Below are 57,671 nucleotides of genomic sequence, written 5' to 3' on the forward strand. Positions count from 1 at the left end.
TAAGAGATATGTTAAAAATCCTATTCTCTAACTTTTATCCACATACCCCGTACATTAAAAAGGATATATAAAATCAATAGATTGTGTACAGTAAAAAGAAACATGGTACGCCCAAGGGGAATCGAACCCCTGTTTCCGCCGTGAAAGGGCGATGTCCTAACCGCTAGACGATGGGCGCAAACCAATTATGAGGCTTATAGAGAGGATCTTTTTACTTCGCAAGCCCTCTGTGTCATTTTTTTTTGAAAAAAGTGTGTTTTCTTGAATAATTTTTGAGAGACTCTTGGTTGGATCATTTTATTTTTTAAGATTTTTTGTAGAAAAAATATAAGAGTATCACGATTAATAGAAAGTTTTGATGTGAGAATCGTCCCAGCGAATGATATTTTTGTTTATTTTCGGTTTGAGGCGTAGGTAAAATGACCAAGACAACATTTTAACAGCATTTTAATTTTAACAGCATTTTAAATGTGTTTATTTTTTGTATAATTTATTGCTTGTTACTTTATGCTTGCACATGAGAATATTATTTAACTTACTTGAGACAGCTTTTATACAAAAACTTGCACACTTGAGTTTATCATAAAATAAAAAATTGTATATTTTATGAAGTAGAAAGCCAATATTTATTACCAAGGTAACAAATAGTACGAATCATATAAAAGTTTCTTTTGAAGCATAAGCTATAGAATCCTATCAGTTTAATAAAATATAAAGAGTCTGTATGACTAGAATAAAAATGATTAAAGCAAGTTTTGCAGAATATATTAAAAATTGTTTTTTTCATCTTTACTTTTATATGGTTGTAAAAAATTTAAAATTAAAAGCTCTTTCATTTGCTTTCTCACGTATTGAGAGGGGTCTTTATTGAAAAATGAAACAGCGTGGGTAAAAGGCTTGATTGAGGTTCTTGCCTTTTCAATTTGTTAGGTTTTCAAAGGGGTGGCAATAAGTTGAGCTAAAATATTCGAATTTTACAAATTTATTCTCCATATTTATAATATCTTGGAATTATAGTACACACACATTAAGTCTTGTTTTTTATTTTAATGTAATGTTCTATTTTGATATATGAGACCGTGGAGACTTTTGCATTAAAGAATTATGGTTCAAAGCTATGTAATGGTAGGAAGGAATGTGGTATTATTTACTGGTCACTTTATTTTATCTATTCTCCTAACTTATCATATGAAAGAATGTTTTTTGTTTAATATTTGTTGATTTAGAAGAAATGTTGTTGTGTCTTCTACCAATTTTTCAATACTTTTTAACTTTTTGTTAATTGTTTTTTAGAACTTTTTCCATGCTTTGTTGATAGAGTTTAGTTTTTATGAAAAAGTTTTGTTTTTTTAACAAGGCAATTCTTTATGATAACTTGTATTTATCAGTTTCGCAGATTTTTATTCTGAATGAGATATTTTATTAAGGTTCTGAAAAGTTTGAAGAAAATAAATATTTGTATTTTTAGTGATTTTTATTAAAAAATTGTGAATAATTCTATTAGAAAAAATGGAGTGAATAGAGCAGAGTATTTATTTTGTTTTTATGGATGTCAGCATTCTTTGTGTTGATGACATATCATTTAACGATTTTTTCAATGAAGATAAGGATTAGTGGTTAGGGAATGGCAGAAGCTTTAAAAGTTGGCGTTGCGGGACTTGGTACGGTTGGTATTTCAGTTGTTCGAGCTTTATGTGAAAAGGCAAATAGTTTAGCTTGTCAATGTGGGCGATTAATCAAAGTCGTTGCTGTTAGTGCGCGCGATAAAGGCCGTAATCGTGGAATTGATTTGAGTGATATAAGATGGTTTGATTCACCTGTAGAGATGGCTGCCTCTGATGAGATTGACGTTTTTGTAGAGTTAATTGGTGGTGAATTAGATGTGGTGTATACCGCTGTTAAGAGAGCACTAGAGACAGGACATCATGTTGTGACGGCTAATAAAGCTCTTCTTGCTCAACATGGAGTAGAACTGGCTATAATTGCAGAAAAAAAAGGTGTTTTTCTTCATTTTGAAGCAGCCGTTGCAGGAGGAATTCCTGTTATTAAAGCGATGAGGGAATCTCTTTCCGGTAATCATATATCGCGGATTTATGGTATTCTTAATGGGACCTGTAATTATATATTAACACGCATGTTTACGGAAGGTCTTTCATTTAAAGATTGTTTAGCAGATGCTCAGAGACTTGGTTATGCTGAAGCAGATCCAACTTTTGATATTGAGGGAAATGATACGGCCCATAAATTAGCTTTGTTGACAAGCTTGGCATTTGGAACAGCTATTTCGTTAGATAATGTTTATGTTGAAGGAATTCATAATATTTCGCAAATTGATATCAGAGCAGCTGATGAATTGGGGTATCGGATTAAGCTTTTAGGGGTTGCATTAAAAACGGATTCTGGAATAGAGCAACGCGTTCATCCAACAATGGTACCAACATCTTCAATGATTGCGCAGATAAATGGTGTAACCAATGCTCTTTCTATTCAAAGTGATTTATTAGGTGAATTACTGTTTTCTGGTCCTGGTGCTGGAGGAATGGCAACAGCATCAGCTGTTATTGGTGATTTGGCGGATATAGCAAAAGCGCGTTCTGGCTTTCACTATGCACCTGTTTTAAGACGTCCAGCATTAGAACTTACTCCTCATAAAAAAGCACGTATTTCGCATCATGCAGGTGGTTATTTTATTCGTTTAAATGTTCATGATCGTGCTGGTGTTTTTGCTGCAGTTGCAAGGCATATGGCTGATAATCACATTTCATTGGAGTCGATTGTTCAAAGACCTTTTGTAGAAAATCAGATTGAAAAAACGATTATTTTAATTACCCATGAAACAACAGAAGTGAATGTGCGACAAGCACTTACAGAAATTGAAAAAGATGGACATCTTGTTGCAAAATCTCAATTTATTCGTATTGAACGTATGGCAGAGAATTGATAACTTTCTTTAATAATAACAAAAAGGCGAGCTTGAGCGCTTTTATCTCTTGTGAAAAGTTTTTATCTTTGCCAAAGCTTTATTCTTAGTGCTTAATAAGGACTAATATTTTTTCTGGTATTCATTCGGTAGGATTTTTCATATGCCCACAACTCAGAAGATTTTAAATGGACTTGATCGTATTTTGACGCTTGAATTGGTACGTGTCACTGAACGTGCTGCAGTTGCTGCTGCACGTTGGCGCGGACGTGGCGATGAAAAGGCGGCGGATCAAGCTGCTGTAGATGCAATGCGGCGGGAACTTAATCAATTGCCTATTGAGGGGACAGTGGTGATTGGCGAAGGTGAGAGGGATGAAGCCCCTATGCTTTATATTGGGGAAAAAGTAGGTCTTCAAAATGGATTGGCGATTGATATTGCACTTGATCCACTGGAGGGAACAACACTTTGCGCTAAAAATATTGCCAATTCTTTGGCTGTGGTTGCAATTGCTGAAAAGGGTAACCTCCTTTATGCTCCTGATGTTTATATGAAAAAAATTGCTATTGGTCCTGGTTATCCAAAGGGAATAGTAGATATAGATGCTTGTCCTGCCGATAATATCCATGCTCTTGCAAAGGCTAAAGGAGTAGCCGTTAATCAGATTACTGTTTGTATTATGGATAGACCTCGTCACGAAAAATTGATTGATGAAGTACGAGCAACAGGAGCAGCGATTCGCTTGATTGGTGATGGAGATGTGGCTGCTGTTATTGATACAACTGATCCAGAAGAAACAGGTATTGATATCTATATGGGGATTGGTGGAGCACCAGAGGGTGTCTTAGCTTCTGCTGCTTTGCGCTGCATTGGAGGACAGATGCAAGGTCGTTTGCTGCTTGATACAGAAGAGAAAATTGCTCGTGCAGCTAAAATGGGGATTAGTGATCCCAATAAGGTTTATACAATGGAAGAAATGGCAAAGGGTGATGTTTTGTTTTCAGCAACAGGGGTGACAGATGGTAATATGCTTTCTGGCGTTAAATTCACGCCTCGCTATATTCAAACAGAAACTCTCGTAATGCGTTCCCATACGGGAACAGTCCGCAATATTAAAGCACAGCATAAAGATTATTCAAAATTTGATTAATGTTTTTTGTCGTCACTAAAAAATAGAGAAATTTTTTAGCGAGAACGTACGCTTCCATGAAGGTAGATATGTATTCATGGAAGCGTTATAAATATGAGAATATCTTATTATTATGAAAGCTGGATAGAATGTACCCAGCCGTTTTTATCTTCTATATCCCCTTTTTGAAGGCCGACCAATTGTGTACGAAGCTGCTTTGTAATTTCTCCAACTGTTTCATTTCCAATAATAAACTCTCCCCCTTTATATCTAAAACGACCAATTGATGTGACAACGGCAGCTGTACCACAAGCAAAGACTTCTTTAAGATGTCCACTCTTTGCATCTTCTTGGAGAGATTTAAAAGAATAAGGACGCTCTTCTATCTCTAATCCCATTTGTTTCGCCAATTCTAAGAGTGAATGACGTGTTATTCCTGGAAGGATCGTTCCATTAAGTGGAGGGGTTACGAGTGTATTATTGTCCATAATAAAGCAGACATTCATACCACCAAGTTCTTCAATCCATTTATGTTCAACCATATCGAGAAAGAGCACTTGGCTACAATTGTTTTCAGTTGCATTTTTTTGTGCAAGTAAGCTTGCTGCATAGTTTCCACCACATTTGGCAGCCCCTGTTCCCCCTGGACCGGCTCGACTATAATCTGTTTCAATCCAAACGCTGACAGATTTTTCTTCTCCTTTGAAATAGGATTCGACTGGAGAGGCTATGATACAAAAAAGATATTCTTGAGAAGAGCGAACACCCAAAAAGCTTTCATTGCCAAACATAAATGGACGTATATAGAGGCTAGCATTGGGATGATCGGAAACCCATTTTTGATCAATTTTTACTAATTGATGAACGGCATCTAGAAAAATATTTTTTGGTAATTCTGGCATCGCTAACCGTTGTGCTGACTCTATAAACCGTTGTGCATTGGCATCAGGACGGAAGAGTAAGATGCGCCCATCTTTTGCACGATATGCTTTTAAGCCCTCAAAAATTTCTTGTCCGTAATGCAAAACGGTACTTGCAGGATTAATTTCTAAAGCTTTGTATTGAGAAATAATGGCATTATGCCAGCCTTTGTCTTCAGTCCATTGAATAGTACACATGTGATCTGTAAAAAACTGACCAAAACCGGGACTTTGTAGAATTTTTTCACGTTTTTCTTCTGACAAAGGTGATGGGTGTTTTTCTATTTTAAATAGAAGCGATGATATGGGAGATTTCATAAGAAAAACCTTTTAGTATATTTTATTTTTATTAATAGAAATAAATAATGGGATATTTTGATCACAACTTTATTATTAGCAAAACCTTTATGTCAATGTTTTATTATAGACTTCAGGGTTATGGTCGCTATTGTTGATTTTATTCTTGGATCTTTTTCTCAACTTTATGAAGTAGTCTGGAACCTTTATCTATATTTATCGTTTTCTCAAAATAAGCATCTGAATAATTTCATATATGCGTATTTTCTAGAAATTTAAAAGTAAGGGTATCGAGAAAAGGAATCCACTATGATTGATAAAAATTATCACACATATGAAGAACGTATGGCTGCAGAAAGAAAAGAACGTGAACAGCGTATTTCAATCGCTAAAGGTATTTTTGCTATTCTTCTTGCGCTCGCTATTATCTGGTTTATTTTTGGTTTTTTAGGATCTTTTTTTGCAAAATCTCCTGAACATATTTTGCATTATAATACTCCAGAAACAAGTCACACTGTAACAACGCCCCAAAAAGATTTAAATTCTCTTCCTCCTGTACCTTATACCTATAAGGATATGCAGTGATTTTTTCGTAAATATAATCTTTTAGATAAGGCTAAAATCGATGGAGCTTAAAGAATAAAGTCAGCGCAAAAGCATAAGCGAAAAAGAAAGATTGAGGGAATTGTAATTTCTAACGTTTTCGATAAGTAATGAGCTGGTATTGAAATAAATAATGCAACGGTTATTAAAACCGTTGCATTTATTGTTTTAGCGTGTGATGAAGCAACTTCCACCGGAATTTTTAATACTTTCACAAAGGGTTACGGCTTCATTACGGTTATGTGTTTGGATACGAACACGGTAATAGGTACCTTTTTCTGGTATAAAAGCCGGTTGAATATTTAAAGGACGGGCACCGATAAGGAACCCAAATTTAGATTTCATATTTTTTAAAGAATCTCTAGCCAGCTCATGCGTTGGTTGAGATGCAAGTTGTACGTAATAACTTTCTGAACTTTGTGGTGCAACTCTGTTTGATGAGGTGGGGCGAGATGCAGCCTCTGTTTCGACTTGTGCATTTCTCTCTGCATGAGAAGGAATTGGGATAAATTTTCCTTCAATATTCAGGTTAGAAGTATTTTCAGCTATTATTTTATCAATATTATTGTTGAGATCATGATCACTTTCTTGGTCGTTTCTATTGGAATCATGCGATGAAACGAGGGACGGATCTTGAAGCTCATCAGGAGTTTGAGTAATGGTTTCTTCAGATTGAGCGGCAGATTTGCTCTCTGTTTGATGCGCGGGAGCGAGTGTTACTGTACCATCTTGATTGACAATAACAGTTTGTACTTCTCGTGTGGGAATAGTATGATTGACAGCTTCTGTAACGGAGTCTTCAACATCAGATTCATTTGAAGAAGATGATGAAAAATTTGAAGATGCTTCTGGATTTAACTTCTCTAAATTTTCAGGTTGTTCAGAGTTATCAATGAGAAATTGTTGCGCATTTTCTTGTTTTTCATTTTGTTCAGTTGTTTGTTTATAGATATCTAAATTATGTGCGACATCATTTTTTGTTTCAGTTGTTTCCGATTTGAATTTAAAAGGCGTATTATCAGCGTGGATAATGACTGTTTCTTCATTTTTTTGTGATGACATAAAAAAGTGAGAATAACCAGCAAATCCTATTGCCATTAAAATAAGAAGGAAAATACCTTTGATGACAGTTTTACCAAAAATAAAACTTTTTAAGGGAGGGGGAGCTGATGGATGCGTGAGGATCTCATCTGAGTTTGTGTGGAGTGAATTTTCGCTAAAAGACGGAGAATTGTATCCCATATTGGCAGCAGAAAAATAGTCGGCATTTTGTTCTGTAGAGTTTATATAAACACCTTCTTTTGAATTTTGCATAGTTTGATGAAAAACTTCATTGAAAACCTCATTTTTCTGTTGTTTTTGAGAAAAACTGTCTGTTGGGACATTTCCTACATTGAGTACATCAGCAAATTCTTCTTCTAAACCACCACTTGTTGGTACATCATATTCTGGGGCTTCATACGGGATTTCTGGAACCATAATAGGGCCAGTTTTTTCTACGATTTCCTCTGAAAATTTATAAGTATCAACATTGGGAGGAGGAGTATTTCTGTGCGTATAGTTATGGGCAAAAAAACTATCCGTTTGTTTCGTATCAAGGGAAGCTGATGAGGAAAGAAACTCATCTAAATTATTCTCATTATATGAAATTTCTCTGTTTTGGTTAGAAATATTTCCAGTGTTATTGATGCATTGGGCTTGAGCATCATTATATGTTGAAACTTTTTCGCTATAAGTTTCTTGTTGTGAAGGGGGGGATTCAAAAAAATGGGGATAGTTGATTGTATGATCTTCTTGTACGTCCGCCTTTAAATAAGGCTGTTTGTCAATTTGTGTAGAATCTAAAGGTGGGGAGAAGTCACTTGTTATTTTATTTTTGGTAGTGTTTTGTCTTTCTGACACAAGGTCAGAAGATGAGAAAAATTCATTTTCCTCCATAGAAGAGGTAACATCAGTATAATTTTTTTGTATATCCCGAATTTCTGGCTGTTGTGAGGTTGTTTGTGAAAAACGATTTATTTGTTCAACAGCTTCTGTCATGTCTCTCTTATTTTCGTGTCTTTCAAATTTATCAAAAAAGAAATTTTCTGATTCTGATTGTGAAACAAGATTACTTTTTTCAAAAGAAGGATCAGCATTGGTTGCTGTTGTTTTCTTTTGAGGTAATTGATTCTTTTGGATTGGTAATGGAGAAAGTGCATCTAAAATCTGTTCTTCATCATGACTGGTACGAGGAGAATATTTTTCTTCAGATAAATTATTTTGTTTTAAATCCTTGAAAGAAGCAGTTTGTGCAATATCTAAGGCTGGTGCATTGCTGGTTGCGTGTAAGTTCCATTGCTTTTTTTGATCATCAAATGGTAAATCATGCGTTAAATTATTTTCAAACTCCTCCTCTAAAAAGGACAAATCAAAATCATCATCGTGGGATGATGTTTTGGGGTGGGGTGTTGATTGATCTGTTTGTAGAGAAGATCGTTCATTTTGATTTCCGATTTGTTTATTCGGATTAAAAATGCGCGTAAGTCTTTCTAAAGGATCATGGTGTCCATGATCGTGTTTTGTTTCGTGCAAATTTTTGCGATCGTTATCGCTCATAGCTTTTCTCACATGATGATTTGCACTTACGTGCAATCAATGGTTAATTTTGATTTGTTATATTAAAATTATAAATTTTCCCCCTCTCATGCAAGGATACATGAAAAAGTTTATCAATAAAGTACCTATTGTATGTATTTATAGAACTTTTTCAACGCATTTCTATGGGGGCCTCAACTCCTATGATGGTAAGTCCTGATGATAAAATATTGATAACAGCTTGTATCAATCCCAATCTTGCAAAGGATAACTCTTTATCATCAGGTTGAATAAAGCGTAAATTAAGATTTTCACTCCCTTTATTCCAATGGGTGTGAAAGCTGGAAGCCAGGTCATAAAGATAAAACGCTAATCGATGTGGTTCCTTATGAACGACGGCCTGTTCAATGACACGTGGATATTCAGAAAGTTTGCGTATTAACAATATTTCATTGTCATCTGTTAATCGATGAAGATGAGAGGTCAATGTATCATTTGAAAAGCTTTCAATATGAAGCGCTTCTTGTGCTTGACGAAAGACTGAGTGACAACGTGCACTTGCATATTGTACATAAAAGATGGGGTTATCTTTTGATTGTTCTGTTACTTTTGCAAAATCAAAATCAAGAGGCGCTTCACACTTACGGTATAACATCATAAAACGTACAGGATCACGACCAACTTCTTCGACAACATCCCGTAGAGTGACAAATGATCCTGCTCTTTTTGACATGCGGACAGGTTGACCGTTGCGAAAGAGTTTTACCAATTGACATAAGAAAACACTTAATTTGGCTTTATCACCAGAAATCGCTTTTGCCATTGCCTCTAGTCGTTTTACATAGCCCGCATGGTCTGCTCCTAGAATGTAAATCATTTCATCAAAATGACGATTAAATTTATCCCGAAAATAAGCAACATCAGCCGCAAAATAAGTGTAAGAACCGTCAGATTTGATCAAAACACGGTCTTGGTCATCACCGACATTTGTTGAACGAAACAAAGTTTGTTCGCTTGGTTCCCAGTCTTCTGTATTTTGTCCCTTGGGAGGAGGAAGTTTTCCTTTGTAGATATAACCATTTAAAGTAAGATCATTAATCGTGTTACGAATAGCGCGTGCATTGTCTGCATAAAGCATTCGCTCAGAAAAAAAGATATCATGATAGATATTAAGAGCAGCCAAATCTTCACGAATCATGGACATCATTGCATGAATTGCACGTTCTTTCACGAGAGATAAGACTTCATTTTTATCCATCGTGAGGAGTTGGTCACCAAATTCTTGAACAAGCGATTGACCCAATGGTATCAAGTATTCTCCAGGATAGAGCCCTTCTGGAATTTCATTAATCTTTTGCCCAAGAGCTTCACGATAGCGCAACAGCACAGAGCGAGCGAGGATTTCGATTTGTTGACCAGCATCATTGATATAATATTCTTTCGTAATGTTATAGCCAGTAAATTGTAGCAAATTGGAAAGGACATCTCCAACAACGGCTCCGCGGCAGTGTCCTACATGCATTGGCCCTGTCGGATTCGCTGAAACATATTCAACATTGACACGTTTTCCTTGTCCCATTGGGATACGACCATAAGAAGTACCTAATTCAAGCATGGATTTTATAACATCTTGCCAAAATAATTTTGTAAGCTTGATGTTGATAAAGCCAGGACCGGCAACATCTATATTTTCGATAGAGGAATCATTTTTAAGAAGTTCTATGATTTTATCTGCAAGTGCACGTGGATTGATTCCAATAGATTTTGCAAGTACCATAGCAGCATTGGTTGATAAATGACCATGGGAGGAATCACGCGGAGGATCAACAGTGATTTTTGATAAATCTAGATCTTCTCCATTTTTTCCTTTTATATCAGATAATTCAATTGATCTCTTAATTTTTTTTTCGAAATTTTTAAAGATATTCATATTTAGCTTCCATGATGATGCCAAAAGCCATTAAACGAAATTATCTGTATGGTCAAATAAACGCTGATATTCACGTAGAGCGTAGTGATCCGTCATACCTGAAAGAAAGTCAGCAATCAAACGTGCTAACTCTTGATTTTTTAAGTGCACTGTTTTGCTCTGCCAACTTTCAGGCATTGTATTTGGATTTTCATAATAACAATTGAATAATTTTTGTACAATGCATTTTGCTGCATTACGACGGCTAAGAACTTGTTCATGGTAATAAAGATTTTTAAATAAAAAGTTTTTTAGTTCTTTTTCATAAACGGTCATTGTCGGTGAAAAGGTGACAATGGTTTGTTTTGCTTGGTGAATATCGTTTATGCTTGTTGGTTTGATTCGTGCTAAATTTTCTTGTGATTGTTTGATAACATCTTCAACCATGGTTGTTATTTGTCTTCGTACAAGTGTGTAACCGCGACGCGCTTGGTCGAGGTGGGGATGCTCATCTGTTATATCTTTTAATATTGCTGCTGTTAGTGAAACATGTTCAAATTGATCAAGTGTTAAAAATTGCGACCGTAGACCATCATCAATATCATGCGCATTGTATGCGATATCATCTGCAATAGCAGCACATTGCGCTTCTAGTCCTGCAAAACAATCAAGTGCAAGGTCTTGTTTCGCATTGTATTGTAAAATATCGATAGGAACCTCCTTATTCTTCGCGTAAGGACCTAAAAGGGGACCATTATGCTTTACAAGTCCTTCGAGGGTTTCCCATGTAAGGTTAAGTCCATCAAAATTTGCATAGCGCTGTTCTAGTTTTGTGACAATGCGTAATGCTTGTGCATTATGGTCAAAGCCGCCATACGGTGTCATGGCTTCATTAAGAGCATCTTCTCCTGCATGGCCAAAGGGTGTGTGTCCAAAGTCGTGAACAAGGGCAATGGCTTCGGCAAGGTCTTCATCAAGACACAGGGCACGGGCTAATGTTCGTGCAATTTGAGAAACCTCTATGGAATGGGTTAGGCGAGTACGATAATGATCGCTTTCATCAGCAATAAACACTTGCGTTTTATGTTTAAGACGTCGAAATGCATTAGAATGGATAATACGATCTCTATCTCGTTGAAAGGGTGAGCGTGTGATACTCATCGTTTCATGGAATAATCTACCACGGCTTGTTTGCGGATGAGCACTGTAGACTGCTCGAGATTGGTAATTGAAGTTGATATTGCCTATATCCATTGCAAGCTATCCATTATCATCTTAAAATTAAGAGTGGTTTATGGCGAATAAACTTCTCTTTAAGTGTGGGATACTCTTTCTTGATGGTTTAATGCAAGGATATATAAAATGAATGTGAAAATTTCAGATGTTGCTGCCAAGAGAATTGCACAAATACTTTTGCGTGATCCCGATAAAATAGCATTACGTATTTCTGTTGAAGGGGGGGGATGTTCTGGTTTTTCTTATAAATATGACTTGGTTTCTGAAATGGGTAAAGATGATCTCGTTCTCAAAAAAGATGGGGCAATTGTATTTATTGATTCACTATCACTCCCTTTCATGGAAGGAGCTGAAATTGATTTTGTTGATGATCTTATGGGACAATCTTTTCAAATTCATAATCCTAATGCTGTTTCAGCGTGTGGTTGTGGTGTAAGTTTTTCAATTTAGAATGGTGCCTTTGTGATATTGTTTCTTGAAAAAAAGATCATGTTGGTCAACAATGTAAAAATGGGTATTCTTATAAAAATAGTGCACCGATATGTGTGGTTATGTGTAGTGCTTCTTTTATTGATTTGGAGCCACTGTGCTTTTTCTGAAGAAGGAGAAGGGCAAGATCAGCAGCAGGAACAATCAAGGAGTTTTATCGCTAAGTCTCAAGAGCAGGAAAAAGAAAATTTAACATCTCAGATACAGCTTATTTTGAAGGCTCGATTAACAAATAGTCATCTGGATATTGAGAAAGGGCTTATCTGGCGGGTTTATGCACCTATTTTAGGGGTTGATAATAAATTACCATTAGTGGCAACTTATAAGGGGGGAGGTGCGCGTTTTGATCTAGAACCAGGAAGTTATCTTGTTCATGTTTCATTTGGCCATATGAGTGCTATGCGCCATATTCGTTTAGAAAATGGACAGAGTCTTGTAAAAAACTTTAATCTTGATGCTGGTGGTGTTATTTTAAATGCAACACTGCTCAATGGTGTAATTAATGAAAAAGAACTTCGTTTCACTATCTATGAGGATGAAAAAGAAAATGATGATACGGGGGTGATTTTATCAAATGTTAAACCTCAATCAGTTGTGCGTTTAAAAGCTGGTCGCTATCATATTGCTTCCCATTATGGGGCTATTAATGCGACTGCGCGTTCGGATATTCAAGTAGAAGCTGGTAAAATGACGGAAGTTACTCTTGAGCATCAGGCCGCTCAAATTGTGTTAAAGTTGGTACGACAAGAAGGAGGGGAAGCACTTGCAGATACAAGCTGGTCTCTTGCCAATGATTCTGGTGATATTGTTTATGAAACAGTTGGTGCTTATGTTTCACTCGTGTTAGCGGAGGGGGAGTATATTGCAATTGCTAAAAATAAAGATAAAATTTATCAAAAAGTTTTTTCGGTCGTTTCTGGTCATGATGAAGATATAAACGTGGTGGCGAATGAACAAAATATGCAACGAATTGATGAAGACATGGATTGATCGTTGTTCATGGGGCTTAAGCCATGATGAGAGACGGAGTATGAGTTTTGATTGAAGTTTCAACAGTTGGTGTGTTTTTTGCTGGGGCACTTTCTTTTTTGTCGCCGTGTGTTTTGCCGTTAGTTCCTCCCTATTTGTGTTATATGGCAGGTATTGGTATTGATGATTTTCGTTCAGAAAATCGTGATGAGAAAGTCTTTATACGGTGGGCTTTATTGTCTTCTGTTATTGCTTTTGTTCTTGGGTTTACGACTGTTTTTGTAGCTTTAGGTGCCAGTGCTAGCACAATTGGGAAATTCATCGGTTATTATCGTGATTGGTTTGCACTTGCAGCTGGAATGATCATTATTATTTTTGGTTTAAATTTTTTGGGGATTTTCAAGATCGCTTTTTTATTTCGTGAAGCGCGTTTTCAGACCCAAAAAACACCTGCTGGTCCTTTAGGCGCGTATATTATCGGTTTAGCTTTTGCCTTTGGTTGGACACCGTGTATTGGCCCTATTTTAGGTCCTATTATAACGCTTGCTGGAACAAAAGAAACTGTGGGTGAGGGAGCTGTTCTCTTAGCGGTTTATGCATTAGGTCTTGCTATTCCTTTTATGTTAGCAGCTTTATTTTCGAGCAGTTTTATGCGATTTTTAGGCGCTTTTCGTATTCATTTAGGAAAAGTTGAAAAAATTATTGGTGTTTTTCTTATTCTTACAGGGATTTTGTTTTTAACAGGTTCTATGCAGGATATTTCATTTTGGCTTTTAGAACATTATCCTTCGTTGAGTTATATTGAAGATATTCGTTGGCACAATATTATGAATTTTTTTGGATTTTCTCGTTAGTCTTATGTGTTTTTATGGTTAGAAGTTGTCTTTCTATTGTTCTTGCCGCAGGTGAGGGGACGCGCATGAAATCGTCTCTGCCTAAGGTACTTCATAAAATTGCTGGGTTACCCCTTATATGCCATGTTCTAAAACAAATAGAATTGGCAGGCTCTTCGCAATTAGCCGTTGTTGTGGGATTTGGTGCTAAGGAGGTTACGCACGTTGTTCAGTCACTTGTAAAAGATGTGATGATTTTTGAACAAAAAGAACGTTTAGGAACGGCTCATGCTGTTTTATCTGCTCGTTTAGCTTTGCAAAAGGAAGTGGATGATGTTCTCATTGTTTTTGGGGATACGCCTCTCATTCAGCAAGATTCATTGCACCAAATGCGTGCACAGCTTGCTGATGGAGCAGATGTTGTTTTTGCAGGTTTTCATACCCAAAATCCAACAGGTTATGGGCGTCTTCTCGAGAAAAATGGTAAATTGATCGCAATTGTAGAAGAAAAAGACGCTAGCGATAAAGAAAAAAAGATTTCTTTTTGTAATGGTGGAATACTCGCTATGCGTGGAAAACATGCGCTTTCTCTTTTAGAGAAGGTTGATAATAACAATATAAAAAAAGAATATTACTTAACAGATATTGCTTCTCTTGCAACACGCGAAGGATTAGATGTACGTGTTGTTGAAGTGCCTTTTGAAGATATTGTAGGAATTAATAATTGTTTTGAGCTATCGAGGGCTGATTCTTTATGGCAGAAACGTAAAGCACACGATTTAATGTTATCAGGTGTTACACTCTTAAAACCAGAAACACTCTATTTTTCTTATGATACAGAAATTGAACCAGGGGTGGTGATAGAACCAAATGTTTATTTTGGGTTAAGTGTAAAAGTGCAATCTGGTGCTGTTATTCATGCATTTAGTTATCTCGAAGGTGCTGTGGTTGGTAGAGATGCACAGATTGGTCCCTATGCACGTTTGCGTCCTGGAACAGAGTTGGCTAAGTCCGTAAAGATTGGAAATTTTTGTGAAGTTAAACAAGCCAAGGTAGGAGAATCTTCTAAAATCAATCATTTAAGTTATATTGGTGATACTGAAATTGGTGCACATACCAATATTGGAGCCGGTACGATTACGTGCAATTATGATGGATTTAACAAATATAAAACCATGATTGGTGATCATGCTTTTGTTGGGTCTAATACGGCGCTTGTTTCTCCATTGGTAATAGGGGATGGTTCTTATGTTGCTTCAGGAAGTGTTATTACTGAAGATATTCCTATGAACAGTATGGCTTTTGGGCGTGCACGACAGGTTATAAAAGAGGGCTATGCGATAAAATTTCGTGCACGCTTGTTAGAAAACAAACAGAAAAAATGATTACTTTCAGGTTATTCTTTTGTTTCGTATTAATCTAACGATGGATGGAAGGTTTATTCTTAAAGATTGCCGTCCTCCATGTTTGAATTATTTTATTATTTACAGTTTTAAATAAAGGCTGTTGGATTGTTATATAAGATTTGAATCTTAAGATGTGGGTTGGAGCTTTTTAATGTGTGGAATTATTGGAGTTCTTGGAAAGAGGTGTGTTACGTCCTCTTTGGTTGAGGGATTAAAACGTCTCGAATATAGAGGGTATGATTCATCTGGGGTGGCAACGGTCCATAATGGGCATCTTTATCGTGTACGTGCTGAGGGGAAGCTTGTTCATTTAGAAGAAAAATTAAAAAAAACACCTCTGAAGGGAAGTTTAGGGATTGGTCATACGCGTTGGGCTACGCATGGAATTGCTGTTGAACGCAATGCGCATCCCCATGTGACTGAAAAGCTTGCGATTGTTCATAATGGTATTATTGAAAATTTTGTAGAACTGCAAAAGGAACTCATAGAGGATGGTTGTATCTTTGAAACAGAGACGGATACGGAAGTTATTGCACATTTAATAACGCGTGCATTAAAAGATGGTCTTTCTCCGCAAGAAGCCATACGTACCAGTTGGAAAAGGCTGCAGGGGGCTTTTGCTATTGCTCTTATTTTTGAAGGTGAAGATAACCTTATGATTGCGGCTTGTTCTGGTCCACCTCTGGCAATTGGGTATGGAAAAGATGAATTTTTTGTGGGGTCAGATGCCATTGCTTTAGCGCCATTCGTTGATCACATTAGCTATATGGAAGATGGGGATTGGGCTGTTATCACACGGGAGGGTGTCACAATTTACGATGCCAACAACCAACTGATAAAACGTCCTGTGACACCATTACTTGAAGGGGCTTTATTGATTTCTAAGGGTAATCATCGTCATTTTATGCACAAGGAAATGTTTGAACAACCTGAAGTGATTTCTCATAATTTGGCGCATTATCTTGATCTTGGGAATTATGCGGTTCGACCACTTGAGAATTTGATTGATTGGAAAAATATTCATCGGCTTCTTTTTGCGAGTTGTGGAACGGCTTATTACTCAACCTTAGTTGCGCGCTATTGGTTTGAAAAATTTGCCGCTTTAAGTGTTGATAATGATGTCGCTTCGGAATTTCGTTATCGCGAACCTCCTATAACGTCTGATGCGTTATCATTGTTTGTTTCTCAATCTGGTGAAACAGCGGATACATTGGCTTCTTTGCGTTATTGTCGTGAACGGGGTATAAAAACAGCAACAATTGTGAATGTTGAACAATCAACAATGGCAAGGGAGGCTGATTTTATTCTCCCAACACTTGCCGGACCGGAAATAGGTGTTGCTTCAACAAAAGCTTTTACCTGTCAATTGGCAACGCTTGCTTCACTTGCTCTTAGTGCTGCTAAACAACGTGGTTATCTTACAGTTCAAATGGAACAGCAATTGGTTCAGCAGTTGGCAGAAGTTCCTCGTATTTTAAATGAGGTCTTAAAATTAGAAGGCAAAATTGAATCTATTTGTCGTGATTTGGTGAATGCAAAAAGTGTTCTTTATTTGGGACGTGGAACTTCTTATCCGATTGCTTTGGAGGGAGCCCTTAAATTGAAAGAGCTTTCTTATATTCATGCTGAAGGTTATGCGGCGGGTGAGTTGAAGCATGGGCCAATTGCGTTGGTAGATGAGACAATACCCGTTATTGTGGTGGCGCCTTATGATCGATGGTTTGAAAAGACTTTTTCTAATATGCAAGAAGTAGTAGCGCGCAATGGTCGTATTATTTTAATAACCGATAAAAAAGGAGCAAAAGCAGCTTGTTTTCAGACTTTATCAACGATTACTTTGCCAGATGTTTCAGAATTTATTGCTCCTATTATTTATGCTCTCCCCATTCAGTTAATCGCTTATCATACGGCTGTTTTATTAGGAACAGATGTTGATCAACCCCGTAATTTAGCAAAATCAGTCACGGTTGAATAAAAATAGCGTTTGTATTTCTGAATCTGATTAGAGAATAATCAAGTGTAAAAAATTGATTTATAATAATAGCTTATTCTTCCATTTTTCTCTGTCAAATAAGAATCTCCACGACTGAATTTTTCATTCCAAACCCTTTACGACAGAATGAAAAATATTTTTTACCTATCAAAAAATGAATCAGCTGTGTGAATATAATGGCAAAAAGAGCGCAAGAGTGCTTTTATTGTTTTAATGCAGAGTCATCCAGATTGTAAGAGAAGATCTGCCGTTGGTTTGTTATTCTTTCATGAGGCATAAAGATGGGGGAAAAATTGATTAGGTTATTTATGGATTATTTCAAGAAAGAAAATCATATTTTAAGAGAGAGGTATTTAAGTTTTTTATCAAAAGTTCTTTTCTAGAGTTACCCTGATCGTAAGAGACGTGTAGCATCGTCGTGTCCGAAAAGATAAAGGAGTAACTGTAAAGCTTGTCCTTGCTCAGAAGAAAGATGAGGATCGCGTTGTAAAAATAAACGAGCATCTTTTCTTGCCATTGACAAAAGATCACTGTGAACAGCAAGGTTTGCTATATGAAACTCAGGGACTCCGGATTGTTTTGTACCTAGAAGCTCTCCTTCACCTCGCAAACGCCAATCTTCTTCAGCGATTTCAAAACCATCTTCTGTATTGCGTATAATATTAAGGCGTGTTGCTGCTGTTTTAGTCAGTGGATCTTTATAGAGCAAAATGCAGGAAGATTTTTTATCGCCTCGTCCTACACGTCCACGTAATTGGTGCAATTGAGAAAGACCAAAATGTTCCGCGTGTTCGATGATAATGATCGAAGCATCTGGAATATCTACTCCCACTTCAATGACGGTGGTTGCAACTAAAATACGTGTATTTCCACATTTAAAAGATGCCATAGCGGCTTCTTTTTCTGCTGTAGACATTTTTCCATGGACCATACCAACGTGTGCTCCAAAACGTTCATGGAGAAATGCGAAGCGGTTTTCAATTGAAGTGAGATCAAGAGCTGTCGATTCCTCCACTAAAGGACAAATCCAATAGAGCTTTTCTCCTTTTTCTAATGCAATTGCGATTCTCTCTATAAGTTCATGAAGACGTTTTAAAGAAAGCGTTGCTGTTGTAATGGGTTGTCGCCCAATTGGTTTTTCTGTAATTTTAGAGACATCCATATCACCAAAAGCTGTTAAGACAAGTGTGCGCGGAATGGGCGTGGCGGTCATAACCAGCATATCAGGTTGATTGCCTTTTTCTGTAAGGGCAATACGTTGATGGACACCAAAACGGTGTTGTTCATCGATAATGGTTAAAGCGAGATTATTATAAGTAACGCTGTTTTGTATGAGAGCATGAGTTCCGATAACAATAGAAACTTGACCTGACAGAATATCATTTAAGATATTTGTCCGCAATTTTCCTTTTTCTCGTCCTGTTAAAAGCGTTGTTTGTAATCCGATCTTTTCGGCAAGAGGGGCAATGGTGGCAAAATGTTGCCTAGCCAGCACTTCGGTTGGTGCCATTAAAGCTGATTGTCCTGAATTTTCAGCAATTTGTGCCATTGCCATTAATGCAACGACAGTTTTTCCTGCGCCTACATCACCTTGGAGCAGTCTTAGCATCGGTTCTGGTGAAGCAAGATCATTTGCGATATCTTCTACCGCTTTTATTTGTCCGGTTGTAAGTTGAAAGGGGAGGATATTGAGCAATTTGTTAGTATAAATTCCAGTTGCTGGTCGAGAAGTGCCAATAAGAGATTTAGTTTTCAAACGCACGAGTCCTAGCGCCAATTGACAAGCGAGCAATTCATCATAGGCAAGACGTTTGCGTGCTGTACTTTCTAAGGATAGATCATCGGGGTTAATGGGCGAATGGATACGGCGTAAAGCAATAGAAAAAGAAGGAAAATTTTGCTGCTTTTTTATATTTTCGTCTATCCATTCTGGTAGAAGAGGAATAAAATCAAGAGCGTTTTGTATGGCGCGTCTTAGCGTCTTTGCAGTGAGTTCTGCAGTAGATGGATAAATCGGTTCGATGAGAGGTATCTGATTTGATTGTTCGCTTGGGGCAATATAGTCTGGATGCGCCATTGAAAGCTGCCCATTAAACCATTCAACTTTTCCTGATACAACGACTTTTTTGCCTTCGGGAAGTTGTTTTTTTAGCCAAAGAGGTTGAGCATGAAAAAAGACTAAATTTATTTTTCCTGTTTGATCATGCGCAATAACACGATAGGGAATTCGGTTATGACCACGGGGTGGTGGTTGATGTTGATCAATGATAATTTCAAGCGTCACAGTATCTCCTTCTTTTGCACAAGCAATACTGGGACGCATTCTGCGGTCTATAACGGAATGGGGCATTAATTGAAGGAGATCAATAAGGGTTACTTCCCGTTGTGTAGGATTAACATTTAAGAGTTTGGTCAGTAAGCCATAGATTTTAGGTGTAATACCAGAAAGGGTTCGAATAGAGTTGAAAAGAGGGGCAAGAAGACTTGGAGGCATGAGAAAATTTAACCTGCTCTTTTTGTTTTTTCTAGACCTTTAGAAGAGCTTTTTGGGGATAAAGTCATTAAAGAAGATGTTATTTTATTTACACATTGCATTGTAAGAAAAGAAATTATCTTTAAAAGAGAAATAAAATAAAAAAATGAAAGTCCTTATGGCATATTTTGCTTCTTTTTATTTTAGGCGTTTATTTGCTGTGAATAGAGGCACTTTCTTGATAGAACTCTCTTATAAATATCAATAAAACTAGGATATTTTTTCTATGTGAGACGATAAATTTATAGCTTTAAAGTTATGCTAGCCTGAATTTTTTTCTTTAAGGGGTGCTGTTTGGCATTTAGTTTATAGTAGGAAATTGTGAGAGTGGTCAAAGATAAAAATAAAATGCAAGAATACAAAAATTCTCTTCCTCGCTTTATTCATTTGAGAGTGCATTCAGCTTATTCCTTGCTCGAAGGGGCTTTAAAAATCCCACAAATTATTCAACAGACGATTTTAGATCATGCTCCAGCGGTTGCTATTACCGATACCAATAATTTATTTGGTGCTTTGGAGTTTTCGCAGTATTGTCTTTCTCATGGGGTTCAACCCATTATTGGTTGTCAGCTTACCGTTGATTTTTGTGATGAAAATAATCATTCACGTTTGGTTAAAGGACGTAATGCTTCTGATTTCTGCTCTATTGTTCTGTTGGCTGCTAGCGAAACCGGTTATGCTCATTTGGTTCGTCTTGTAAGCCGTGCTTATCTTGATAAATGTGATACTGATCCTCCTCATATTAAAGCTGATTGGTTGTCAGAACACAGTGAAGGAATAATCGCTTTAACGGGTGGAAAGGGAGGACCTATTAATTGTTCTTTGTTAGAAGAAAAAAAAGAACGCGCTGTTGAACGCTTAATTTATTTAAAAAAAATTTTTTCTGATCGTCTTTATGTGGAATTACAGCGACATGGCTCTTATGATCGAAGAGTAGAAGCAGACCTTATTGAATTAGCTTATGCACATGAAATTCCTCTTGTTGCAACGAATGAAGCCTTTTTTCTGAAGAGAGAGGGGTATGAAGCGCATGATGCGTTGATGGCTGTTTCAGAAGGACAAATCGTCTCTAATCCAGATCGCAAACGGGTGACGCCAGATCATTACTTGAAGTCACAAGATGAAATGGTTGCGCTATTTTCTGATCTTCCAGAAGCTTTAGAAAATAGTGTTGAAATTGCATTGCGTTGTCATATTGCCACGCCTCTTCGAAAACCGATATTGCCTCGTTTTATAGAACAATCTTCTAATTCAGAAAATACTTTAGAAGCAGAAGATAGTGAATTGTTAAATCAAGCTAAAGCTGGTTTGAAGATGCGCCTTGAAACAATTGGATTGGCTGAAGGGTATACGATTGCAGATTATGAGCAGCGGCTTGATTATGAGATTTCAGTTATTACGCGTATGCAATTTTCTGGATATTTTCTTATCGTTTCAGATTTCATAAAATGGGCGAAGATTCATGATATTCCTGTTGGTCCAGGGCGGGGATCTGGTGCTGGTTCACTTGTTGCTTATGCATTAACGATTACCGATGTTGATCCATTGCGTTTTTCCCTTCTTTTTGAACGTTTTCTCAATCCAGATCGTGTTTCGATGCCAGATTTTGATATCGATTTTTGTCAAGAGCGGCGTGAAGAAGTTATTCAATATGTTCAAAAAAAATATGGACGTGATCAAGTTGCTCAAATTATTACCTTTGGTAAGTTACAAGCACGTGCAGTTTTGCGTGATGTGGGGCGTGTTTTAGAAGTTCCTTATCGTCAGGTGGATTATCTTACAAAATTAATTCCTGCTACGCCAGGAAGTCAGGTAGAATTAGCGGATGCTATTAAGGATGAATCCAAATTTGAAGAGGAAAAGAAAAAAGATCCCGTCATTGGACGCGCATTAGATATAGCACTTCAGTTGGAAGGACTTTATCGTCACGCTTCAACGCATGCTGCTGGGATTGTTATAGGAGATCGTCCGCTTTGGGAGCTTGTCCCGATGTATCGTGATCCTCGTTCTGATATGCCTGTTACACAATTTAATATGAAATATGTAGAACAGGCAGGGTTGGTAAAATTTGATTTTCTTGGACTAAAAACACTGACTGTTTTGAAAATGGCTGTTGATTTTGTTGCCAGAAAGAAGATCAAAATAGATTTGTCAAATATCCCTCTAAATGATGAAGCAACCTACGCTATGATGGCATGTGGTGAAACGGTTGGTGTGTTTCAGGTGGAAAGTTCTGGTATGCGCAAGGCGCTGATTGGAATGAAGCCAGACCGTATTGAAGATATTATTGCGCTGGTTGCGCTTTATCGTCCTGGTCCAATGGAGAATATACCAACCTATAATGCACGCAAACATGGGGAAGAGGAGATAGCTTCTATTCATCCTAAAATAGATCATCTGATTAAAGAAACACAAGGTGTTATAGTCTATCAAGAACAGGTGATGCAGATTGCTCAGGTGCTGGCTGGTTACTCGCTTGGAGAAGCTGATTTATTACGGCGCGCTATGGGGAAAAAAATTCATGCAGAAATGCAAAAACAGCGTACGCGTTTTGTCAATGGCGCTGTTGCTGGTGGTGTTGATAAAGAGCAAGCTGATATTATATTTGATCTTTTAGCAAAATTTGCCGATTACGGTTTTAATAAATCACACGCTGCTGCTTATGCGATTGTTTCTTATCAAACAGCGTATATGAAAGCCAATTATCCCGTTGAGTTTTTAGCTGCTTCAATGACGTATGATATGACGAATACCGATAAGCTCAATGATTTTCGGCGTGAAGCGTTAAGGCTGGGTATTGAAGTTATTGCGCCTTCTATACAAACATCTCATCGTGTTTTTGAGGTTGGTGATAACTGTATTTATTATTCTCTTGCTGCCATTAAAGGTGTGGGAGAAACGGTTGTAGATCATATTGTCGCTTGTCGTGGAAATGAAATTTTTAAGGATCTAGAAGATTTCTGTGCGCGTGTTGATCCTCATATTGTTAATAAGCGTGCGATGGAAAGTTTAGTTTGTGCTGGCGCTTTTGATTGTTTTAGCATTGCACGTGAGGTTTTATTAGCCAATCTTGGAACCCTTCATGCGCGGGCACTTCGTATTCTAGATGACAATTCTAGCGGGCAGGTTGATATATTTGGAATGGCAGGCGGATTAAAAGAGCCCTTGATTTTATCGCAAACGACTCCTTGGTTGCTGGCTGAAAAACTTTATCGAGAATTTCAAGCTATAGGTTTTTACTTTTCAGCTCATCCATTGGATGAGTATCAAACCATTCTCGCTAAAAAACGCGTTCAGACTTGGGGTAATTTTGCCAATGCCGTTAAAGCGGGGGCAACGGCTGCACGACTTGCTGGAACTGTTGTGGCAAAAAACGTGCGCAAAACAAAATCTGGTAAAAAAATGGGAATTATTCATTTTTCTGATACAAGTGGACAATATGAAGCAGTTCTCTTTTCTGAGGCACTCTCGGATTATGAAGAGATGCTAGAACCCGGAAAATCTTTTATTATTACGGTGAGCGCAGAAAATCGCTCTGAAGGAATTAGTTTGCGAATTGAGACAATTCAGTCTTTGGAAAAAGAAGCGTTACAGCAGCATAAAATGATGCGTCTTTTTATAAAAACAGTTGATATGCTTCCACAAATTGAACAAAATTTAAATCTTGGGGGGAATGGAGAGGTTGGACTTATTTTAATTCAAGAGGATGGATTGCGAGAAGTCGAAATTGCGCTTCCTAAGCGATATAAGGTAAATTCACATGTCGCAAATGCTATGAAGTTAATTCAGGGGGTGGTCGATGTAGAGTTGAGTTAAAAAAAGATTAAAGATGGGAGCTGATTTTGAGTGGTGTTTTTGCTTTTAGGAGAGCTAAAAATTGAGCTTTTAAAATCGGATTGTAGGTTTCGAAAGATATTGTTTTTATTTGAGTAAATTATGATGGGTCTTTAGTGTCATAGAGTCAAAAAATCTCTTTCTTTCGTAATATTCAAAGTACCGGAAGAATTTTATAAGTTTTTATTATTATTTTTTATGGAATTCATCGCATCATACATGTAAAGCCAATTGAGATCTGACATAATGCTCTCTGGTGTACGAATTTTCATCATGAGATTACGGGCGATTGCTATGGGACCAGTTGCATGATAGGCTAATTTGTTGAAATCTCCGCGTTTTTTTACTTCTGCAATACGGGGGGTACGTGTTTTTTCGTAAAGCGAAAGTGCTTTCGTTAATGAAAGATCTTTCAATGAGAGTACTTCTGCTAATGTGGCAGCATCTTCGATTGCCATAGCGGCACCTTGTGCTGCAAAAGGCAAGGCAGCATGTGCGCAATCGCCAACAAACACTTGTCTCTCTAAGCCTAGAAAACGATTTTGTTTCATCTGAAAGAGTGGCCAATATCTCCATTCATCAATATGATCAAAGATTTGTAAGATTTTTGAATTCCAAGCTTTAAAAAGAAATTTAAGTTTTTCTTTATCTCCTTTATGGGCCCATCCTTCTTTTGAATTTTCTCCATGCGTAATGGCGACAAAATTAAAAATTTTTTCTGACGATTGAATGGGGTAGACAACAAGATGATTTTGAGGCCCCATCCAAGCCGTAATTGTCTTCACATTTTGCAATGAAGAACGAAAGTTTTGAGGAAGATTATCAAGTACTGTTGTTGCTCGCCAAGCAATAAAACCACTAAAATTTGCTTTTTCATGAAAAGGAGATTGTTGCCGTAATGTTGACCAAACGCCATCACATCCGATCAGGAGAGGGGTTAAATAAAGCTGTTGTTGTGTTGCTGTATCTGTTTTTATTGTGGTTATTTTAATGTTTGTTGCAGATTGTGTAGACGATATAATGGATTCACCTGCTTTGTATTTGATCAAAGGATTTTCAATCACTGCATTATATAAAATTTTTTGTAAAGCCGCGCGGTGAATCGTCATATAAGGGGCTTTCCAATATTTTTCTGTTAGAGTGATAAGATGAGCACGTAGACGTATTTTTAAAGATATTCCATCTTTTAACTCAAGAAAATGTGGGATTGTCGCAACTTCAGTGAGTTTGTTAAGAAGGTCCCAGCGAGCAAGAATAGATGTTGCATTTGGTGTCAGTTGAATACCAGCGCCTATTGTTTCAAGTTTTTTACACTTTTCAATAATGATGCTTGCAATTCCTTTATGAGCGAGTGCTAAAGCGGTGCTTAAACCAGCGATTCCTCCTCCAACGATGATAGGTGATTGCTCTACAAACGATTTCATATTAAACAAGCAGAATTAAAAGAGTGGTTATTTAAGAAAGCCCTAGAACACATTATAATAGCTTGTCTGGATGATATAAACATCCTGTTGGGTTTGTTTGATCGTATGATAACGAGGGAACATAACGATAAAGGGTTGAGCAATAAGGACAAATTTTCTCATCAGCAGCGCCCATATCAATAAAGATATGAGGGTGATCAAATGGTTGTGTAGCGCCTACACACATAAACTCTTTCACACCAATTTCGATTGTTTTATATCCAAGGTCATTTTGAAAATGGGGAATATTGTGATCAGCCATGGCGTACAAACTCCAGAATAAATTGTCTCGTTAGTTATGATAGGGCTCTTCTATTTTATGAGTGTGAGTTTGTAATAAAGCGTATCATAATGCAAGATGCTTTTTAAGACAAATTATTCCTCTTTTATGCTATAATCAGAATAGTTGTCGTGTTTTTAGCGCTTTGCGCATAGAGCCTCGTTCCAAGTATTTTAAAATATTAAATGGAAACATAACAAGAAAAATGGGGCATTGATGTATTATTGTGATGATAACATATTATAAAATATTATGTGAGATATTTTATCAAAGATTTTATAAAGTATAAAAGAAGCTTAGTTAGAATATATGGAACAGAGGGTGGTAGATAAAATTTCTATATCGGATATAACAATGAAAAATCCAGCACGGTTTATTAATCGAGAGTTTTCATGGCTACAATTTAATAATCGTGTTTTGATGGAAGCTGCTAATTCGAAACATCCTTTATTAGAACGTCTACAATTTCTTTCTATTTCAGCAACAAATCTTGATGAGTTTTTTATGGTTCGTGTTGCAGGACTAGCAGCTCAAATTCGTGCTCGCGTTACAGTGTGCAGTGCAGATGGGCACACTCCACAGGAACAACTTGATATTGTGCTCGCTGAGATTTCAAAGCTGCAGGCTCACCAACTACGAGAATTGAATGTTTTACGTGATGAATTAAAAAAGAATGATATTGAAATTATTTGTCCGGATGATCTTTCAGAAATTGAAAAATCATGGCTTGAAAAATATTTTCTTGAGACAATTTTTCCTGTTTTAAAACCTTTGCCTGTTGATTCTACTCGTCCTTTTCCATTTATTCCTAATTTAGGGCTTTCTATTGGGCTTCAATTGTCTGGAGAAACTGATCAGAACTCACACACAGTGTTGTTGTCTATTTCAATGCTTTTAAGGCGTTTCATTCTTCTTCCTCAGGAAGGTAATCATTTTCGTTTTATCGCATCTGAAGATGTTATTTGCCTTTTTATTAAACATGTATTTCCTAACTATGAGGTTAAAGGAATTGGTACATTTAGAGTGATCCGAGATAGTGATATTGAAGTAGAAGAGGAAGCTGAAGATCTTGTTCATTTTTTTGAAACTGCTCTTAAAAGGCGGCGCCGTGGACAGGTTATTCGAATTGAATTTGACGCAAAAATGCCAGAGGATTTACGTCAATTTATAGCAAATAGTCTTTCTGTTCCTGATCATTGTATTAATGTTCTTGATGGATTTTTGGCGCTTAATATGGTGTCAGATATTATTTCTATTCCCCGTGATGATCTCAAATTTATTCCTTATATTCCCCGTGTTCCGAAATGTATTCGTGAACATCATGGGGATTGTTTTGCGGCTATTCGTGAAAATGATATCGTAATTCATCACCCCTATGAGACATTTGATGTTGTTGTCCAATTTTTACGTCAAGCTGCTTGCGATCCTGATGTTGTGGAAATTAAACAAACTCTTTATCGTACATCAAATGATAGCCCAATTGTTAGCGCTTTGATTGAAGCTGCTGAACAGGGAAAATCTGTGACTGCTTTGGTAGAACTTAAAGCACGTTTTGATGAGGAAGCAAATATTCGTTGGGCACGGGATCTTGAAGGTGCTGGGGTTCAAGTTATTTTTGGTTTTATTGCATTAAAAACACATGCTAAAATGTCACTGGTTGTGAGACGTGAGGGAAAACGTCTTTGCTCTTATGTTCATCTTGGAACAGGAAATTACCATCCCGTTAACGCTAAAACTTATACTGATCTTTCTTTTTTTTCCACGGATGATGTTATCGCTCATGATGTTGCGTTATTGTTCAATTATATTGCGCAATATGAGCGTCCAAATGAAACAATGAAGATTGCTTTTTCACCCTTAACATTGCGTGGTCGTATTCTTCAGCATATTGAAAGAGAAATTGCTCATACATACCAGGGAAGATCTGCTGCTATTTGGATGAAAGTTAACGCATTGGTTGATCCTGAGATTATTGATGCTTTATATCGTGCTAGTCAAGCTGGAGTGCAAATTGATTTGGTTGTACGGGGAATATGTTGTTTACGTCCTCGTATTCCAGGAATTTCAGATAATATTCGTGTAAAGTCAATCGTAGGGCGTTTTCTTGAACATAGTCGCATTTTTTGTTTTGGGAATGGTCAAGATTTGCCCAATGAAAATGCGCTTATTTACTTAGGCTCTGCCGATATGATGCCTCGTAATCTAGACTATCGTATTGAAATATTGGTTCCAGTTTTTAATAAAATGGCGCGTCAAAAAATTCTTTTACAGATTATGTTGGCTAATATCATTGATAATCAACAAAGCTTTGATATACTTAAGGACGGAACATCAAAGCGTATCATACCGCAGATAGGTGAAAGTCTGTTTAATGCGCAGGAGTATTTTATGGCCAATACGAGTATTGCGGGAGAAGATGAGTCTTTTGAATCTTCTGTTTTGCGTTTGGTGGCGTTGCATCGGCAACAAGCCGAAATACATAAAGATTGAATTCCAATGACATATAGAGATGCTCAAGGTCGGCTAAAAGGGCGTAAACCTGTTGCTGTTATTGACATTGGTTCAAATTCTGTTCGGCTGGTTATTTATGAGGGGCTTGTTCGCTCGCCAACGGTTTTGTTTAATGAAAAGGTTCTTTGTGGTCTCGGTCATGGTGTGGCAAAAACGGGATTTTTAGAAGAAAAATCGATGAAAATGGCGTTGCAAACACTGAAACGGTTTCGTACGCTTTGTCGACAGATTGGAGCAGATGAGGTTTATACTTTAGCAACGGCAGCAGCACGAGATGCAAAAAATGGTGTAGCGTTTATTCAGCATGCTGAGGATATTTTGCAAAATAAAATATATCTTCTTTCAGGAAGTGAAGAAGCTATGTATTCAGCCTATGGAGTTGTTTCTACTTTTTATCAACCAAAGGGTATTTCTGGGGATCTTGGTGGTGGAAGTCTCGAGCTGATTGATATTGATCATTCTGATGTCGGTGAAGGAATAACGCTTCCATTAGGGGGATTACGGCTACAGTATATGTCAAATAATGATAGCGCTGTAGCCACAAAAATTGTACATGAGCAATTTTATAAATCTTCTATTATTCATACGCGTAAAGGTATAGCACGTTATTTTTATGCCGTAGGAGGAACATGGCGTAATTTGGCAAAACTTCATATGGCAATGAAACATTATCGCCTCCCTGTTATGCATGGCTATGAAGTTGATGCCGTTGAAATGGAAAGTTTTTTACGTCTTGTAGCAAGTGGCAATATTGATAATATGAGAGGGATTGCAGCGGTTTCACAGAATCGTCGGAAACTTTTATCTTATGGAGCAATAATTCTTATTGAACTCATTCAGTATATGGAGTTTGAAAAGATAATCTTTTCTGGTGCTGGCGTTCGTGAAGGTTTTCTTTATTCACGATTGCCGCAGGCGATTCGCATTTCAGATCCTCTCATTGAGGCGTGCACAGAAATGGCTATTTTACGGGCACGTTCACCCAAACAAGCAGAAGAGCTCATTAATTTTACGACGAATGCCTTTGAAGTTTTTGGAATTTCAGAAACTGAGAATGAATACCGTTATCGTCAAGCTGCTTGTCTTCTTGCTGATATTGGTTGGCGTATACATCCAGATTATCGAGGCAATGAAGCAGCCAATCAGATAGCATTAGGATCTTATCCAGGAATTTCTCATGAAGGGCGCCTTTATGCGGCGCTTGCTGTTTTTTTTCGCAATACAAGTTTATTGGTTGATAAAGAATCTCTTCCCATTTTTCAGCTAGCAACGCAAAATATAATTGAGAAAGCACGTATTCTCGGTGAAACTATGCGTCTTGCTCATCTTTTTAGCGCTTCTGTTGCAGGAATTTTACCTCATTTATTATGGCATAAAAAAACAAATCATATCACTTTGCATATCCCAAAGAATTACGCTGGATTATTAGGAGAACGTCCTCTTGGACGATTAAAGAAGTTATCAAAAATAATAAAACAACCTCTCGCTTTTGAGATTTTTTGATTTTTCCTCCTAATGTAATGTATTCGCGTTTCATATCTTATAATGGTGTTATTGTTCGATATTTTAGTCGCTATGTTGGTTCGATAAGTTTTTTATGTATGGTGATGTGAGGTATTATATCTTCATACTTTCCTTTTTCGCTAGGGCGCTATTTTGTAATGGAGCGCGCTTTATTATAAGAATTTTGATTGAACTGCCATTTTTAATAAGAAGTTACTATTTAAATTTGTCCATAGCAGGCCTATTTGTCGTATTTGCGGTGTGGTTTATAGGTGTATAGAGATTGATATAGATAAAATGAGTGGCATAATGGATTTTTAAAAATGAGAACGTTTTAAATTTACTCAGAGTCTCTTCTAGATTTTTTAAATAAAATTGTTTTAATAAAGTGTGATTGCGCAATTTTTCTCTTTTTATGTTCCACTCATTTTGACATAAAATAAATTTCCCTTTAGAAGATTTATGAAAATCTCAGATTATGCGGGGAAATGTAAATTAAAGCTGTTTTGTGCTTATTTTTCCATCGTTAAAGTAAAAACCTATCTGGCCCTTTAGTAGTTGTTCGGCTTTTTTACCAAATATTTCATAGCGCCAGCCATTCATAGCGGGAATATTTTTCTTTATTCCTCCATTGGCAATTTTTTCTAAATCATTAGATGTTGCAATAATTTTAGGGGCAATGCTGTTTTCATTTGCAACAATTTTTAATAACACTTTGAGCAGATCGATAACAGCGGCTGTCGAATCATTGAGTGGGTTATGTTTAGGAATGGGGGGTAAAATAGAAAGATCCACCTCTAAGCCTTCGTGGACAGCTTTGATTAATGATTGAGCAATTGAGAGTTTATCCCAATTCTTATTAAGACTGCGCAACCGTTTTAATGCAGATTCATCTTTTGGTTGTTGGATTGCTATTTCTATAAGACATTCATCTTTTATAATATGACGACGTGGCATATTGTATTTTCGTGCTTCACGTTCACGCCAAGCTGCTATCTTTTGTAATACAGCAAGTTCACGTGGCTTTTTAATTTGTCCTTTCACTTTTTTCCACGCTTCATCTTCTGGCATATCATAGGTTTTAGGATTTAAAAGAATTGTTATTTCATCATCCATCCAGTGAGCACGTTGATTTTTTTCTAACCGTTTTTTCAATAACAGGTAAACATCTCTTAAGTAAGTTACATCAGCAAGTGCGTAGAGCAGTTGTTTTTCAGATAAAGGTCGGCAACTCCAGTCTGTAAAGCGGGAGGATTTATCAAGATGATGCCCCGTGCAGCGTTGTACAATTTGATCATAGGAGATAGAATCACCAAATCCACAAATTGATCCTGCTATTTGCGTATCAAAGAGAGGGGAAGGAATAACACCTCCAAGATGATAAATTGTTTCAATATCTTGGCGCGCAGCATGAAAAACTTTTACAACTTTTTTGTCGATCATAAGGTCAAAAAACGGCTGTAAATCAATATCTGGTGCTATGGGATCAATCAGAACTGTAACATCTAGTGATGCGAGTTGGATTAAACACAGTTGAGGCCAAAAAGTTGTTTCGCGGATAAACTCAGTATCGACTGTTACAAAATCAGAGGTACGTAGAGCATTAAGTGCAATTTCAAGATCTGTTGTTTGTGTAATAAGATTCATCATTCTACTATAATTAAATTCGTCTTTTATTGACTTTATTTTTGAGTTTTTATTCTCATATCTTGACAAATGGTTATTAAAAAGCGTTTGTAGCGCATGTGAGTATTATAATCAAAGGCAAAAAACATGCACCGTTATCGCAGTCATCATTGCGCGGCTCTTCGTAGATGTGATGTAGGAAAACAAGTTCGTCTTTCGGGGTGGGTTCATCGTGTTCGTGATCATGGAGGAATTCTTTTTGTGGATTTACGTGATCATTTTGGAATCACACAAATTGTTGCTGACCCTGCTTCACCAGCTTTTAAAGTTATTGAAAAAGTACGTTCTGAATGGGTTATTCGTGTGGATGGGGAGGTATGTGCACGTTCTGATGAGGTTATTAATGCAACGCTTCCAACAGGTGAGATTGAAATTTTTGCACAAGAGGTAGAAATTCTTTCAAAATCTGATGAACTTCCTTTACCGGTTTTTGGTGAGCCTGATTATCCAGAAGATATTCGATTGAAGTATCGTTTTCTTGATTTACGTCGGGAGACTATGCACAAAAATATTATGCGTCGGACTGAAATTATTGCTGCTATGAGACGGGCTATGCAAAATAATGGTTTTACAGAATTTACGACGCCACTTTTGACAGCTTCATCGCCGGAAGGGGCGCGTGATTTTTTAGTGCCAAGTCGTGTTCATCAGGGAAAATTTTATGCGCTACCGCAAGCACCACAGCAATATAAACAATTGTTGATGATGTCAGGTTTTGATCGTTATTTTCAGATTGCGCCATGTTTTAGAGATGAAGATCCAAGGGCTGACCGTCTTCCTGGTGAATTTTATCAATTAGATGTTGAAATGAGTTTTGTTGAGCAAGAAGATGTTTTAGCAACTATGGAACCTATTATGCGTTCTATTTTTGAAGAATTTGCAGATGGAAAGACTGTGACACAAAGCTTTCCTCGCATTTCCTATGATGAAGCAATACAGAAATATGGTTCTGATAAGCCTGATCTGCGTAATCCGATCATTATGGAAGATGTTTCTCAGCATTTTTATAATTCTGGTTTCAAAGTCTTTGCTCAAATTTTAGCGAATGATGAGAATGCACAAGTGTGGGCTATTCCAGCTAAAACGGGTGGAAGTCGTGCTTTTTGTGATCGTATGAATGTATGGGCACAAGGCGAGGGGCAACCAGGACTCGGCTATATTTTCTGGCGTGAAGAAGAAGGAAAATTTGAAGGAGCAGGGCCTATCGCCAAAAATATTGGTGAACAGAGGACTGAAGCAATCCGTATACAGCTTGGTCTTGAAAGTGGGGATGCCTGTTTTTTTGTAGCTGGCGATCCAAAAAAGTTTTCATCTTTTGCCGGAGCAGCACGCACAAGGGTAGGGGAAGAATTAGATCTTCTTGATAGAGATAGTTTCTCTTTGGCGTGGATTGTTGATTTTCCATTTTTTGAATGGAATGAAGATGAAAAAAAGATTGATTTTGGACATAATCCTTTTTCCATGCCTCAAGGGGGAGAAAATGCCCTTGCCTGTCAAGATCCTCTTACTATTAAAGCTTTTCAATATGATCTTGTTTGCAATGGTTATGAAATTGCATCAGGTGGAATTCGTAATCACTTACCAGAAATGATGCTTAAAGTTTTTGAATTTGTAGGGCTTTCTAAGGAAGTTGTGAAAGATCGTTTCGGTGGTCTTTATCGTGCATTCCATTATGGGGCTCCACCACATGGTGGTATGGCTGCGGGAATTGACCGAATCATTATGCTGTTGCAAGGTGTTAAAAATTTGCGTGAAGTTGCTTTATTTCCTATGAATCAACAAGCACTTGATCTTTTGATGAGTGCTCCGTCTGATGTTTCTCCTGCACAATTACATGATTTAGGAATCCGCATGGTTCCTACTCATAAAAATAGTTCATAAAGTTGGTTGTGGATTGTTGTCATCTTTTCTACATAAAGTAAAGCGTTGATGTTTCTCTAGGTGTCAGTGTGTGTACTATTTGTAAAAATTGAGATAGGCAGAAAATACTGTTGTTTTGATTTTTTATGAGGGCATTATTTCTAAAGAAATACCTCTCAATGCAATTGTGTTTTACGATGCTTTCTCGTATGAAAGGTATAACTATAAAAGCCTCATGAGTGATATAAAAATTGTTGTGTAGCACTATCTTTACTAATAACCACCGTTCTACTTTCTAGATTTCAATAATATTGATCGTTCTTGTATGCAAATGGATTATAAGAGGCATTTTTCTCCCTTGCTTCATATAGTAGCTCTTTCGCTTGTGATAAGCGGGGAAATGTTTGTGATTGATTGATCTTTAAATTAATTGGAAATGAGAGAATTCTACAATATTCTGGAGTTTCATTTAAGTTGTAAAAAATGAATTATCTTTATATATCAATATATTATTTATTTTGAAAATGCCAGTTTCTCTATTTAACACTGAAAAAATGATTTACTTTCTTTGTTTTTTATCACTTAAAGAGGATATTTAAAAAGTTTTCGATAATGTATGAAGTATTTTCATATATTGCTTAGGACAAGAGGGAAGAACATGTATAAATTTTTCAAATTGATATAATTTTCTGTTCATGTTTTAATTGCAGCACTTATTTTTATGTCGTTGACTTTTAATAAAAAAGTCGACTCATAAAGGGTTGTTTTAAATAAATCCTATAAAATAACTTTTTATTATTGTGGGAACTTTTGTTCTAATATTATGTCTGATAAAATGAATTTACCTTTTGATAAAGAACATATTGAGCCAATAGAATTACGTTCTGCTTTACAGGAACGTTATTTGGCTTATGCGCTTTCTACGATTACGCACCGTGCATTGCCTGATGTGCGTGATGGATTGAAGCCTGTCCATCGGCGGATTGTTCACGCGATGCGGCTTCTCAAACTAAATCCTGGACAGTCTTATGCGAAATGTGCGCGGATTGTCGGTGATGTCATGGGAAAATTTCATCCTCATGGGGATGCATCTATTTATGATGCTTTGGTGCGCTTGGCTCAAAGTTTTGCAGTTCGTTATCCGTTGGTTGATGGACAAGGCAATTTTGGCAATATTGATGGTGATAATGCTGCTGCCATGCGTTATACGGAAGCACGGATGACTGAAGTGGCTGCATTGTTACTTGAAGGAATTAATGAAAACGCCATTGATTTTCGTTTAACTTATAATGAGGAAGATGAAGAGCCCGTTGTTTTGCCTGGGGCTTTTCCTAATCTTTTAGCAAATGGTTCATCAGGGATCGCTGTTGGTATGGCAACATCTATTCCACCCCATAATGTTGCTGAGCTTTGTGATGCGGCGCTCCATTTAATTGCACATCCCGATACACATGATGAGGAATTAAATCAGTTCGTTCTTGGTCCTGATTTTCCAACTGGTGGCATTTTAGTTGAGCCTAAAAAGAGTATTGAGGAATCTTATCGTATTGGTCGGGGTTTTTTTCGCTTGCGTTCACGTTGGCATCAGGAATCTGGTAGCCGTGGTTCTTATGTGATTGTTGTGACTGAAATTCCCTATCAGATTCAAAAGTCACGTCTTATTGAAAAAACAGCAGAGTTATTGCTTGCACGCCGATTGCCAATGCTTGAGGATATTCAAGATGAATCAGCAGAAGATATCCGAATCGTGCTGGTTCCTAAAAATCGGTCGGTTGATCCGGAGCTCCTTATGGAGTCTCTTTTTAAATTGACTGACTTTGAAGTAAGATTTCCCCTCAATCTGAATGTTTTGTCTTTGGGAAAAATACCCAATGTCCTTTCTTTGCGAGAAAGTTTGCATCAATGGCTTGAACATCGTCAAGAAGTGCTTATTCGTCGCTCTCATTATCGGCTTGATCAAATTGATAGCCGATTGGAAATTCTTCATGGATATCTTATTGCCTATTTAAATCTCGATGAGGTCATTCAGATTATTCGTGAAGAGGATGAACCTAAAAAGCAGCTTATCAGTCGTTTTGAATTAACAGAAAATCAAGCAGAAGCTATTCTTAATATGCGCTTGCGCTCTTTACGTAAGCTTGAGGAATTTGAAATTCGTAAGGAATTTGAAAGTTTGAAAGCTGAAAAAGAAAAGCTAAAGAATTTGTTAGCTTCTCCTATAAAACAGTGGAAAATAATTTCAGAAGAAATCAAAAAAGTTCGAAACACTTTTGGTCCTGAAACACTCTTGGGGAAAAGACGTACGACGTTTGAAGAGGCACCAAGACATGATCTTGATGATATTCAACAAGCAATGATCGAAAAAGAACCGGTTACTATTGTTATTTCTGAAAAGGGGTGGGTGCGTGCTTTAAAGGGGCATTTAAACGATTATAAAGCACTTTCTTTTAAAGAAGGAGATAGTTTAAAGTTAGCCTTTCCAGCATTTACGACCGACAAGATTGTGCTGATCAGTACGGGTGGAAAATTTTTTTCTATTAGTGCAAATAGTTTGCCTGGAGGGCGGGGGCATGGTGAACCCATTCGTCTTTTAGTTGATATGGACGATGAGCACGATATTTTTACAGCTTTTGTGCATCATGCAGAGGGAAAATTGCTCTTGGTTTCATCTCACGGTAATGGTTTTATTGTTTCTTCTTCAGAAGTGATCGCCAATACACGAAAAGGAAAGCAAGTGATGAATGTCAAATCTCCTGATAAGGTAAAACTTTGTGTTCCGGTAAATGGTGATCATATTGCTGTGGTCGGTGAAAACCGAAAAATGCTTATTTTTTCTATTGAACAAATACCAGAAATGAATCGCGGTAAAGGTGTTCGTTTACAGCGTTATAAAGAAGGTGGCATTGTTGATGCCAAGACTTTTAATTTATCAGAAGGCTTAAGTTGGCAAGATACAGCTGATCGAATCTTTAACCGCCAAGCTGATGATCTCATTGAATGGATGGGAACGCGTGCGGGCGTCGGGCGTTTGGTTCCAAGGGGATTTCCAAAATCGGGAAAATTTATCAATTAAATTTATTTTATAAACGGGAAAGTGCCGTATGACTTTATGATATGCAATATATTGATTTATAAAGATAACGTATCACTTTTATATGGAAAGAAAGACCTAAAGTGTGAGTTTTTTTCTTAATTTTTGTCCTGTTTAGGTTAAATCAGTAAAAAAATATTTGCATGTCATAAGATGAGGGGGGATTGTGTGCATAAAAACTATTGAGGAAAAGAATAAAAATATTTCTTATAGACTGTTTGAAATATAAGAGCTGTTGCAACAATAGGTATGTTTGTTTTTTGTCAGTGATTATATTTTTAGAAACTGGGAATAGTATTATGATGACGATTTGCGTCTTTATTAAGTAAAGATACTGCTATTCAATGATTTTTATACAGTTCACTGTTTTTTAAACCTTATATCATTCATGAATGTTGTCGTGAAATGATTTGAGAAGTTTATTTTTAAAATAAACATGTGAATGTTCAGCACAAGAGTGCTCTATTTTATATTATAGGCATTTCCTTATTGTTCAAGAGAGATATTATTAATTGTCTCATAGAGCAATCTTTACTCGTTAGGATTACTATGATATTGCCTAAAAAGATGACCCCGTTCAGCATATAAGACAAGAAGTATGGCAATGAGACTCAGAAAGAAAAATCCTGCCGAATTAGGGGTGGTTGTTTCATTAAATTGTTGAGCAATAAAAAAACTAAGTCCTGTGCCAATAGATGTTTGCAAAAAACCAGATATAGACGATGCCGTTCCAGCTATTTCTCCTACAGATTCAAGGGCGAGTGTATTGAAGTTTGCCATAATCCCACCGCAGGCAAACATCAATATACAGAATAACAGCATGTAAAAAGGAAAAGGAAGAATGCCATCTGTTAAGATGGAGCCAATAAACCATACACATGAAGTGGCACAAAAGAGTAAAAGCATTGCGTGAGCAATACGCCGCATTCCAAGTTGTCCAACGAGTTGAGAGTTAAAGAATGATGATAGGGCTTGAAATGCAGCACCGACTGCAAAGGCAATAGGGAACCAAAGTCCTAGATTATAGATCCCTTCATAGGTTTGTTGCGATGTATTAACGGCGGTAAAGATACAGCCTAAAATAATGGAAGTTGCTAGTGTATAGCAAAGTGTTGTGCGATTGGTTATCACAATCCATAAATTATGTTTGACCGAAGAAAATGAAAGAGAGCGTTGCGCATAAAGAGTTTCAGGCAAGCGCAGTTGAATCCAAATCATTAGTCCTAAACCGATAATTGCCATGAATATGAAAATAAGTTGCCAGTTTCCAAACAGTAAAATGATCTGTCCTGTTGCTGGCCCAATCATTGGTGCAATAAGGAAAACCATCATCACGATAGACATCACCTCTGCCATTTTCCGACCACTATAGAGATCTCGTACAATAGAAACTGTAAGCACACGCATAGCAGCTCCTCCTATACCTTGCAGGATACGCAAAATAAGCAAGAGAGAAAAATTAGATATAAATGCACAGCCAATCGCCGTAAATGAATAAAAAGCAAGACCAATAAGGATAAGTTTACGTCGCCCATAACGGTCGCTTATGGGACCAAAAAATATCTGTGAGATGCCATAGCTGATAAGGTAACTAGAAATGATATAATGTTGATCGTTTTCATCGATAACATTTAAACTGTCTAAAATGTTGGGCATTGCTGGCAACATAATATCAACAGCTATAGAATTGATAGCCATGAGTGAAGCAATAAGGATAACAAATTCTTTATAGCCAATTCTTTTTCTAATCGCATTACTATGCGTTTCTTCATCGACTGAATATGACATATGGCATCCTTGAAATAAAATTTCTTCTGAAAACAGCTCTTTTTAAGAGTCTGAATAAAATGCAAGATACCTATGATTGATTACAGGGAATATTTTTTTCTTTCAAAAGCTCCTGCAACTCATTGTTTTGAAACATTTCTTTAACGATATCACACCCTCCAACAAATTCACCTTTGATATAAAGTTGTGGAATTGTTGGCCAATTTGAGTAATCTTTGATCCCTTGGCGCAATTCGTTAGAAGTTAAGATATTAACCCCTTTATAATTCAATCCTAAATAGTCAAGGATTTGAACAACTTGTCCTGAAAAACCGCATTGCGGAGCGTCAGGTGTTCCTTTCATGAATAAAATGACGTCGTTTGTTTTAATCTCGTTATCAATAAAATCATGAACAGTGGTCATTTTTATTCCTCGATATTTCAGATTTTTATAAATGTGTAACTTATACTCATATTATTTTTTAATCGTATTGAATGAATGAATGCAAGAAGAAATTTTAAAATTATTTGGGAATATTTGTTTGTAGAGCTAGAGCGTGAAGGTCGTTTCCCATATTGCCTTTAAGAGCATCATAAACCATTTTGTGCTGTTGAACGCGGCTTTTACCGCGAAAGCTTTCGGCAATAACTTCAGCAGCGTAGTGTTCTCCATCTCCAGCAAGATCACGGATTATCACAGTTGCATCAGGAATACCTTCACGAATAAGCGCTTCAATTGCGTGGGCACTCATTGCCATGATTATTCTCCTCTGTTTATTAATTTTTTATAAGAGTAGCTATAGCCAAAAGAAACGAAAAAGTCTTTATTTTTCATCCATAAATTGTGGAAACCAGTTTTCATAGGCTTGTATGAGTTCATCTATAGAAAGTTTTAGTATTCCATCTATATCAAGTGCATCACCTGCAACTTGACCTAGCTCTATTAAAGAAACTGCACTTATTTGTGCGAGCTCTTTAAGGCTATTGAGTGCTTCAGGTTTGACTGCTAAAAGATAACGTCCTTGGTCTTCTCCAAAAAGTTCTGCATGTTCTGGTGATTGGTTGCTTAATTTTGTTTTGATCCCTTTACCTGCTTTAATGACCATTTCTGCAAGCGCAATCGCTAATCCTCCATCAGAAAGATCATGGGCGGCGTGAACAAAACCACGATGTATGACATCTCGAACAAATTGACCATGCTTTTTTTCAAGTTGTAAATCTACGTGAGGGGGGGCACCTGCATCAATATTTAAAATATTTCGCGCATAGATTGATTGTCCTAAATGAGAGCCGCAATCTCCCACTAAAACAATATAATCTCCATTTTGCATCCCCTTTATTGTTACCATTTTAGACCAATCACTAAGAAGTCCTACACCAGCAATTGTAGGGGTTGGAAGAATAGCTTCTCCATTTGTTTCGTTGTAAAGAGAAACATTGCCTGAAACGATAGGGAAGTCGAGGATTCTACAAGCTTCCCCTATCCCTTTAATAGCCAAGACCAGTTGTCCCATAATTTCAGGCTTTTCAGGGTTACCAAAATTGAGATTATCTGTAGCAGCTAACGGCGTTGCACCTGTCGTACTAATATTTCGCCAACATTCTGCGACAGCTTGTTTTCCTCCTTCATAAGGGTCTGCTTCACAATAGCGAGGTGTTACATCAGAAGAAAAAGCAAGAGCACGTTTGCTGTTGTTTCCTACACGGATAACGCCTGCATCACCTCCTGGACAAACAAGGCTATTTCCTTGGATAAGAGTATCATATTGTTCATAAACCCATCGCCGAGAACTTTGATCAGCAGAATTCAATAAGCTCAAAAGCGCATCACCAAGATTTTCAACTTTTTTGACGTCTCCTGCTTTCAAGGGTGTTTTTTTTGCCGGCTCACTCCAAGGACGATCATAAACAGGCGCTTCATCACCAAGCTCTTTGATGGGAAGATTAACAACTTCTTTTCCTTGATGAAATACACGGAAACGTAGATCATTGGTTGTTTTTCCAATAATGGAAAAATGGAGCCCCCATTTATGAAAAATTGCTGCTGCTTGCTTTTCTAACTCTGGTTTAAGAACCATGAGCATACGCTCTTGGCTTTCAGAAAGCATCATTTCATAGGCTGTCATGTTTTCTTCTCGAACAGGAACTGCATCAAGATTAAGCTGTATTCCTAGATTGCCTTTTGCACCCATTTCAACGGCAGAAGAGGTGAGACCTGCAGCTCCCATATCTTGAATAGCAACCACAGCTCCAAGTTCCATGAGCTCTAAACATGCTTCAAGGAGACATTTTTCTGTAAAAGGATCACCGACTTGAACGGTTGGACGTTTTTCACTGATTGAAGAATTAAATTCAGCAGAAGCCATTGTTGCTCCACCGACACCATCTCGCCCTGTTTTTGCACCAAGATAAACAACAGGGAGTCCGATGCCTTGCGCTTTAGAATAAAAAAGGGCGTCTGTCTTTGCAATACCGGCTACAAAAGCGTTAACAAGTATATTGCCATTATAACGCTCATCAAAATTTACTTCTCCACCAACCGTTGGAACACCAAAAGAATTGCTGTAACCACCTATTCCAGAAACAACACCAGAAACAAGATGGCGTGTTCGTGGGTGATCAGAAGCACCAAATCGTAATGCATTCATAGCAGCAACAGGACGGGCTCCCATTGTAAAGACATCACGTAAAATACCACCAACACCTGTCGCTGCACCTTGATAAGGTTCAATATAAGAAGGGTGGTTATGGCTTTCCATTTTAAAAACCACACATTCCCCTTCACCAATATCAACAACGCCAGCATTTTCACCAGGCCCTTGAATGACACACTTTCCTTCTGTTGGAAGAGTTTTTAGCCATTTTTTAGAGGATTTATAAGAACAATGTTCGTTCCACATTGCAGAAAAAATTCCTAGTTCAGTAAATGTGGGTTCTCTACCGATTAACGTCAGGATACGTTGATATTCATCTTCTTTTAGCCCGTGTTGTGCAATGAGTTCTGGTGTAATAGTGATGTTATCGCAAGGCTTCATGAGTATTTATCCGTTAAATTAACTGAAATTCAGCATTTTAGTTTCTATCTAGCAGCTATTATAAGCAATAATGTTGTTTAATAATAAAAATATTCATAGACCGTAAGCTGAAGATTTTGTTCGTTTGTTTGGTGGGATTTAAGACCAAAAACGATCTTAAGTAATTATGTATTTAGAAAATAATATCCATTGTTGTTTGTGAAAATTCCGTTCATAGATTTACGATGCGAGAAATGGTATAAATCCTTGTTTTTTTAAATTATGGAGCACAAGAATTTTGCGGCATCATCCATTTGCTAACTCTAAAGCACTTTGAAAAAGTAAACGACCGTCAACACCTCCATGAGCGGGTTCAATAAAGTTTTCAGGATGAGGCATCATACCAAGAATATTACCAGCTCTATTAACAATACCAGCAATATCTTTCATTGAGCCATTAGGATTTGTATTTTCTGCATAACGAAAAACAATTTGTTGATTATCTTCCATTTGTTTTAATGTTTCACTATCAACAAAATAATTCCCATCGTGATGTGCAACGGGACAACGAATAATTTGTCCTTTAGAATAATATCGAGAAAATTTTGTCTTGGCGTTGACGACTTCAAGTTTGATTTCACGACAAACAAATTTTAAAGAAGCATTACGCATTAAAGTACCGGGTAATAATCCCGCTTCCAACAAAATTTGAAATCCATTACAGATCCCTATTATTGTAGTCCCTTCTTGTGCTTTTTCACGAATGGCCTTTAAGATAGGGGTTCGCGCTCCAATAGCGCCACACCTTAAGTAGTCGCCATAAGAAAAACCACCAGGAATAATAATAACATCTACATCTGGAATTGTTGTTTCTGTTTGCCAAATTTTTAGTGGTTCAACTCCCGTTATATGATGTAATGCTGCAATCATATCTCGGTCACGATTTAATCCAGGAAGTTGAATGATAGCAGTTTTCATGAGCGTTCCACTTAAAGAAGTTCGATTGTATAATTTTCGATGACAGTATTTACGAGTAACTCTTCACACATCTGGTTAAGTTTTTTCTTTGCGCTTTCAGAAGGCTGATCATCAAGAACAATATCAAAGACTTTGCCTTGACGAATGGAACGAATGCCTTCGAAAGCTAAACTTTTTAAAGCACCAACAATTGCTTCTCCTTGTGGATCAAGAACGCTTTCTCTTAAAGTAACTGTAATGCGTGCTTTCATTTTTTGCTTCCTGTTGTTAAAAGAACCTCTCCTTTGAAGAGGGGGTATTTATATAAGGCGATAATATTTTACCTTGTTTTTACTTTACGAGAACGGGACCACTTGGTCGTGTAGGTTCATTTTCATTCATAATACCAAGACGTTTGGCAACTTCTTGATAGGCATTAATAAGTCCACCCATATCACGACGAAAACGGTCTTTGTCCATTCTTTCTTGTGTTTGCATATCCCATAGTCGTGCAGAATCAGGTGAAATTTCATCAGCAAGGACAATGCGCATTGTTTCATCTTCCCACAGACGACCAAATTCCATTTTAAAATCAATTAATTGTATGTTAACACCAGCAAAAAGCCCAGAAAGAAAATCATTAATACGAATTGAAAGTTGCATGATATCTTCTATCTCTTGTGGGACAGCCCACCCAAAAGCTGTGATATGTTCTTCCGTCACCATAGGATCATCGAGAGAATCATTTTTATAGTAGAACTCAATGATGGATTGTGGAAGTGGAGTTCCTTCTTCCAGTCCTAAACGTTTAGCAAGGGAGCCGGCAGCAACATTGCGAACAACAACTTCCAATGGAATGATTTCCACTGCTTTAATAAGCTGTTCGCGCATGTTTATGCGTTTAATAAAATGTGTTGGGATGCCCAAACGTCCAAGGTGGCTAAAAATATGTTCCGAAATTCGGTTATTTAAAACCCCTTTTCCGTCGATAATTTCATGTTTTTTTGCATTAAAGGCCGTTGCATCATCTTTAAAAAATTGAATATAAGTTCCTGGTTCAGGTCCTTCATATAAAATTTTGGCCTTGCCTTCATAAATACGGTGGCGACGATTCATTATGATTCTCTATTTATCTTGAGAGGTTTTTAATAACATTGAATAAATGATACTATCCTAATTGATAGAAATTCTCAATGATATTACTATGATACTTTTATAATTTTTGTCATTACATATTTCCTCAAAGGTGGAGATACATAGGCGATGAGAAAGAGTTTACCTCTTTGGGATCAAATTTTTGCAAGAAAGTGAGAGAAAACCATAAGCCCTTCAGGCCAAGGCCCGTGTCCGGATTCTGCGTTAATATGGCCAGAATACCCAGCATCAACAAAGAGTGATCCCCAATCATTGGCAATTTTTTCTGCTACTGAAAATTGACAAAACTCATCGTTACGGCTGGCTATGACAAGAGAAGGAAAAGGCAACTTTTGACGATGATAAGGGCCAAATGTCATTAAATGTTTAGGGCGTATTTTCTCATTAGCTACATCAGGAGGTGCAACAAAGAAAGCGCCACAAATTTTTTCTGTATTTTGTATAATTGCCTGAAGAGCAGTAGGAACTCCTAATGAATGCGCAATAATCATAACAGGCTTTTGAGCTTGTACGATGGCGGTTTTAACCCCTTCAACCCACTCTTCACAAACAGGCTTTGACCAATGGAGTTGTTCAATGCGGCGGGCTGTCGACAATTTTTTTTCCCAGCGTGTTTGCCAATGATCTGGACCAGATCCTTTGTAGCCAGGAACAATAAGAATATCGAGTTGATTTGCTTTCATGAATTGTTTTCTTTGTTACAACAGATTTTTGATCATAGGTGGAATAGATTTTGGTTTTCTATGTCGCTTTATTGTTCTTCAAAAACACGTTTAAAAATCGCATCGATATGTTTGGTGTGGTAAGAAAGATCAAATTTTTCGCGAAGTTCTTCTTCACTTAAAGCTTTGGTAACATCTTTGTCGTTGAGGAGTTCTTCTAAAAAATCTTTTCCTTGTTCCCAAACCTTCATCGCATTTCGTTGTACAATCCGATAAGAATCTTCACGACTAATCCCTGCTTGTGTGAGGGCTAAAAGTACTCGTTGTGAGTGAACAAGACCCCGGAATTTATTGAGATTTTTTTGCATATTTTCTGGATAGACAATGAGATTTTCAATGACAGATGTGAGGCGAGAAAGAGCAAAATCAAGTGTAATAGTCGCATCTGGAGCAATATAACGCTCAACAGATGAATGGGAAATATCACGTTCATGCCAAAGAGCTACATTTTCCATGGCTGGGAGTGCAAATGCACGTACCATACGGGCTAATCCAGTTAAATTTTCTGTTAAAACTGGATTACGTTTATGAGGCATTGCCGATGAACCTTTTTGCCCAGGTGAGAAATGTTCCTCTGCTTCAAGAACTTCTGTTCGTTGTAAATGGCGTATCTCTATTGCTAGCCTTTCAATAGAGGAAGCAATAACACCAAGTGTTGCAAAAAACATAGCATGACGATCTCTTGGTATTACTTGAGTGGAAACCGGTTCAGCACGCATCCTCAAGGCTTTTGCTACATGTTCTTCAACGCGGGGATCAATGTTAGCAAAAGTTCCTACAGCTCCTGAAATTGCACAAGTAGAAATTTCTTCACGTGCTGCAAGAAGACGTTTGCGACAACGGGAAAATTCAGCGTATGCAAGAGCAAATTTGACTCCAAATGTTGTCGGTTCAGCATGAATGCCATGACTTCGCCCAATGGTGATTGTCTCTTTATGTTCAAAAGCACGGCTTTTTAAGGCTTCAAGAAGTTGGTCTATATCCTCTAGCAAAATATCACTCGCACGCATCAATTGAATGTTCAGCGTTGTATCGAGAACATCAGATGATGTCATGCCTTGGTGGATAAAACGTGCTTCTGGTCCAATGAATTCAGCTAGGTGGGTTAGAAATGCGATAACATCATGTTTGGTAATTGCTTCAATTTCATCAATGCGATTGACATCAAATTTAGCTGCTGCCCCTTTTTCCCAAATGACTTTGGCGGCTTCTTTAGGAATAATCCCTAAGTGAGCAAGGGCATCACAGGCATGGGCTTCAATTTCAAACCAAATACGATATTTTGTTTCGGGAGACCAAATTGTTACCATTGCAGGGCGGGAATAACGTGCGATCATCATTTTTTTCCTTGTTCTGAGAGGATTGCGGCTTGGCGCAATGCACTAATACGTGTTTTGTAAAGCTCTTTATTTCCATCTTTATAAATTGCAGAGCCTGCGACAAATACATTTGCACCAGCTTTTGCAGCTATCCCAATTGTATCAACGGTGATACCACCATCAACTTCAAGATCAATAGGGCGGTTTGCAATCATGCTTTTAACGCGCTTAATTTTATCTTCTATTTCTGGAATAAAACTTTGTCCACCAAAACCGGGATTGACCGTCATGATGAGAATGAGATCTAATTGATCAAGCAAATATTCAAGGATATGTTCAGGAGTGCTTGGATTGAGTGCGATTCCTGCTTTTTTCCCCATTTTTTTGATTGTTTGTAATGAACGATGAAGATGTGGACTTGCTTCAGCATGAATAGTTATAATATCTGAACCTGCTTTTGCAAAAGCTTCTAAATAAGGGGTTACTGGTGCGATCATCAGGTGGACATCAAATATTGCTTTTGTTAATGGGCGAAGAGCTTTGACGATTTCAGGACCAAAGGTGATGTTAGGAACAAAGTGTCCATCCATAATATCAAGATGAAGCCAATCTGCACCAGCATCAACAACATCTAACATTTCTTGTCCAAGTTTAGAAAAATCAGAAGCCAAGAGAGAAGGCGAAATGAGGTGAGAATGGGGCATTAAAATCTCCTTAGATTGGCAGTTTTTATCATATCGCTGTGTATACACAAATATTTTTTGTGTTATGACGGAAAAGAAAAAATATGTATTATAGGTCTTTTTATGGAAAGATCGCTTGAAATTTTAAAGCTTTATAAGTGAAAGATATGTCGAATCATAAAACATATTTGATGCCTGAACTTCAACATAAACATACTATTGCGGTTTCTTCCCAAGAATATCGAGATGCCATGAGTCTTTTTGCAGGAGCTGTGCATATTGTGACAACAAATGGTATTAAGGGAAGACGTGGGGTGACTGTTTCGGCGTGTTGTTCTTTATCTGATGATCCTCCAACCCTTCTTGTTTGTCTCATGCGCCATAATTTAAAGAATCAGGTGTTTATGGAGAATGGAAATTTTTGTGTTAATAGCTTGGCAGGAAAACATCGCTCATTAGCGGATGTTTTTTCGAGACGTTGCAATTCTACACAAAATGAGCGTTTTGATGTTGCTCAATGGGGAGCTTTGCAAACGGGGGCGCCTAGTCTTTCAGACGCTCTAGCGTCGTTTGATTGTCGTTTGATTTGTTGGCACGAACATGCAACTCATTGTGTTTTGATTGGTGAGGTTGTTGCAATCAACTGTAATCAAGAAAAAGATGCTTTGATGTATTTAAAACGTGGATATCACACTTTGCCTTTATAAAGATTTTGTTTTTTGGGTTGGTGAAGTGATTTATCGTTACTCCATTTAAATTTTAGCACAATGAAGAAGAAGGGCTCTGATATTTGAATTTTCTTCTTTTTGAATTTTCTAACGAGAAAGATAATTGAGGGATGATATTTGATCAAGAATCCAACCTTCAAAAATGATCAAGATCAAACAACGCATTGAGATATATTTATAGATTGCTATGAAAAAACATTTTACTCTTGTGTTGAGAGGTATTGCACAATATATAGACCGAACATAGCATATGTGGAGGTTTTTTATTACATGAGCGAAGAGATTGATGGTCAATATCGCCCTAGTGAAGATGAGCCTTTTATGAATGAGCGGCAAAAGGCGTATTTTCGTGCTAAATTGGTTTCTTGGAAAAATGATATATTAAAAGAAGCTCGTGAAACTTTGGAAAATTTACAGGAAGAGAATGTTGGTCAACCCGATTTGACCGATAGGGCATCTTGTGAAACTGATCGTACACTTGAATTACGTGCTCGTGATCGTCAGAGAAAACTTATTTCAAAAATAGATGCAGCTTTAGAGCGCATTGATAATGGGACATATGGTTTTTGTGAAGAAACTGGTGAACCCATTAGTATAAAGCGTCTTGAGGCTCGGCCGATTGCTGTTTTGTCGTTGGAAGCACAAGAACGTCACGAGCGACGAGAAAGAGTTTATCGTGATGATTAAAGTTATTGAGATGATAAACAAACGGAATTTGTAGTGATAAAATTGTATATTTTTATTTGTGGGGAGTGGGAATAAATAAAGATGGTTCTTGTCGTCCTTCAATTTCGGCCGTAATTGCTGAATCTTTTACGGTTTGATTCGCAAAAGGAGAGGACTTTTTATCCGGCATTTCTCCTCTTTCTGAAAATGTGGGATTTGGGTGTGTGTGTCTCTCTCTCTTTTGTATTCTGGATGTACAGGTAATATCGGATTCTACAACCACATCTGTTAATCCGCCAATAAGGAGCAAATGTTCTTTATTATCGCAACGAACTAAAACAAGGCGGCGTGCTCGATCTATAGAAATTGCTTCACATATTGCTAACCGCGCTGGGCTTTTTTTTCTATTAACGCTGAATCTTTTCGTTTTTAAACGGCGTAAAAACACGATAATTACGGTAATAGCTGCGATTGTTATTATAAAAAGCAAAAAGCTTATAGTTATGTTGGCAGCAGATACACCTATTTGGTCTGATAACCAGATATACATAGATTTTCTCCCATTTTGGCATGGAAATATCGTTTTTTATTGAGATAAATTTATCAATATACCCTCAAAAGGTTCACTGAAATAAAGAAATAAACTTTTACAATTAAGTGAGCTTTCTTAGAAAGATGATATCATAGTATATACTTTATAACAACGACTATAAAGGAAGTTTTGTGATATAAGAAACAGTTATAATCTAAGGCAAAGAGAGATGGATAAAGGTTTTGGGAATAATGAAAAATCAATATCTTCGTTTTCTTTTCATCGAAGAGTTGAGATTTTTGGTGTTGTCTTTTTATTAGTTTTTCTTTTGATTGTGGGTATTTTAGGTGTTTTTTATCCACAAAACTATTTGCAAAAGACTATGTTGATATTTTTTTTGATTCTAGCAATTATCGGTGTTGCAACACTTGTTTTGAGTGGAATGGGAATTTTAAGATACCATGCATTGTGGTTGCATGAAGAGTGTGATTTTAGCATCTTTAATAGGAGCGATGATGCAATTGTAATCTCTGATCTTTCTGGTTCTGTTTATTATTCTAATCAAAGCTATCGAAAAATTTTGACCTATAAGCCTGAAGCGTCTTGTTATATGGTTATTGCTGATCTTCCAGGAGCAGGTGCACTTTCGTATCGCTTAAAAGTTGCAGCATGTAATAATCTTGCAGCGCAAGAGGAATTAAGAGTAGAGCAACCGATTTTTACCGATTCTACACCCAAAAAATCTGCTTGGTATAATATCTCCATTCAACCTATTACAAAACGGAACAAAAAGCTTTTATTGTGGCGTATTGCTGATATTTCGCATTTACAACAAACGCGAGAAGTTTTTTTCTCGAACCTTCAAGAGGCTATCAATCACTTGGATCAAGCTCCTGTTGGTTTTGTATCCGTTAATACACAAGGAACTATTCTTTATGCAAATGCTGTTTTTGCCGAATGGTTTTCTATGGATTTAGCGAATTTTTCAGTTGGTCAATATAATTTTGATCCGTTATTTGATAGCGTTGGAGCTAAGAGCTCATGGAATGATATTTGTTTGCAAACCAACAGATATCAAAGTTCAGGTTACTCTTTACCTTATAGGTTTTCGTTATGTTTAAATTCACAGACGACGTGTGAAAAAATATTCCATTGTTTTATATCTACTTCTTCTCTTTTAGAGGAGGAAGCTATTTATCGTATTGTGATCATTCCACAATACGTACAAAAAGAAGAGAATAACCCATTAAAATTACCTAGTGTATTAGGTGAATATTTTGATGCAAGTCCTTTTGCAATAGCCGTAGTGGATCATGCAGGGCAATTGATTCATATGAATAATGCTTTTTCATCACTCACGGGATGCATGGATAAAACGATCAATTTTTATGATGTCATTTCTCGTCGTGATTGTGCGCAGTTAGAGCGTGCCTTTCAGAAAATTGCGACAAATAAAAATTATTTTGTTTCTCTAGAAACTGTTTTAGAAAAAAATGAAGAACGCCATTTACGTCTCCATGTTATGTCTGTACCACCATATCATGGTGATGCATTGCAAGATTTGGTCATTCTCTCTGTCATTGAAACAACAGAACAAAAAACGCTTGAAGATAAAATGATGCAAAGTCAGAAGATGCAAGCTGTTGGACAATTGGCAGGCGGTATTGCTCATGATTTTAATAATGTTTTAACAGCAATTTTAATGTCATGTGATCTTCTTTTAAATACCCATCGTAGTTCTGATCCTGCTCATGCTGATCTTATCAATATTAAAAATAATGCTAATCGTGCAGCGGCTCTTGTACAACAATTATTAGCTTTTTCTAGAAAGCAAACACTTCGACCTGAAGAAGTTGATTTTACAGAGTTTTTATCAGACATTCGCAATCTTATTTTACCACTTTTGGGTAATAATATTCAGTTAAAAATTATTCATGGAAGAGATTTGTGGAGCGTTGAAGTCGATCAAGCATCTTTTCAGCGTGTTATTATGAATTTGGTTATTAATGCGCGTGATGCTATGTTCGATGGAGGTATTGTTACGATTGCGACAAACAATATTACAAAACAACAAAGTGCTGAATTTAATCATCTTGGTTTAGCAATTGGTGAGTATGTGCAATTGACTATTTCAGATACAGGCAGTGGTATATCTGCGGCTATACAAGAAAAAATGTTTGAGCCATTTTTTACAACAAAAGAAGTTGGAAAAGGAACAGGCCTTGGTTTGTCAATGGTTTATGGAATTATCAAGCAAACAGGTGGGTACATTTATTGTGAAAGCAAAGAGGGAGAAGGAGCAACATTTCATATTTTTCTTCCTCGTTATATCCCAGATATAAAAGGAGAAATTTCTCAGAAAATTGAAAAAGATGAAGAGAAAGATAAAAATGTAGATCTAACAGGATCTGCGACTATCCTATTGGTTGAAGATGAAGATGCTGTCAGAATGGGGGGGGTAAGAGCACTTCAAATGAGAGGATATACGGTTTTAGAGGCAGCAAGTGGGGTGGAAGCACTCTCTATTCTTGAGGAAAAAAAAGGTATTGTTGATATTATTGTTTCCGATGTGGTGATGCCAGAAATGGACGGGCCTACTTTACTTAAAGAAGTCCGTAAAAAATATCCTGATATCAAATTTCTTTTCGTTTCTGGATATGCAAAAGATGCTTTTGCTAAAAATCTTCCACAAGATGCTGTTTTTGGTTTTTTATCTAAACCTTTTACACTCAAACAGTTAGCTCTAACAGTTAAAGAAACCCTTTTGTCATGATAGAAAAATTTATGTAATAGAAAAAGTGCGTATTTTAAGATTTTTTAGGCGAAATACGAGAGTATTTTGATCAAGAGAGTTCATGATAATAAAAACTGGATAAAGAAGAACAATTTAGACATTGCACTAAAATTCAAAAAAATTCGCACATTCTACACAAATTTATGAAAAGATAAGTTTTATCATGTCAACTTTTCATAGAGTTCATTTATAGGAGTTGAAAACAAACAGCGTGTACACCGTTGAAAAATGCTGATTAATAGATTGTTGATACACTCAAAAGGATAAGAGCTGTTGTTGTGTATCTACCATTTTGCTCTTTCCTTCAATAAATGCTTTTAAAGCTTCGGGGTAGAGTTTATGTTCTACTTTAAGAACTCTCTGTGCTAAACACTCAGCGGTATCATGGATACAGACGGGGACGGCTGCTTGGGCGAGGATTTTTCCTGCATCCATGTCTTCTGTAACAAGGTGAACAGTGCAACCCGTGATTTTTACACCTGCTTGTAAAACTTTTTCATGTGTGTTTAAGCCTTTAAATGAAGGCAAAAGAGAAGGATGAATGTTTAAAATCCGTCCTTCGTAAAGTTTTACGAAACGCGATGAGATAAGGCGCATATACCCTGCAAAGCAAAGAAAATCGGGCTTATATTGATCTAAAATCGTAAAAATATCTTCTTCATGCTCTTCTTTTGTTTTGTAGATTTTACGATCAACAATATGAATGGGTAAGTTATAGTTTTGGGCCTTTTCAATACCATTTGCATGCGGATTATCGCAAATAACAGCGACAATTTCAGCAGGATATTCTTTTTGTTGGCTTGCTTGAGCAAGGGCGATCATATTGGACCCATTACCAGAAATAAAAACGACAATTTTTTGTTTCATAAATTCAGTACTCCTTGATAAAGTATCCCTTTATTTTGATCTTGGCGTTTTGTTAAAATGCCAAGTGGAGTCACCGTTTCTCCTTTTTTTTCAAGCGCTTGCGTAATCGTTTCAGCTGCATGCTGTGCTACGATAATGATCATACCAATACCACAATTGAATGTTCTTAACATTTCTGTTTCTTCTATTTTACCTTGTTTGGCAATCCATGAAAAGACGGGGGGAACATTGATGGTAGAAAGATTAATTTCAGCGCAGAGAGAAGATGGAAGGACACGTGGAATATTTTCAGGAAAGCCTCCACCCGTAATATGAGCAAGAGCTTTAATCCCTTCATATTTTTGTATGATGGGAAGAAGCAATTTTACATAAATGCGTGTTGGTGTAAGAAGTGCTATACCAAGGCTTTTTTCGGGGGAAAAAGGGGCAGGGTCATTCCATTTGAGATAATTTTTCTGGATGATTCGTCGAACAAGCGAAAAGCCGTTAGAATGAACTCCAGAAGCGCTTAGACCTAATATAATATCACCTTCTGTCAAATCTTTTGAAGGGAGTAGCTTGCTGCGTTCGCATGCTCCTACAGCAAAGCCTGCTAGATCATAATCTCCCTTTGCATACATTCCTGGCATTTCCGCAGTTTCACCTCCAATAAGAGCAGCACCGGCTTGTTTACACCCTTCTGCAATACCAGAAATGATTGCCGCCCCTTGTTCAGGGTCAAGCTTTCCAGTTGCAAAATAATCCAGAAAAAAGAGCGGTTCAGCCCCTTGTACAAGTAAATCATTGACACACATAGCAACGAGATCAATACCTACAGTATTATGGTGACCTACTTCGATAGCAATTTTTAATTTTGTTCCCACTCCATCATTGGCTGCTACGAGGATAGGATCTGTAAAGCCAGCGGCTTTTAAATCAAAAAGGCCACCAAACCCCCCAATTTCTGCATCTGCTCCGGCTCGTTTTGTAGCGCGTATAAAGGGTTTGATTTTTTCTACCATGGCATTACCCATATCGATGTTTACACCGGCTTTTGCGTAGGTAAGGCCAACTTTGGATTTATTCTTTATAAGATCTTGATTGCTCATTGGAGCCTTCCTTTAATGGAAAATCAGGTTTTGATATTATGCAATGCCATGATAGAGTTCTCTCTGCAAGAGATATTGATAAGAAAATAAGCAACTTTTCTTGTAGCTTATTTTGAAGTTGTTTATAATTCTTTGTGAAGTTTTTTTTAGGATATTTTATGAGCAAGATATCAGATAATCACGGACAGTCTTCTTGGAAACTTATGAGAAAGAAAGTGAGTGAGAATACATCTCGTGATCGTTATAAGACTTATGTGCCAGCGTATACTCAATTACCATTGCCGAATAATATGAAAAGACAAATCTTTTTTTGGCTGGGTACGCTGATTTTTTTCATTCTTTTTATGTTTGTTTTTGGATCGATTTTGCTTCCTTTTGTGGCAGGGATTGTGTTGGCTTATTTTCTCAATCCCATTGTTCAATTACTTGAAAAATTTGGTATTCGTCGTGTGTTTGGGACTGTCCTTATTACCTTATTTATTGTTATTACCTTTGTTGCTTCTTTAGTTATTTTGATTCCTGTTATTAGTTGGCAAATACAGCAATTTATGAGTGATGGTTTACCTGTTTATATTAATCGTATTCAAACCTTTTTTGTTGAGCATGATTTTGATTGGTTAAGGCGCTATTTTGGAAGTGATCCAAATGAATTACGGAATAATATTAAAGGATTTTTGGGAGAAGGTTCGGATTTTATTACGTCTCTTTTAAATTCACTTTTAAAGTCAGGAAAATCTATCGTTAATATCGTTAGCCTATTTGTTGTGGCACCTGTGGTGGCATTTTATATGTTGTTAGATTGGCCACGGATGGTGAAAGCAATTGATTCGTTAATACCGCGTGATCATCTTGAAACTGTTCGGAGTATTTTTCATGAAATGGACAGGGCTATCGCAGGCTTTGTTCGTGGACAAGGAACAGTTTGTCTCATATTGGGAGGCTATTATGCTATTGGTTTAACAATTGCAGGACTCAATTTTAGTCTTTTGATTGGTATGTTTATTGGCCTTATTAGCTTTATTCCTTATATCGGCACAATGAGTGGTTTGGTCCTTTCTGTTGGTATTGCATGGGTCCAGTTTTATCCCAATAATTGGGGGGGAATCATTGTTGTGATGGCACTTTTTTTAATTGGTCAATTTATTGAAGGTTATATTCTTCAACCCAAGCTTGTAGGTTCATCAGTGGGATTACATCCCGTATGGTTGATGTTTTCACTTTTTGCTTTTTCTTCACTCTTTGGTTTTACTGGTATGCTTGTTGCTGTTCCTGCGGCAGCGGCTGTTGGCGTCTTAGTTCGTTTTGCTCTTCATACTTATCTGAGTTCTCAGATGTATTCGCAAAGGGGAAATTCGGAGCCGCTAAAATGAATGGGCGTGAAACGCAATTATCTTTAAATTTTCCTTATGATCCGATTTTTCAATTTGAGGATTTAGTGGTAACGGAAAGCAATCGTATGGCTTTTCAGCTTATTGATCACTGGCCCAATTGGAGCTTACCTATTGCAGTTTTGGTTGGCACAGAAGGATCTGGAAAAACGCACTTTTCTAATATATGGCTCCAAAAAGCAGATGCTTTCAGAATTCAGCACAATGAAATTGATCAGGCTGTTACTATAGCTTCTTTAGGCAGATCATTTTTAATAGAGGATATTGATGCTGGTGAAATCAATGAGATAGAACTTTTTCATTTAATTAACAGTATTAAGCAGACAAATCTTGATGCACGACAAGCTACTTTATTGATGACGGCACGAACACTTCCTTCCGCTTGGAATTTAACGTTAAATGATCTAAAAAGTCGTCTTAATTCGGTGATGTTCGTTGAAATTAATCAGCCTGATGATGCATTGTTAACAGCTGTTGCTTTTAAGCTTTTTTCCGATAGGCAACTTATTGTACATCCAGATACGGTTTATTATCTTGTAAGTCGTTGTGAACGTTCTTTATTTTCATTGAAGCGTGTTATTGTTTCTGTTGATCAATTGGCATTACAAAGAAAAAGCAAAATAACACGTGCTGTTATTGCTGAAGTTTTGAATAGAAGAAATCCGTAAATACTCCTTATCATAGCTTACTTATTCTGTTCTTCTATTATCGTTTCAATATGTAGAAAGACAAGTCATTTAAATTTTCTCTTTTTTGGATATCTATATAAGAGAGAAAAATAGTATTTTTTACTTTTGTCATGTGTTTATTTTTAATAACTTTGAGATTTTATTGTATGATGTTGAATTCTTTTCATCTTCGCATTTGAAAATTTTTCTAAAAAGAGCGCTTTAATTTATTTATAATAAAACCTTTGTGCTTTAAAAAAATGTTTATTATTTATGAATTTGGATTGTCGAAAATTCTAGAATTTTTAATAAAAGAGTTCTCGGGAAGATAGAAAAAGAGGAGAAAAAAGCTTAATACAGCTGAATTCTTTGACTTATGTTCTCTTTGGGAAAATTTTTCTATGATATTTAAGTCGTTTTTTTCTAAAATTATAACTGTGGAATGCGTTTTGATACAGTGAGAGCTTGCTTAAAAAAGGATAAAAATTATGAAGTCCTTATAGAGAAATTCATCTTTTTTAATATAGATTGGATTTTTTACGGAGGTTATTTTCTACTATTTGTCAATAAATTTGTTATTGAGTAGGGGAAAAAATTGAAAAATGTGCTTTTTTGTAAAGAAATGCAACAAAATTTAAAAAAAGTGTGTTTTTCTCTTGCACTTCTGTTGTGAAAATTTTAGGAAATGTGCATCAAATAAATGTAAATGGCGGAGCGTAGCGCAGCCTGGTAGCGCACCTGATTTGGGATCAGGGGGTCGTAGGTTCGAATCCTATCGCTCCGACCATATTTGATTGAGTGTGTGAGAATGACCCAATTGGGTACGTGTGGTGAGAAGCTATCATTCAAGCGTTGTGTAATCTGAAGGAAAAAGACATGATCGCACGTATTTATAGTCCTGCTAAGACAGCTATGCAGTCAGGTAAGGGGAATACAAGTTTTTGGGTTCTAGAGTATGAGCCGATGAAAGAAAAAATGCTTGAACCTCTTATGGGATACACGGCAACGTCTGATATGAATAATCAGGTAAGGATCCGATTTAATAGGAAAGAAGAAGCGATTGCTTTTGCACGTAAGAATGCTATCTCTTACCGTGTAGAAAAGAAACATACATCGATTCGACGTGCTATTTCTTATTCTGATAATTTTCGCAGTGATCGGCAGCAACCTTGGACACATTGAATTAAAGATGCTATTTTGAATTGAGAAAATAATCAGTTGGGTCCCGTAGCTCAGCTGGATAGAGCAACGGCCTTCTAAGCCGTGGGTCACAGGTTCGAATCCTGTCGGGATCACCATGTTTAAATGATATTAATAGGCGGCACAAAAAATTGGGGGTTTTTGTTGCTTTAATTTTATTGCTAAGCATTTTCTCAGCTTTTTGGGTATAAAGAGATGCCAATCTGTCTTCTGTTCAGCCCAAAAGTGCTTGAAGTTGTATAGGGTAGCTCCTGCATTAGAAACATGAGTTGCTGCTCACTTTATTTATTACTAATTTTTTAGTATCTACTGTATTAGATGCTTTACAAAACAGATTGCCAAAATTTTCTTTTACGCGTTCTTTTTCATTTTTCTGAAAATAAATATCCTATTTCTTATATGATAGCTAAGCATTGCAGCTAATTCCGGTAAAATTGCAAAAACAATATCTATTCTAAATTGATTCTTTTTGTTTTTAGATGAATAACATTATTATGTCTTTTGAGTATGATCTTTGGTAAGATTGGTTTTCACGGCGTGATGGGCCCCATTTATAACTGTTTTACGGAACTTTTAAGAATAAAAACGATATCTGTTTATGATGGGAGCTTACAGACGGCTCCATGAAGGGGTGGGATATATTTTCTCGTATGAAGGTTATTCCTTTTATAGCAAGTGATGACTTCAGTGTTTTTTTGTATAAAAAGATGCGGTATGGGGCACAGATAAGATATTTTTTCAATGAGATATATTTGAACCAATTTGATTTAACGTGCTTGTCACTGTGGATTTTTCTCAGGTAGAGCTATAGATCTCAGCAATGTTTATGTTTTTTTAGTTTATAGGTTTGAGAATGCATAGTGTTGTGTATTCATAGGCTATCTTGCACATATGCTGTTTGAATTGTGAATGAAGATGAATTGTATCTCGGAGCGTTAAATTTTTAGATTCCGGTTTACATTTTAAAATGTTCTATCTTATCTTTTTATAGTTTGTACGTCATGCTAGAGGTCTTTTAGTATTAAACAATCATCTACACACTAAAATGCTATGGGATAAGATTGAATGTTCTTAAATTTGTACGATTCAAGGTCATCTTTGACTGTTTTTTATTTCAGTAGGAATGCAGTGCGGATAAAAAGATTCGTTGGTGTTTTCTACTCTTTTAATACTTTGTTTCACTCTGTAATTGCTAAACTTAAAATGTCGAATCTAAAAAACAAGCGTTTTATTGACTGTTGTTATATCTGATGGCTTTGGCAATAAGTATACGCCAATAGAGATGAGAGAAATAAAAAAATTGAGGATAGATCAGGAAATAAACAATATTTTTTCAAAAAGAAGTATATGTTTGCTGTAAGGTTATTTATAAAAAGGTTTTTAGATTCATTAAGTTATGAAACTTTAGGTGGATTTGTTAAAAATGTGAATCCACTTTTACAGAAAGCACTCAATAAATAAAAAAAATTAACAAAGGATGCGTTTTTAGAGCTAATGCTGGGAGTTTATATCCTCTCACTTTTATTTGTATGCCTTTCACAGTGAAAAAGGATATATAAAATCAATAAGTCACTTGCAGTATAAAGTTGAATGGTGGGCGTGACAGGCAAATAAAAAGCAAGTAAAATAAAATAGTTATGTCTAATATAAGGGAATAGGTGAATCTTGATTCTATTGAGTTTTTTTGCCTCTATCCCTCATCTTTTTGAAGCTTTTTTATGGCTTCAAGAGAGAGTTTTTTACGGTCTGCGCTCTTTGTGTAAAGAGATGCCATAGCATCATTTGTCCAGCCAAAAATTGCTTTGAGTTGTGATACTGTTGCACCAGAATTAGCTGCGCGTGTTGCTGCTAATTTTCTTAAGCCATGTGCTGATTTTTTGATTCCCGCTACGTTACAAGCCTCACGAAAAAGGTTGCCAAAACTTTCTTTAACTAGTTTTTTACCTTCTTTACCACAAATGAATGTTTCTTCTCCAATAGGACCAGTTTCAAGCGTTTTGGCTAATTCCGGTAAAATAGGTAGAAAGACATCTGTTTGGAATTTACTTTTCTCTGTTTTGAGATGAATGATATTATTCTTT

The 57,671-nt window shown here is 36.8% G+C and carries 41 protein-coding genes and 3 tRNA genes (1 of these 44 running past the window's edge); 21 read left to right on the forward strand and 23 right to left on the reverse strand.

All coding sequences use genetic code 11. The features are described 5' to 3' along the window. Window positions 1-103: 103 nt before the first annotated feature. A tRNA-Glu gene (locus tag ACFIMQ_RS06875) sits at window positions 104-178 on the reverse strand. A gap of 1,446 nt (window positions 179-1,624) precedes the next feature. Between ACFIMQ_RS06875 and ACFIMQ_RS06880 the strand changes: the two genes are divergently transcribed. Continuing rightward, complete coding sequence (locus ACFIMQ_RS06880) at window positions 1,625-2,941, forward strand: homoserine dehydrogenase (RefSeq protein WP_375616574.1); 1,317 nt, start codon at window positions 1,625-1,627, stop codon at window positions 2,939-2,941. A 142-nt stretch (window positions 2,942-3,083) separates the two neighbouring features. Next, window positions 3,084-4,070, forward strand: coding sequence for a class II fructose-bisphosphatase (glpX, locus tag ACFIMQ_RS06885; protein ID WP_375703657.1), 987 nt, complete (start codon window positions 3,084-3,086; stop codon window positions 4,068-4,070). A gap of 110 nt (window positions 4,071-4,180) precedes the next feature. Here glpX and ACFIMQ_RS06890 read toward each other — a convergent pair whose 3' ends face one another. Next, a complete protein-coding gene (locus ACFIMQ_RS06890) occupies window positions 4,181-5,287 on the reverse strand; it encodes a branched-chain amino acid aminotransferase (RefSeq protein ID WP_375703658.1) in 1,107 nt (368 codons plus the stop codon). 288 nt (window positions 5,288-5,575) lie between these two features. On the opposite strand from ACFIMQ_RS06890, the gene ACFIMQ_RS06895 reads away from it, so the two are divergent. After that, window positions 5,576-5,851: a hypothetical protein gene (locus tag ACFIMQ_RS06895; protein ID WP_375703659.1), complete on the forward strand. Its 276-nt coding sequence runs from the start codon at window positions 5,576-5,578 to the stop codon at window positions 5,849-5,851. Between the two features lie 186 nt (window positions 5,852-6,037). Here ACFIMQ_RS06895 and ACFIMQ_RS06900 read toward each other — a convergent pair whose 3' ends face one another. The 3 genes from ACFIMQ_RS06900 to ACFIMQ_RS06910 form a co-directional block, all read right to left on the reverse strand. Beyond that, window positions 6,038-8,467, reverse strand: a complete 2,430-nt coding sequence (locus ACFIMQ_RS06900) for an SPOR domain-containing protein (RefSeq protein ID WP_375703660.1) — start codon at window positions 8,465-8,467, stop codon at window positions 6,038-6,040. Window positions 8,468-8,618: 151 nt separating this feature from the next. Further along, complete coding sequence (gene argS / locus ACFIMQ_RS06905) at window positions 8,619-10,376, reverse strand: arginine--tRNA ligase (RefSeq protein WP_375703661.1); 1,758 nt, start codon at window positions 10,374-10,376, stop codon at window positions 8,619-8,621. Between the two features lie 30 nt (window positions 10,377-10,406). Next, window positions 10,407-11,609: a deoxyguanosinetriphosphate triphosphohydrolase gene (locus ACFIMQ_RS06910; RefSeq protein WP_375703662.1), complete on the reverse strand. Its 1,203-nt coding sequence runs from the start codon at window positions 11,607-11,609 to the stop codon at window positions 10,407-10,409. Window positions 11,610-11,717: 108 nt separating this feature from the next. Here ACFIMQ_RS06910 and ACFIMQ_RS06915 point away from each other — a divergent pair, with 108 nt between their 5' ends. The 5 genes from ACFIMQ_RS06915 (at window position 11,718) to glmS (ending at window position 17,263) form a co-directional block, all read left to right on the forward strand. Further along, window positions 11,718-12,041 (forward strand): HesB/IscA family protein, encoded by a 324-nt coding sequence (locus ACFIMQ_RS06915; RefSeq protein ID WP_375616581.1) that lies wholly within the window; start codon window positions 11,718-11,720, stop codon window positions 12,039-12,041. A gap of 39 nt (window positions 12,042-12,080) precedes the next feature. Continuing rightward, window positions 12,081-13,070: a carboxypeptidase regulatory-like domain-containing protein gene (locus ACFIMQ_RS06920; protein ID WP_375703681.1), complete on the forward strand. Its 990-nt coding sequence runs from the start codon at window positions 12,081-12,083 to the stop codon at window positions 13,068-13,070. 47 nt (window positions 13,071-13,117) lie between these two features. Further along, window positions 13,118-13,903, forward strand: a complete 786-nt coding sequence (locus ACFIMQ_RS06925) for a cytochrome c biogenesis CcdA family protein (protein ID WP_375616582.1) — start codon at window positions 13,118-13,120, stop codon at window positions 13,901-13,903. A 14-nt stretch (window positions 13,904-13,917) separates the two neighbouring features. Continuing rightward, window positions 13,918-15,267 carry a bifunctional UDP-N-acetylglucosamine diphosphorylase/glucosamine-1-phosphate N-acetyltransferase GlmU gene (glmU, locus tag ACFIMQ_RS06930; protein WP_375616583.1) on the forward strand — a complete coding sequence of 450 codons (1,350 nt, stop codon included), beginning with the start codon at window positions 13,918-13,920 and terminating at the stop codon, window positions 15,265-15,267. Between the two features lie 172 nt (window positions 15,268-15,439). Then, complete coding sequence (glmS, locus tag ACFIMQ_RS06935; protein WP_375616584.1) at window positions 15,440-17,263, forward strand: glutamine--fructose-6-phosphate transaminase (isomerizing); 1,824 nt, start codon at window positions 15,440-15,442, stop codon at window positions 17,261-17,263. A gap of 403 nt (window positions 17,264-17,666) precedes the next feature. On the opposite strand, the gene recG is transcribed toward glmS, so the two are convergent. After that, the gene (gene recG / locus ACFIMQ_RS06940) at window positions 17,667-19,775 is read right to left on the reverse strand and encodes an ATP-dependent DNA helicase RecG (RefSeq protein ID WP_375703663.1); all 2,109 of its coding nucleotides are present in this window, start codon (window positions 19,773-19,775) and stop codon (window positions 17,667-17,669) included. 366 nt (window positions 19,776-20,141) lie between these two features. Between recG and dnaE the strand changes: the two genes are divergently transcribed. After that, window positions 20,142-23,630, forward strand: coding sequence for a DNA polymerase III subunit alpha (gene dnaE, locus ACFIMQ_RS06945; protein WP_375616586.1), 3,489 nt, complete (start codon window positions 20,142-20,144; stop codon window positions 23,628-23,630). 191 nt (window positions 23,631-23,821) lie between these two features. On the opposite strand, the gene ACFIMQ_RS06950 is transcribed toward dnaE, so the two are convergent. Together ACFIMQ_RS06950 and ACFIMQ_RS06955 are read right to left on the reverse strand one after the other, a co-directional pair. Then, a complete protein-coding gene (locus ACFIMQ_RS06950) occupies window positions 23,822-25,072 on the reverse strand; it encodes an FAD-binding protein (protein ID WP_375703664.1) in 1,251 nt (416 codons plus the stop codon). A 52-nt stretch (window positions 25,073-25,124) separates the two neighbouring features. Then, window positions 25,125-25,373 carry a zinc-finger domain-containing protein gene (locus tag ACFIMQ_RS06955; protein WP_375606646.1) on the reverse strand — a complete coding sequence of 83 codons (249 nt, stop codon included), beginning with the start codon at window positions 25,371-25,373 and terminating at the stop codon, window positions 25,125-25,127. Between the two features lie 327 nt (window positions 25,374-25,700). Between ACFIMQ_RS06955 and ACFIMQ_RS06960 the strand changes: the two genes are divergently transcribed. Further along, window positions 25,701-27,881, forward strand: coding sequence for an RNA degradosome polyphosphate kinase (locus tag ACFIMQ_RS06960; RefSeq protein WP_375703665.1), 2,181 nt, complete (start codon window positions 25,701-25,703; stop codon window positions 27,879-27,881). Between the two features lie 6 nt (window positions 27,882-27,887). After that, window positions 27,888-29,405, forward strand: coding sequence for an exopolyphosphatase (ppx, locus tag ACFIMQ_RS06965; RefSeq protein WP_375703666.1), 1,518 nt, complete (start codon window positions 27,888-27,890; stop codon window positions 29,403-29,405). A 495-nt stretch (window positions 29,406-29,900) separates the two neighbouring features. On the opposite strand, the gene rnd is transcribed toward ppx, so the two are convergent. Then, a complete protein-coding gene (gene rnd, locus ACFIMQ_RS06970) occupies window positions 29,901-31,055 on the reverse strand; it encodes a ribonuclease D (protein WP_375703667.1) in 1,155 nt (384 codons plus the stop codon). Window positions 31,056-31,178: 123 nt separating this feature from the next. On the opposite strand from rnd, the gene aspS reads away from it, so the two are divergent. Together aspS and parC are read left to right on the forward strand one after the other, a co-directional pair. Next, entirely contained in the window at window positions 31,179-32,972 is a 1,794-nt protein-coding gene (aspS, locus tag ACFIMQ_RS06975; protein WP_375616591.1) for an aspartate--tRNA ligase, read from the forward strand. An 802-nt stretch (window positions 32,973-33,774) separates the two neighbouring features. After that, window positions 33,775-36,024: a DNA topoisomerase IV subunit A gene (parC, locus tag ACFIMQ_RS06980; RefSeq protein ID WP_375616592.1), complete on the forward strand. Its 2,250-nt coding sequence runs from the start codon at window positions 33,775-33,777 to the stop codon at window positions 36,022-36,024. A 549-nt stretch (window positions 36,025-36,573) separates the two neighbouring features. Here parC and ACFIMQ_RS06985 read toward each other — a convergent pair. The 10 genes from ACFIMQ_RS06985 to rpe all read right to left on the reverse strand — a co-directional run bounded on the left by ACFIMQ_RS06985 (window position 36,574) and on the right by rpe (window position 45,680). Beyond that, a complete protein-coding gene (locus ACFIMQ_RS06985; protein WP_375703668.1) occupies window positions 36,574-37,830 on the reverse strand; it encodes a multidrug effflux MFS transporter in 1,257 nt (418 codons plus the stop codon). Between the two features lie 70 nt (window positions 37,831-37,900). Beyond that, a complete protein-coding gene (grxD, locus tag ACFIMQ_RS06990; protein ID WP_375616594.1) occupies window positions 37,901-38,233 on the reverse strand; it encodes a Grx4 family monothiol glutaredoxin in 333 nt (110 codons plus the stop codon). A 100-nt stretch (window positions 38,234-38,333) separates the two neighbouring features. Further along, complete coding sequence (locus tag ACFIMQ_RS06995; RefSeq protein ID WP_375616595.1) at window positions 38,334-38,567, reverse strand: BolA/IbaG family iron-sulfur metabolism protein; 234 nt, start codon at window positions 38,565-38,567, stop codon at window positions 38,334-38,336. Between the two features lie 66 nt (window positions 38,568-38,633). After that, window positions 38,634-40,844 carry a phosphoribosylformylglycinamidine synthase subunit PurL gene (gene purL, locus ACFIMQ_RS07000; RefSeq protein WP_375703669.1) on the reverse strand — a complete coding sequence of 737 codons (2,211 nt, stop codon included), beginning with the start codon at window positions 40,842-40,844 and terminating at the stop codon, window positions 38,634-38,636. A gap of 285 nt (window positions 40,845-41,129) precedes the next feature. Next, complete coding sequence (gene purQ / locus ACFIMQ_RS07005; RefSeq protein ID WP_375616597.1) at window positions 41,130-41,801, reverse strand: phosphoribosylformylglycinamidine synthase subunit PurQ; 672 nt, start codon at window positions 41,799-41,801, stop codon at window positions 41,130-41,132. A gap of 11 nt (window positions 41,802-41,812) precedes the next feature. Continuing rightward, a complete protein-coding gene (gene purS / locus ACFIMQ_RS07010; RefSeq protein WP_375616598.1) occupies window positions 41,813-42,052 on the reverse strand; it encodes a phosphoribosylformylglycinamidine synthase subunit PurS in 240 nt (79 codons plus the stop codon). 79 nt (window positions 42,053-42,131) lie between these two features. Continuing rightward, the gene (purC, locus tag ACFIMQ_RS07015; protein WP_375616599.1) at window positions 42,132-42,896 is read right to left on the reverse strand and encodes a phosphoribosylaminoimidazolesuccinocarboxamide synthase; all 765 of its coding nucleotides are present in this window, start codon (window positions 42,894-42,896) and stop codon (window positions 42,132-42,134) included. A 173-nt stretch (window positions 42,897-43,069) separates the two neighbouring features. Further along, on the reverse strand, window positions 43,070-43,618 hold the full coding sequence (locus ACFIMQ_RS07020; protein ID WP_375616600.1) for an RBBP9/YdeN family alpha/beta hydrolase: 549 nt from the start codon (window positions 43,616-43,618) through the stop codon (window positions 43,070-43,072). A 68-nt stretch (window positions 43,619-43,686) separates the two neighbouring features. Further along, entirely contained in the window at window positions 43,687-44,994 is a 1,308-nt protein-coding gene (purB, locus tag ACFIMQ_RS07025; RefSeq protein ID WP_375703682.1) for an adenylosuccinate lyase, read from the reverse strand. Further along, window positions 44,994-45,680 (reverse strand): ribulose-phosphate 3-epimerase, encoded by a 687-nt coding sequence (rpe, locus tag ACFIMQ_RS07030; protein WP_375703670.1) that lies wholly within the window; start codon window positions 45,678-45,680, stop codon window positions 44,994-44,996. Before rpe ends, purB begins: the two co-directional genes overlap by 1 nt. Before the next feature lie 146 nt (window positions 45,681-45,826). Between rpe and ACFIMQ_RS07035 the strand changes: the two genes are divergently transcribed. Both ACFIMQ_RS07035 and dksA read left to right on the forward strand, forming a co-directional pair. After that, the gene (locus tag ACFIMQ_RS07035; RefSeq protein WP_375703671.1) at window positions 45,827-46,366 is read left to right on the forward strand and encodes a flavin reductase; all 540 of its coding nucleotides are present in this window, start codon (window positions 45,827-45,829) and stop codon (window positions 46,364-46,366) included. A 291-nt stretch (window positions 46,367-46,657) separates the two neighbouring features. After that, on the forward strand, window positions 46,658-47,074 hold the full coding sequence (dksA, locus tag ACFIMQ_RS07040; protein WP_375616603.1) for an RNA polymerase-binding protein DksA: 417 nt from the start codon (window positions 46,658-46,660) through the stop codon (window positions 47,072-47,074). 52 nt (window positions 47,075-47,126) lie between these two features. Here dksA and ACFIMQ_RS07045 read toward each other — a convergent pair whose 3' ends face one another. After that, on the reverse strand, window positions 47,127-47,603 hold the full coding sequence (locus tag ACFIMQ_RS07045; RefSeq protein ID WP_375703672.1) for a hypothetical protein: 477 nt from the start codon (window positions 47,601-47,603) through the stop codon (window positions 47,127-47,129). 211 nt (window positions 47,604-47,814) lie between these two features. Between ACFIMQ_RS07045 and ACFIMQ_RS07050 the strand changes: the two genes are divergently transcribed. After that, window positions 47,815-50,358 (forward strand): response regulator, encoded by a 2,544-nt coding sequence (locus tag ACFIMQ_RS07050; protein ID WP_375703673.1) that lies wholly within the window; start codon window positions 47,815-47,817, stop codon window positions 50,356-50,358. Between the two features lie 276 nt (window positions 50,359-50,634). Here the strand turns inward: ACFIMQ_RS07050 and purN are convergent, their stop codons facing one another. Together purN and purM are read right to left on the reverse strand one after the other, a co-directional pair. After that, window positions 50,635-51,246: a phosphoribosylglycinamide formyltransferase gene (purN, locus tag ACFIMQ_RS07055; RefSeq protein ID WP_375703674.1), complete on the reverse strand. Its 612-nt coding sequence runs from the start codon at window positions 51,244-51,246 to the stop codon at window positions 50,635-50,637. After that, on the reverse strand, window positions 51,243-52,334 hold the full coding sequence (gene purM, locus ACFIMQ_RS07060; protein ID WP_375703675.1) for a phosphoribosylformylglycinamidine cyclo-ligase: 1,092 nt from the start codon (window positions 52,332-52,334) through the stop codon (window positions 51,243-51,245). Before purM ends, purN begins: the two co-directional genes overlap by 4 nt. Before the next feature lie 158 nt (window positions 52,335-52,492). On the opposite strand from purM, the gene ACFIMQ_RS07065 reads away from it, so the two are divergent. The 5 genes from ACFIMQ_RS07065 (at window position 52,493) to ACFIMQ_RS07085 (ending at window position 55,688) form a co-directional block, all read left to right on the forward strand. Beyond that, complete coding sequence (locus ACFIMQ_RS07065) at window positions 52,493-53,704, forward strand: AI-2E family transporter (RefSeq protein WP_375703676.1); 1,212 nt, start codon at window positions 52,493-52,495, stop codon at window positions 53,702-53,704. Beyond that, a complete protein-coding gene (gene hdaA / locus ACFIMQ_RS07070; protein WP_375703677.1) occupies window positions 53,701-54,390 on the forward strand; it encodes a DnaA regulatory inactivator HdaA in 690 nt (229 codons plus the stop codon). Before ACFIMQ_RS07065 ends, hdaA begins: the two co-directional genes overlap by 4 nt. Before the next feature lie 710 nt (window positions 54,391-55,100). Beyond that, a tRNA-Pro gene (locus tag ACFIMQ_RS07075) sits at window positions 55,101-55,177 on the forward strand. 89 nt (window positions 55,178-55,266) lie between these two features. Further along, window positions 55,267-55,572 carry an ETC complex I subunit gene (locus ACFIMQ_RS07080; protein ID WP_375606624.1) on the forward strand — a complete coding sequence of 102 codons (306 nt, stop codon included), beginning with the start codon at window positions 55,267-55,269 and terminating at the stop codon, window positions 55,570-55,572. 39 nt (window positions 55,573-55,611) lie between these two features. Further along, a tRNA-Arg gene (locus tag ACFIMQ_RS07085) sits at window positions 55,612-55,688 on the forward strand. Window positions 55,689-57,280: 1,592 nt separating this feature from the next. Here the strand turns inward: ACFIMQ_RS07085 and ACFIMQ_RS07090 are convergent. Beyond that, on the reverse strand, window positions 57,281-57,671 hold the final stretch of the coding sequence (locus ACFIMQ_RS07090) for a tyrosine-type recombinase/integrase (RefSeq protein ID WP_375703678.1). Its footprint extends 653 nt past the window's final position; the window shows 391 of its 1,044 coding nt (coding positions 654-1,044); its start codon lies off the right edge, out of view; it ends in the stop codon at window positions 57,281-57,283.

Origin of the sequence: Bartonella sp. AD13SXNS, assembly GCF_042196465.1 — a bacterium.
GTDB lineage: Bacteria > Pseudomonadota > Alphaproteobacteria > Rhizobiales > Rhizobiaceae > Bartonella.

Bases quoted from the DNA above. Each gene is read 5' to 3' on its own strand.
- aspS (WP_375616591.1), top strand. From the start codon at position 31,179: ATGCACCGTTATCGCAGTCATCATTGCGCGGCTCTTCGTAGATGTGAT.
- ACFIMQ_RS07035 (WP_375703671.1), top strand. From the start codon at position 45,827: ATGTCGAATCATAAAACATATTTGATGCCTGAACTTCAACATAAACAT.
- ACFIMQ_RS06960 (WP_375703665.1), top strand. From the start codon at position 25,701: ATGGAACAGAGGGTGGTAGATAAAATTTCTATATCGGATATAACAATG.
- ACFIMQ_RS06890 (WP_375703658.1), bottom strand. From the start codon at position 5,287: ATGAAATCTCCCATATCATCGCTTCTATTTAAAATAGAAAAACACCCA.
- ACFIMQ_RS06880 (WP_375616574.1), top strand. From the start codon at position 1,625: ATGGCAGAAGCTTTAAAAGTTGGCGTTGCGGGACTTGGTACGGTTGGT.
- purN (WP_375703674.1), bottom strand. From the start codon at position 51,246: ATGAAACAAAAAATTGTCGTTTTTATTTCTGGTAATGGGTCCAATATG.
- grxD (WP_375616594.1), bottom strand. From the start codon at position 38,233: ATGACCACTGTTCATGATTTTATTGATAACGAGATTAAAACAAACGAC.
- ACFIMQ_RS07045 (WP_375703672.1), bottom strand. From the start codon at position 47,603: ATGTATATCTGGTTATCAGACCAAATAGGTGTATCTGCTGCCAACATA.
- dksA (WP_375616603.1), top strand. From the start codon at position 46,658: ATGAGCGAAGAGATTGATGGTCAATATCGCCCTAGTGAAGATGAGCCT.
- ACFIMQ_RS07020 (WP_375616600.1), bottom strand. From the start codon at position 43,618: ATGAAAGCAAATCAACTCGATATTCTTATTGTTCCTGGCTACAAAGGA.
- ACFIMQ_RS07065 (WP_375703676.1), top strand. From the start codon at position 52,493: ATGAGCAAGATATCAGATAATCACGGACAGTCTTCTTGGAAACTTATG.
- argS (WP_375703661.1), bottom strand. From the start codon at position 10,376: ATGAATATCTTTAAAAATTTCGAAAAAAAAATTAAGAGATCAATTGAA.
- purM (WP_375703675.1), bottom strand. From the start codon at position 52,334: ATGAGCAATCAAGATCTTATAAAGAATAAATCCAAAGTTGGCCTTACC.
- glpX (WP_375703657.1), top strand. From the start codon at position 3,084: ATGCCCACAACTCAGAAGATTTTAAATGGACTTGATCGTATTTTGACG.
- ACFIMQ_RS06910 (WP_375703662.1), bottom strand. From the start codon at position 11,609: ATGGATATAGGCAATATCAACTTCAATTACCAATCTCGAGCAGTCTAC.
- ACFIMQ_RS07050 (WP_375703673.1), top strand. From the start codon at position 47,815: ATGGATAAAGGTTTTGGGAATAATGAAAAATCAATATCTTCGTTTTCT.
- purQ (WP_375616597.1), bottom strand. From the start codon at position 41,801: ATGAAAACTGCTATCATTCAACTTCCTGGATTAAATCGTGACCGAGAT.
- ACFIMQ_RS06920 (WP_375703681.1), top strand. From the start codon at position 12,081: ATGTTGGTCAACAATGTAAAAATGGGTATTCTTATAAAAATAGTGCAC.
- rnd (WP_375703667.1), bottom strand. From the start codon at position 31,055: ATGATGAATCTTATTACACAAACAACAGATCTTGAAATTGCACTTAAT.
- purC (WP_375616599.1), bottom strand. From the start codon at position 42,896: ATGAATCGTCGCCACCGTATTTATGAAGGCAAGGCCAAAATTTTATAT.
- ACFIMQ_RS06950 (WP_375703664.1), bottom strand. From the start codon at position 25,072: ATGAAATCGTTTGTAGAGCAATCACCTATCATCGTTGGAGGAGGAATC.
- parC (WP_375616592.1), top strand. From the start codon at position 33,775: ATGTCTGATAAAATGAATTTACCTTTTGATAAAGAACATATTGAGCCA.
- purL (WP_375703669.1), bottom strand. From the start codon at position 40,844: ATGAAGCCTTGCGATAACATCACTATTACACCAGAACTCATTGCACAA.
- ACFIMQ_RS06895 (WP_375703659.1), top strand. From the start codon at position 5,576: ATGATTGATAAAAATTATCACACATATGAAGAACGTATGGCTGCAGAA.
- ACFIMQ_RS06995 (WP_375616595.1), bottom strand. From the start codon at position 38,567: ATGGCAATGAGTGCCCACGCAATTGAAGCGCTTATTCGTGAAGGTATT.
- glmU (WP_375616583.1), top strand. From the start codon at position 13,918: ATGGTTAGAAGTTGTCTTTCTATTGTTCTTGCCGCAGGTGAGGGGACG.
- glmS (WP_375616584.1), top strand. From the start codon at position 15,440: ATGTGTGGAATTATTGGAGTTCTTGGAAAGAGGTGTGTTACGTCCTCT.
- ACFIMQ_RS06900 (WP_375703660.1), bottom strand. From the start codon at position 8,467: ATGAGCGATAACGATCGCAAAAATTTGCACGAAACAAAACACGATCAT.
- ppx (WP_375703666.1), top strand. From the start codon at position 27,888: ATGACATATAGAGATGCTCAAGGTCGGCTAAAAGGGCGTAAACCTGTT.
- ACFIMQ_RS07080 (WP_375606624.1), top strand. From the start codon at position 55,267: ATGATCGCACGTATTTATAGTCCTGCTAAGACAGCTATGCAGTCAGGT.
- hdaA (WP_375703677.1), top strand. From the start codon at position 53,701: ATGAATGGGCGTGAAACGCAATTATCTTTAAATTTTCCTTATGATCCG.
- ACFIMQ_RS06915 (WP_375616581.1), top strand. From the start codon at position 11,718: ATGAATGTGAAAATTTCAGATGTTGCTGCCAAGAGAATTGCACAAATA.
- rpe (WP_375703670.1), bottom strand. From the start codon at position 45,680: ATGCCCCATTCTCACCTCATTTCGCCTTCTCTCTTGGCTTCTGATTTT.
- recG (WP_375703663.1), bottom strand. From the start codon at position 19,775: ATGCCTCCAAGTCTTCTTGCCCCTCTTTTCAACTCTATTCGAACCCTT.
- purS (WP_375616598.1), bottom strand. From the start codon at position 42,052: ATGAAAGCACGCATTACAGTTACTTTAAGAGAAAGCGTTCTTGATCCA.
- ACFIMQ_RS06985 (WP_375703668.1), bottom strand. From the start codon at position 37,830: ATGTCATATTCAGTCGATGAAGAAACGCATAGTAATGCGATTAGAAAA.
- ACFIMQ_RS06955 (WP_375606646.1), bottom strand. From the start codon at position 25,373: ATGGCTGATCACAATATTCCCCATTTTCAAAATGACCTTGGATATAAA.
- purB (WP_375703682.1), bottom strand. From the start codon at position 44,994: ATGATCGCACGTTATTCCCGCCCTGCAATGGTAACAATTTGGTCTCCC.